The 56,438-nt window shown below is 70.9% G+C and carries 55 protein-coding genes (1 of these 55 running past the window's edge); 23 read left to right on the top strand and 32 right to left on the bottom strand.

Annotation, left to right across the window (positions count from 1 at the left end):
- Window positions 1-247: 247 nt before the first annotated feature.
- The 11 genes from AB0I89_RS21070 to AB0I89_RS21020 all read right to left on the bottom strand — a co-directional run bounded on the left by AB0I89_RS21070 (window position 248) and on the right by AB0I89_RS21020 (window position 16,978).
- On the bottom strand, window positions 248-1,324 hold the full coding sequence (locus AB0I89_RS21070) for an NAD-dependent epimerase/dehydratase family protein (RefSeq protein ID WP_357129173.1): 1,077 nt from the start codon (window positions 1,322-1,324) through the stop codon (window positions 248-250).
- 116 nt (window positions 1,325-1,440) lie between these two features.
- Window positions 1,441-1,542 carry an AURKAIP1/COX24 domain-containing protein gene (locus AB0I89_RS21065; RefSeq protein ID WP_007465623.1) on the bottom strand — a complete coding sequence of 34 codons (102 nt, stop codon included), beginning with the start codon at window positions 1,540-1,542 and terminating at the stop codon, window positions 1,441-1,443.
- A gap of 214 nt (window positions 1,543-1,756) precedes the next feature.
- Window positions 1,757-1,966, bottom strand: a complete 210-nt coding sequence (locus AB0I89_RS21060; protein ID WP_007465625.1) for a helix-turn-helix domain-containing protein — start codon at window positions 1,964-1,966, stop codon at window positions 1,757-1,759.
- Window positions 1,967-2,256: 290 nt separating this feature from the next.
- Window positions 2,257-3,441: an ABC transporter permease gene (locus AB0I89_RS21055; RefSeq protein WP_357129170.1), complete on the bottom strand. Its 1,185-nt coding sequence runs from the start codon at window positions 3,439-3,441 to the stop codon at window positions 2,257-2,259.
- On the bottom strand, window positions 3,438-4,331 hold the full coding sequence (locus AB0I89_RS21050) for an ABC transporter ATP-binding protein (protein ID WP_357129167.1): 894 nt from the start codon (window positions 4,329-4,331) through the stop codon (window positions 3,438-3,440). Before AB0I89_RS21050 ends, AB0I89_RS21055 begins: the two co-directional genes overlap by 4 nt.
- Entirely contained in the window at window positions 4,328-5,710 is a 1,383-nt protein-coding gene (locus AB0I89_RS21045) for an efflux RND transporter periplasmic adaptor subunit (protein ID WP_357129164.1), read from the bottom strand. Before AB0I89_RS21045 ends, AB0I89_RS21050 begins: the two co-directional genes overlap by 4 nt.
- A gap of 394 nt (window positions 5,711-6,104) precedes the next feature.
- Window positions 6,105-6,683: a hypothetical protein gene (locus tag AB0I89_RS21040; RefSeq protein WP_357129161.1), complete on the bottom strand. Its 579-nt coding sequence runs from the start codon at window positions 6,681-6,683 to the stop codon at window positions 6,105-6,107.
- On the bottom strand, window positions 6,683-13,600 hold the full coding sequence (locus AB0I89_RS21035) for an RHS repeat-associated core domain-containing protein (RefSeq protein ID WP_357129158.1): 6,918 nt from the start codon (window positions 13,598-13,600) through the stop codon (window positions 6,683-6,685). The genes AB0I89_RS21040 and AB0I89_RS21035 overlap by 1 nt, the downstream gene beginning before the upstream one ends.
- A gap of 462 nt (window positions 13,601-14,062) precedes the next feature.
- Window positions 14,063-15,352: a hypothetical protein gene (locus AB0I89_RS21030; protein WP_357129155.1), complete on the bottom strand. Its 1,290-nt coding sequence runs from the start codon at window positions 15,350-15,352 to the stop codon at window positions 14,063-14,065.
- Between the two features lie 61 nt (window positions 15,353-15,413).
- On the bottom strand, window positions 15,414-15,989 hold the full coding sequence (locus AB0I89_RS21025) for a WHG domain-containing protein (RefSeq protein WP_357129152.1): 576 nt from the start codon (window positions 15,987-15,989) through the stop codon (window positions 15,414-15,416).
- A 68-nt stretch (window positions 15,990-16,057) separates the two neighbouring features.
- Window positions 16,058-16,978: a proline dehydrogenase family protein gene (locus AB0I89_RS21020; RefSeq protein WP_355050821.1), complete on the bottom strand. Its 921-nt coding sequence runs from the start codon at window positions 16,976-16,978 to the stop codon at window positions 16,058-16,060.
- A 158-nt stretch (window positions 16,979-17,136) separates the two neighbouring features.
- On the opposite strand from AB0I89_RS21020, the gene AB0I89_RS21015 reads away from it, so the two are divergent.
- Genes AB0I89_RS21015 through AB0I89_RS21005 form a run of 3 tightly spaced genes read left to right on the top strand, consistent with a single transcriptional unit; the run spans window position 17,137 to window position 19,180 of the window.
- Complete coding sequence (locus tag AB0I89_RS21015) at window positions 17,137-17,406, top strand: hypothetical protein (RefSeq protein WP_357129149.1); 270 nt, start codon at window positions 17,137-17,139, stop codon at window positions 17,404-17,406.
- A 1-nt stretch (window position 17,407) separates the two neighbouring features.
- The gene (locus tag AB0I89_RS21010) at window positions 17,408-18,574 is read left to right on the top strand and encodes a glutathionylspermidine synthase family protein (protein WP_357129146.1); all 1,167 of its coding nucleotides are present in this window, start codon (window positions 17,408-17,410) and stop codon (window positions 18,572-18,574) included.
- 18 nt (window positions 18,575-18,592) lie between these two features.
- Entirely contained in the window at window positions 18,593-19,180 is a 588-nt protein-coding gene (locus AB0I89_RS21005; RefSeq protein ID WP_357129143.1) for a CGNR zinc finger domain-containing protein, read from the top strand.
- Window positions 19,181-19,193: 13 nt separating this feature from the next.
- Here AB0I89_RS21005 and AB0I89_RS21000 read toward each other — a convergent pair whose 3' ends face one another.
- Both AB0I89_RS21000 and AB0I89_RS20995 read right to left on the bottom strand, forming a co-directional pair.
- Window positions 19,194-20,000 (bottom strand): sugar phosphate isomerase/epimerase, encoded by an 807-nt coding sequence (locus tag AB0I89_RS21000; RefSeq protein WP_357129140.1) that lies wholly within the window; start codon window positions 19,998-20,000, stop codon window positions 19,194-19,196.
- Between the two features lie 75 nt (window positions 20,001-20,075).
- Complete coding sequence (locus tag AB0I89_RS20995) at window positions 20,076-21,020, bottom strand: Ppx/GppA phosphatase family protein (protein ID WP_357129137.1); 945 nt, start codon at window positions 21,018-21,020, stop codon at window positions 20,076-20,078.
- A gap of 80 nt (window positions 21,021-21,100) precedes the next feature.
- Here AB0I89_RS20995 and AB0I89_RS20990 point away from each other — a divergent pair, with 80 nt between their 5' ends.
- The 3 genes from AB0I89_RS20990 to AB0I89_RS20980 are packed head-to-tail and all read left to right on the top strand — an operon-like array spanning window position 21,101 to window position 22,516.
- The gene (locus AB0I89_RS20990; protein ID WP_357129255.1) at window positions 21,101-21,898 is read left to right on the top strand and encodes a hypothetical protein; all 798 of its coding nucleotides are present in this window, start codon (window positions 21,101-21,103) and stop codon (window positions 21,896-21,898) included.
- A gap of 34 nt (window positions 21,899-21,932) precedes the next feature.
- A complete protein-coding gene (locus tag AB0I89_RS20985; protein WP_355050827.1) occupies window positions 21,933-22,133 on the top strand; it encodes a hypothetical protein in 201 nt (66 codons plus the stop codon).
- A 32-nt stretch (window positions 22,134-22,165) separates the two neighbouring features.
- On the top strand, window positions 22,166-22,516 hold the full coding sequence (locus AB0I89_RS20980; protein WP_357129134.1) for a type II toxin-antitoxin system death-on-curing family toxin: 351 nt from the start codon (window positions 22,166-22,168) through the stop codon (window positions 22,514-22,516).
- A 10-nt stretch (window positions 22,517-22,526) separates the two neighbouring features.
- Here the strand turns inward: AB0I89_RS20980 and AB0I89_RS20975 are convergent, their stop codons facing one another.
- The gene (locus tag AB0I89_RS20975; RefSeq protein WP_357129131.1) at window positions 22,527-23,105 is read right to left on the bottom strand and encodes a TetR/AcrR family transcriptional regulator; all 579 of its coding nucleotides are present in this window, start codon (window positions 23,103-23,105) and stop codon (window positions 22,527-22,529) included.
- Between the two features lie 610 nt (window positions 23,106-23,715).
- Between AB0I89_RS20975 and AB0I89_RS20970 the strand changes: the two genes are divergently transcribed.
- A complete protein-coding gene (locus AB0I89_RS20970; RefSeq protein ID WP_357129129.1) occupies window positions 23,716-24,369 on the top strand; it encodes an NAD(P)-binding domain-containing protein in 654 nt (217 codons plus the stop codon).
- 61 nt (window positions 24,370-24,430) lie between these two features.
- Here AB0I89_RS20970 and AB0I89_RS20965 read toward each other — a convergent pair whose 3' ends face one another.
- Window positions 24,431-25,114 (bottom strand): response regulator transcription factor, encoded by a 684-nt coding sequence (locus tag AB0I89_RS20965; protein WP_039906992.1) that lies wholly within the window; start codon window positions 25,112-25,114, stop codon window positions 24,431-24,433.
- Between the two features lie 23 nt (window positions 25,115-25,137).
- On the bottom strand, window positions 25,138-26,418 hold the full coding sequence (locus AB0I89_RS20960) for an ATP-binding protein (RefSeq protein WP_357129126.1): 1,281 nt from the start codon (window positions 26,416-26,418) through the stop codon (window positions 25,138-25,140).
- Between the two features lie 203 nt (window positions 26,419-26,621).
- Between AB0I89_RS20960 and phoU the strand changes: the two genes are divergently transcribed.
- On the top strand, window positions 26,622-27,275 hold the full coding sequence (gene phoU, locus AB0I89_RS20955) for a phosphate signaling complex protein PhoU (protein ID WP_355050832.1): 654 nt from the start codon (window positions 26,622-26,624) through the stop codon (window positions 27,273-27,275).
- 59 nt (window positions 27,276-27,334) lie between these two features.
- On the opposite strand, the gene AB0I89_RS20950 is transcribed toward phoU, so the two are convergent.
- Complete coding sequence (locus AB0I89_RS20950; RefSeq protein WP_355050833.1) at window positions 27,335-28,102, bottom strand: phosphoglyceromutase; 768 nt, start codon at window positions 28,100-28,102, stop codon at window positions 27,335-27,337.
- Window positions 28,103-28,256: 154 nt separating this feature from the next.
- On the opposite strand from AB0I89_RS20950, the gene AB0I89_RS20945 reads away from it, so the two are divergent.
- Together AB0I89_RS20945 and AB0I89_RS20940 are read left to right on the top strand one after the other, a co-directional pair.
- Window positions 28,257-29,534: an MFS transporter gene (locus AB0I89_RS20945; RefSeq protein ID WP_357129121.1), complete on the top strand. Its 1,278-nt coding sequence runs from the start codon at window positions 28,257-28,259 to the stop codon at window positions 29,532-29,534.
- A gap of 78 nt (window positions 29,535-29,612) precedes the next feature.
- On the top strand, window positions 29,613-30,884 hold the full coding sequence (locus AB0I89_RS20940; RefSeq protein ID WP_357129119.1) for an MFS transporter: 1,272 nt from the start codon (window positions 29,613-29,615) through the stop codon (window positions 30,882-30,884).
- A gap of 373 nt (window positions 30,885-31,257) precedes the next feature.
- Here AB0I89_RS20940 and AB0I89_RS20935 read toward each other — a convergent pair whose 3' ends face one another.
- From AB0I89_RS20935 to mshA, 3 genes are all read right to left on the bottom strand, one after another.
- Complete coding sequence (locus AB0I89_RS20935) at window positions 31,258-32,187, bottom strand: hypothetical protein (protein ID WP_357129252.1); 930 nt, start codon at window positions 32,185-32,187, stop codon at window positions 31,258-31,260.
- Window positions 32,188-32,486: 299 nt separating this feature from the next.
- Window positions 32,487-32,996 (bottom strand): YbjN domain-containing protein, encoded by a 510-nt coding sequence (locus AB0I89_RS20930; protein WP_357129116.1) that lies wholly within the window; start codon window positions 32,994-32,996, stop codon window positions 32,487-32,489.
- Window positions 32,997-33,051: 55 nt separating this feature from the next.
- A complete protein-coding gene (gene mshA / locus AB0I89_RS20925) occupies window positions 33,052-34,416 on the bottom strand; it encodes a D-inositol-3-phosphate glycosyltransferase (RefSeq protein WP_357129114.1) in 1,365 nt (454 codons plus the stop codon).
- A 204-nt stretch (window positions 34,417-34,620) separates the two neighbouring features.
- Between mshA and AB0I89_RS20920 the strand changes: the two genes are divergently transcribed.
- On the top strand, window positions 34,621-35,385 hold the full coding sequence (locus AB0I89_RS20920) for an SDR family oxidoreductase (RefSeq protein WP_357129111.1): 765 nt from the start codon (window positions 34,621-34,623) through the stop codon (window positions 35,383-35,385).
- Window positions 35,386-35,401: 16 nt separating this feature from the next.
- Complete coding sequence (locus tag AB0I89_RS20915; RefSeq protein ID WP_357129108.1) at window positions 35,402-36,193, top strand: class I SAM-dependent methyltransferase; 792 nt, start codon at window positions 35,402-35,404, stop codon at window positions 36,191-36,193.
- Here AB0I89_RS20915 and AB0I89_RS20910 read toward each other — a convergent pair.
- Window positions 36,190-37,272 (bottom strand): UDP-N-acetylmuramate dehydrogenase, encoded by a 1,083-nt coding sequence (locus tag AB0I89_RS20910; RefSeq protein ID WP_357129105.1) that lies wholly within the window; start codon window positions 37,270-37,272, stop codon window positions 36,190-36,192. The two genes, AB0I89_RS20915 and AB0I89_RS20910, sit on opposite strands and share 4 nt — an antisense overlap.
- Window positions 37,273-37,341: 69 nt before the next feature.
- On the opposite strand from AB0I89_RS20910, the gene AB0I89_RS20905 reads away from it, so the two are divergent.
- From AB0I89_RS20905 to AB0I89_RS20865, 9 genes are all read left to right on the top strand, one after another.
- Window positions 37,342-38,100: a maleylpyruvate isomerase family mycothiol-dependent enzyme gene (locus tag AB0I89_RS20905; RefSeq protein ID WP_357129102.1), complete on the top strand. Its 759-nt coding sequence runs from the start codon at window positions 37,342-37,344 to the stop codon at window positions 38,098-38,100.
- 181 nt (window positions 38,101-38,281) lie between these two features.
- Complete coding sequence (locus tag AB0I89_RS20900) at window positions 38,282-39,589, top strand: extracellular solute-binding protein (protein WP_357129099.1); 1,308 nt, start codon at window positions 38,282-38,284, stop codon at window positions 39,587-39,589.
- 69 nt (window positions 39,590-39,658) lie between these two features.
- Window positions 39,659-40,633, top strand: a complete 975-nt coding sequence (locus AB0I89_RS20895; RefSeq protein WP_357129096.1) for a sugar ABC transporter permease — start codon at window positions 39,659-39,661, stop codon at window positions 40,631-40,633.
- Window positions 40,630-41,463, top strand: coding sequence for a carbohydrate ABC transporter permease (locus AB0I89_RS20890; RefSeq protein WP_355050844.1), 834 nt, complete (start codon window positions 40,630-40,632; stop codon window positions 41,461-41,463). Before AB0I89_RS20895 ends, AB0I89_RS20890 begins: the two co-directional genes overlap by 4 nt.
- Window positions 41,460-42,839, top strand: a complete 1,380-nt coding sequence (locus tag AB0I89_RS20885) for a GH1 family beta-glucosidase (protein WP_357129092.1) — start codon at window positions 41,460-41,462, stop codon at window positions 42,837-42,839. Before AB0I89_RS20890 ends, AB0I89_RS20885 begins: the two co-directional genes overlap by 4 nt.
- 19 nt (window positions 42,840-42,858) lie before the next feature.
- Window positions 42,859-43,866: a LacI family DNA-binding transcriptional regulator gene (locus AB0I89_RS20880; protein ID WP_357129089.1), complete on the top strand. Its 1,008-nt coding sequence runs from the start codon at window positions 42,859-42,861 to the stop codon at window positions 43,864-43,866.
- 172 nt (window positions 43,867-44,038) lie between these two features.
- On the top strand, window positions 44,039-44,452 hold the full coding sequence (locus tag AB0I89_RS20875; protein ID WP_357129086.1) for a RidA family protein: 414 nt from the start codon (window positions 44,039-44,041) through the stop codon (window positions 44,450-44,452).
- Window position 44,453: 1 nt separating this feature from the next.
- A complete protein-coding gene (locus tag AB0I89_RS20870; protein WP_357129083.1) occupies window positions 44,454-45,350 on the top strand; it encodes a GNAT family N-acetyltransferase in 897 nt (298 codons plus the stop codon).
- Window positions 45,351-45,444: 94 nt separating this feature from the next.
- Window positions 45,445-45,744: a hypothetical protein gene (locus AB0I89_RS20865; RefSeq protein WP_357129080.1), complete on the top strand. Its 300-nt coding sequence runs from the start codon at window positions 45,445-45,447 to the stop codon at window positions 45,742-45,744.
- A gap of 70 nt (window positions 45,745-45,814) precedes the next feature.
- Here the strand turns inward: AB0I89_RS20865 and AB0I89_RS20860 are convergent, their stop codons facing one another.
- Both AB0I89_RS20860 and AB0I89_RS20855 read right to left on the bottom strand, forming a co-directional pair.
- Window positions 45,815-46,330: an O-acetyl-ADP-ribose deacetylase gene (locus AB0I89_RS20860; protein WP_357129077.1), complete on the bottom strand. Its 516-nt coding sequence runs from the start codon at window positions 46,328-46,330 to the stop codon at window positions 45,815-45,817.
- A gap of 1 nt (window position 46,331) precedes the next feature.
- Window positions 46,332-47,123 (bottom strand): EI24 domain-containing protein, encoded by a 792-nt coding sequence (locus tag AB0I89_RS20855; RefSeq protein WP_357129074.1) that lies wholly within the window; start codon window positions 47,121-47,123, stop codon window positions 46,332-46,334.
- 53 nt (window positions 47,124-47,176) lie between these two features.
- Here AB0I89_RS20855 and AB0I89_RS20850 point away from each other — a divergent pair, with 53 nt between their 5' ends.
- The gene (locus AB0I89_RS20850; RefSeq protein WP_357129071.1) at window positions 47,177-48,181 is read left to right on the top strand and encodes a WYL domain-containing protein; all 1,005 of its coding nucleotides are present in this window, start codon (window positions 47,177-47,179) and stop codon (window positions 48,179-48,181) included.
- Here the strand turns inward: AB0I89_RS20850 and AB0I89_RS20845 are convergent.
- From AB0I89_RS20845 to AB0I89_RS20820, 6 genes are all read right to left on the bottom strand, one after another.
- On the bottom strand, window positions 48,165-49,079 hold the full coding sequence (locus AB0I89_RS20845) for an SDR family oxidoreductase (protein WP_357129068.1): 915 nt from the start codon (window positions 49,077-49,079) through the stop codon (window positions 48,165-48,167). The two genes, AB0I89_RS20850 and AB0I89_RS20845, sit on opposite strands and share 17 nt — an antisense overlap.
- A 46-nt stretch (window positions 49,080-49,125) precedes the next feature.
- Entirely contained in the window at window positions 49,126-49,863 is a 738-nt protein-coding gene (locus tag AB0I89_RS20840; protein WP_151488505.1) for an alanyl-tRNA editing protein, read from the bottom strand.
- Between the two features lie 11 nt (window positions 49,864-49,874).
- Window positions 49,875-50,762 (bottom strand): alpha/beta hydrolase, encoded by an 888-nt coding sequence (locus tag AB0I89_RS20835; RefSeq protein ID WP_357129064.1) that lies wholly within the window; start codon window positions 50,760-50,762, stop codon window positions 49,875-49,877.
- Window positions 50,759-51,079, bottom strand: coding sequence for a DUF2516 family protein (locus tag AB0I89_RS20830; RefSeq protein ID WP_355050857.1), 321 nt, complete (start codon window positions 51,077-51,079; stop codon window positions 50,759-50,761). The genes AB0I89_RS20835 and AB0I89_RS20830 overlap by 4 nt, the downstream gene beginning before the upstream one ends.
- Window positions 51,080-51,151: 72 nt before the next feature.
- Window positions 51,152-51,868, bottom strand: coding sequence for a hypothetical protein (locus AB0I89_RS20825; protein WP_357129061.1), 717 nt, complete (start codon window positions 51,866-51,868; stop codon window positions 51,152-51,154).
- Window positions 51,865-52,461: a helix-turn-helix domain-containing protein gene (locus AB0I89_RS20820; RefSeq protein ID WP_357129058.1), complete on the bottom strand. Its 597-nt coding sequence runs from the start codon at window positions 52,459-52,461 to the stop codon at window positions 51,865-51,867. Before AB0I89_RS20820 ends, AB0I89_RS20825 begins: the two co-directional genes overlap by 4 nt.
- A gap of 113 nt (window positions 52,462-52,574) precedes the next feature.
- Here AB0I89_RS20820 and AB0I89_RS20815 point away from each other — a divergent pair, with 113 nt between their 5' ends.
- Window positions 52,575-53,372: an alpha/beta hydrolase gene (locus tag AB0I89_RS20815; RefSeq protein WP_357129055.1), complete on the top strand. Its 798-nt coding sequence runs from the start codon at window positions 52,575-52,577 to the stop codon at window positions 53,370-53,372.
- 321 nt (window positions 53,373-53,693) lie between these two features.
- On the opposite strand, the gene AB0I89_RS20810 is transcribed toward AB0I89_RS20815, so the two are convergent.
- The 3 genes from AB0I89_RS20810 to AB0I89_RS20800 form a co-directional block, all read right to left on the bottom strand.
- On the bottom strand, window positions 53,694-54,653 hold the full coding sequence (locus tag AB0I89_RS20810; protein ID WP_357129052.1) for an asparaginase: 960 nt from the start codon (window positions 54,651-54,653) through the stop codon (window positions 53,694-53,696).
- A 94-nt stretch (window positions 54,654-54,747) separates the two neighbouring features.
- Window positions 54,748-55,575: a 3-keto-5-aminohexanoate cleavage protein gene (locus AB0I89_RS20805; RefSeq protein ID WP_357129049.1), complete on the bottom strand. Its 828-nt coding sequence runs from the start codon at window positions 55,573-55,575 to the stop codon at window positions 54,748-54,750.
- A gap of 23 nt (window positions 55,576-55,598) precedes the next feature.
- A protein-coding gene (locus AB0I89_RS20800) for a folate-binding protein (RefSeq protein WP_357129046.1) crosses the window boundary here: on the bottom strand, window positions 55,599-56,438 show its 3' portion. Its footprint extends 273 nt past the window's final position; the window shows 840 of its 1,113 coding nt (coding positions 274-1,113); the start codon falls outside the window, past its right edge; it ends in the stop codon at window positions 55,599-55,601.

The raw sequence follows: 56,438 nt of genomic DNA, 5'->3' as shown, positions 1-56,438 counted from the left end.
GCGGTGCCACCGGAGGCGGGCGGGCTTCCGCTGGCCGGCTCGTCGGTGGCGCCGGTGTCGACCTCGTCGGCGGACGTACCCGCCGGGCCGTCGGTCGGCGTGTCGACCTCGTCAGCGGGTGTCGCGGTGGGCGCGAGCCGGGCCGCCGGGCGGTGGCCGTTGCGCCGCGCCGGCTCCGCGTCCGGCACGGGCGGAACCAGCGGTACGTCGAACCGCCCGATCCCCTGCGGGTCCTGCCCCTGCCCGGTCAAGATGTGCGCTCCCGAACCGCGGCACGGACCTGCCGGATGCCGTCCAGAACCAGCTGTTCGGCGGCGGCCAACTGCCCCCGGCTGAGCACCGCCCTACCGTGGTGGGCGCGGATGAAGTCCTCGAACGCCTCGGCCGTGGAGCGCGGCGTGAAGCCGTACTCCTGCTCAAGGCGCGTGGTGTCGACGACCCGGCCGTGCACGAAGAGATCGACCTGGTCGAGGCCGTAGCGGCCGACCCCCATGGTGCGGGCCAGCGCCGCCGCGCCGGACAGCCCCGGCTCGAGCACCGGCACGGCCACCCGCCCGGCCCGCCGGATCGCCTGGGACAGCGACAGCACGCCCGGACCGGCGACGTTGTAGGTGCCCGGATGGTCTTCCACGATCGACCGGTGCAGCACCTCCAACGCGTCGTCGAAGTGCAGGAACTGCAGCCGGGGATCGCGGCCGAACACGGTCGGCACGAACGGCTGCGCGAAGTAGCGCGTCAGGGTCGTGTCGGCGGTCGAACCGATGAACGGGGCGAAACGCAGCACCGTCGCGGTCACGTCGGCCCGACGGCGACGGAAACCTCGGACGTACCCCTCGACGTCGAGGATGTCGCGGCCGAAACCGCCGCGCGGCACCTCGCGCGGCTCGGTCTCCTCGGTGAACACCGCCGGGTCGCGGAACGACACCCCGTACGCGGCGGTCGACGACCGGACCACGAGCTTGCGGAGGCGGGGCGCCCGCTGGCAGGCGGCGAGGAGCTGCATGGTCCCGATGACGTTCTGGTCCTTCATGGCCGACCGGCCACCGTGCTGCCGGTCGGGAGAGCTGACCAACGCGAGGTGGACCACCGCGTCGACGTCCAGATCGGCGAGGAGCCCACCGAGCGAAGCCGGGTCGACACGGATCCGCTCGACCCGGTCCAGCAGATCGGTGAACTCGGCGGCCGGCTCCGGCGCGTCCACACCGATGACCCGCTCGATACGCGGATCGGCGGCCAGTCGGGCCGCCACGTGGGCGCCCAGGTAACGACCGACCCCGGTCACGACGACGACCCCCGGAGCACCTGGGGTGCTACCGGGGGTCATCTGACGCACCTACCCCGACAGGCGGGATCGAGCCGGGACGACCACGGCCTGATCACCTGAGCCTCCGGAGGTCGACAGTTTGGCAAGCGACGCTGCCGGGCAGAGCCCGGCGCCGGTCACTTGCCGAGACGGCGACGCTGGACGCGGGTCTTACGCAGCAGCTTGCGGTGCTTCTTCTTAGCCATGCGCTTACGGCGCTTCTTGACCACCGAGCCCATACGACAGCCTTTCGATACAACGTGCGGGGCGGACCGGATGACACCACGCAGGTGACGACGGAGACCGCATGCGGACAACGGACCGGACCAGTCTGGGCGGCGGGGCGCACCGGCAGGGTCTCGGTCGCGCTCCAGGGTAGCCGCAGAGCCTCAGCAGGACCAACGCGCCCCCGTCCATGACGCCTAGGGGGCGCTCAATCGGCCGTCCGGTGGCTCAGGCGGTTTCCTGAAAGGCGCCTCGCAGGTATTCGTGCACCGCGTGCTCGGGCACCCGGAACGACCGGCCCACCCGGACCGCGGTCAGCTCACCGCTGTGCACGAGGCGATAGACCGTCATCTTCGACACCCGCATGACCGTCGCCACCTCCGCGACGGTCAGGAACTTGACCTCCGACAGCCGTCCGTCGGACTGCGACCCGGCCATGGCTCACCGACCCATCCCATGCCCGGCGCGGGCCAACCCGACGGATGCTCCGGGCCGGGCGGCGACGCGCGTGTTACCAGTACGGTAGCGGGGCGGCTGTGACCGGCGCGATCCCTTCGTACAACTGATCATGTTTCGGTGGTCGGTTCACCCGATCCGGCCGGCCGTTATCTCCCCGGCTGCGTCCGTCGTCCGGTTGCTCACTCGGCGCGCAGCGCCACCACGGTTGCTCACTCGGCGCGCAGCGCCACCACGGTTGCTCACTCGGCGCGCAGCGCCACCACGGTTGCTCACTCGGCGCGCAGCGCCACCACCGGGTCGAGCCGGCCGGCGCGCTGCGCGGGAACCACGCCGAAGACGATCCCCACCGCCGCCGACACACCGAAGGCCAGCGCCAGCGACCACCACGTGATCGCGGCGGGGATCGGTGACAATGCGTCCACCAGCAGGGCGGTGCCCACGCCCAGCGCCATCCCGGTCAGCCCGCCGATGGTGGTGAGCAGCACCGCCTCCAGCAGGAACTGCACGCCGATGTCGCGGGGTCGGGCGCCGACGGCCTTGCGCAGCCCGATCTCCCGGGTCCGCTCGCGGACGCTGACCAGCATGATGTTGGAGACGCCGACGCCGCCGACGAGCAGCGAGATGCCGGCGATGGCGGCGAGCACACCGGTGAGTACGCCGAGGATGTCGCCGAGCACACCGAGGATCTGCTGCTGCGTGACCGCGCTGAACTCGGTGTCCGGGTGCCGGCGGTTCAGCTCCGCGACAATGCGTTCGCCCAGCTCGTCGATCCGTTCCCGGTCGGGCGCCTTGACGGCGATGCCGTCCACCCGCTGGGTGCCCCAGAGGCGCTGCGCGGCGGTCACCGGTACGTGCACCTCGTCGTCCCGGTCGACGCCGAGACTCTGCCCGAGGGGGGCGAACACGCCGATGACCCGGAACCGTACGCCGGCGAGGGTCACCTGCTGGCCCAGCGGATCGCGGTCGGGGAACAACGCGCGGGCCACCGAGTCGCCGAGCACCGCGACCCGCCGGCTGGTGTCCACGTCCGTGCCGGTGAGATAGCGGCCCCGGGCCAGCGAGCGGGTGAACACCGTCGGCGTGGTCTCCAGCACGCCCTGGACGGTGGTGAAGTCCGAGCGCGCGCCGGCCCGCGCGGTCGCCCCCGAGGCGACGGTGACCGCGACCCGCTGGGGATCGCCGACGACGCGGGAGACCGCCTCGGCGTCCTTGAGCGTCAACGGCGAGACCACCGGCGCGGTGCCCACCTCGATCTTGCCGGGGACCACCAGCAGCAGGTTGGAGCCGAGCCCCTCGACCTGCTGCTCCACCTTCTGCTTCGTGCCGGTGCCGATGGCGACCAGCAACACCACCGACGCGACACCGATGATCACGCCGAGCATGGTGAGCGAGCTGCGCAGCCGATTGGCGCGCAACGCGTCCAGCGCGACCCGCCACGCCTCGGCGACCCTCACGCCGCACCGTCCTCGGGCTCGTCGCGGTTTGGGCCGGGGTCGAGCGGAAGGCGTCCGGTGGCTCCGGCGGCGCCACCGGAGCCACCGGACGGGTGCCCCGGGCCGTTTCCGGACACGGACCGGGGCTCCGCGCTGGGAGCGGGCACCAGTGTCTCAGGTCGACCGTGATCGACGGACGGCGGTCGATCATGAAGGACGTCGGCGCTGTCCGCCACCACCACACCGTCGCGCATGGTGATCCGGCGGGCGGCCCGCGCCGCCACCTCCTGGTCGTGGGTGACCATCACCAGCGCCACCCCGGACTCCGCGTTCAACCGCTCCAACAGTTCCAGGACGGCCGCGCCGGTCACACTGTCCAGGTTGCCGGTCGGCTCGTCGGCCAGCAGCACCGTCGGCTCGGTGACCAGCGCGCGGGCGATGGCGACCCGCTGCTGCTCGCCACCGGACATCTGGTTGGGCCGGTGGTCCAGCCGGTGCCCGAGACCGACCCGGCCCAGCATCGCCGCCGCCCGCTCCCGGCGCTGCCGGGCCGACACCCCCCGATAGACCAGCGGCAACGCCACGTTCTCCACCGCCGACGTACGCGGCAGCAGGTGGAACGCCTGGAACACGAAGCCGATCGTCTCGTTGCGCAGGGCGGCCATCTCCGGCGGCGAGAGGGTGTTGACGTCCCGCCCGCCGATCACCAACCGTCCACCGGTCGGCCGGTCGAGACCGCCCAGCAGGTGCATGAGCGTGGACTTGCCGGAGCCGGACGGCCCCACCAGCGCCACGTAGTCCCCCGGCTGCACGGTCAGCGAGACCCCGCGCAGCGCCTCGACCGACACCCCGTCGAGCTGGTACGTGCGCGACACGTCCACCGCCTCGATTGCCGGCGGGGTGTCGCTCACCGCACCTCCTGACCGTCGCGCACCTGGTCGGTGCCGCGCACCACGATGCGGTCGCCGGCCTGGACGCCGTTGAGGATCTGCACCAGGTCGGACCCCTGGACGCCCACGGTCACCGGCGCGCGGTCGGCCTTTCCGTCGCGGACCACCCACACGGCGTCCCGACCGTCGGCGGAGAAGACGGCCGAGGCGGGGACGGTCACCGCGTCGGCCGCCTCCCGTACGCGCAGGTGCACGATCGCGTTCATGCCGGGACGGGGCGTGGGGGCGGGCTCGTCCTCGGCCAGCTTTCCCGCGCCCAGCGCGAGGCGTACCCGATAGGTGACCCCGCCCTGCGCGGAGCTGGTGGGGAGCACGTCGACCGAGCGGACCCTGGCGTCGTAGCTGGCTCCGGTCACGGCGTCCAGCTCGACGGTGGCGGTCACGCCGGGCTTGACCAGCAGCACGTCGGTCTCGTCGACGTCGGCGAGCAGTCCGAGCTGCCCGGTGTCCACGATGGTCAGCACGGGCGTGCCGGCGGTGACCTGACCGCCGACCACGACGGCGTCGTCGACGCCGGCCGGCGGGCCGGCCTGCGCCGGTGACAGGGCCGACGGGTCGATCCCGGCCCCACCGGCCTGTTCCAACAGCCCGGCCAGGCCGCCGCTCGGGCCACCGCCGGCCCGGGTGCCGCCCGGCTGCACCACCCCGCCGATGGGGGCGCGCAGGGTCAACGCGTCGACGGTCGCCTTGGCCAGGTCGTACGCCTGCTGGGCCTGCAGCCGTTGGGCCGCGGACAGCGAGCCGACGGCGGAGTTCAACCCGCTGATCCCCCGCTGCACCGCGCGGACGGCCTCGTCGGCGCTCTGCGCGGCGGCGGCGTACTGCCGCTGGGCGGACGTCACCTGGGCCAGCAGCGCGTCCCGCAACTGCTGGTCGGCAATCTTCTCGGCGGCCTTGCGAGCGGCGTCGAACGCCTCGTCGGCGGCCTTGTCGGTGCCCCGCCGGCTGCTGGTCAGGTTGCCGGTGGAGACACCCCGGCCGGCGCGCTTCGCGGCGTCAAGCGCCTCCTTCGCCTGGCGCAGCCGGGCCTGGGCCGACGGGGACGCGACCACCGCGAGCACCTGACCGCGCTTCACCCGCTGTCCAGGCTGGACCCGCAGGCTGGCCAGGGTGCCGTCGGCGGGCGAGGTGAGGCTGGCGGCGGCGCGGGCCGTCACCGTCGCCGGAGCGTCGATCACCTCGCTGACCGGGCTACGGGCGGCCGAGGCGAGCGCGACCGGCGGTTGGTCGTCACCGCAGGACGCGGCGGTGGTGGCGGTGAGGACGGCGACGGCGGTCAGGGCGATGAGCAGGCGGGGCCGCGTGGCGCTTGCGGGCCTCGGCAGGTCGGGGCTGCGCATCCACTCATCCTATGGGGCTGGCCGTGGCAACCTTAGCGGCCGAGCAGCAGGTGCAGCCGACTCAACTGACTGAGGCTCTGGCTTCGAAATCGACCGCCGTACCGATCGAAATGAAGGGGCAGCGCCAGCCATGTTCAACAGGCGCTCAGACGTTACAGTCCGTCACTATAGCAATGTCCATGTATATCAATGATCCGTTGACATCAACGCCGACAGCAACCGACGCAGACGCCGTCAACCATCGGCACACGTTCGCGGCAAACGCCAGCCCGGCCACCTTCGCGCTGACTACCAGATCATGTTACGAGCGGGTGCATCAACAACGCTGGAGAAGCCTGCACTTGATCTTGGAAATGGCGTCAGATGGAGGACCAGACTTTGTGAAATCCCCTCCTTAAAACTCACCCCACGCCGATTGAGCGCTAGATCCAACTGTGAATGCCCTGGCTTCCGTTTCGTCAAATATTGCCACCAGGCCATCTGGCAGATACCCGAGGTCATCACCACTCATTTCGCCGAGCGCGACGACAGCCGACCGGCCATGGGAAAAGTCGAAGCGCATTGACCAAAGCGCTTCCGGGCATCCTTCGTTAGGAACGTGAAAAGCGCCCACTATATTCGCGATTGTCTCTCCAAGCAACGGCCGCCACTCCGGCGTTGCGCTTACGTCGAGGAAGTCGACGCCGCCAAACTCCCCGGCAAGAGAATCCGTCAAGAGACCAACACCCAGCCCTTCGTTTAGCCCTTGCATTTCCCAGCGCACCACGAGTGACCCTCCCCCCTCCAGGGAGAACTTGAGCGCCATGTCAATCTCATGAACAGTGTCGTGACGATGCCCATTCGGCCACTCGCCACCAGATACAGGCTGATAGCCGACGGCCGAAACATTTTGGCCGACCACCTTTGCAGCGAGCACATCGAAAGCTCTTGGCTGCCCAGCAGCAAGATCCCACGGGAGGATGATCTTGTCCATTAATACCGCCCAAAGTATTGGAATGCGCCATTCTGATCAAAGGTAGCACCAAAACCTCGCTGGCCTGTTGGCCCCGGCATTGTGTACCTCGTCCCGCCCCGAAAACCTCCGCTAGTGACTGGAGAGCTTGTCGTCGCCGGGTTTGTCAGAATGTCGTCCAAGAGATTCTGGCCTGCCTCATCCAACTGCGCACCAGGAACGGCATCCAATTCACCACGATCCATGTGCTTTTGATACGCCCGACCTGCCGCCGTCCTACCACCCTTAGCGGCCCGCTGCCCGCTTTGCGACAGCGCAGTCAGGTCCGGAGTGCATGGTCCTGTGTTGTGCACGAGGACCGGGGTTTTGCCGGCGAGCACATAGTACGTGTGGATGCCATCAACGGTTAGGTTGTAAGCGAGGGCGGCGTGGACAGTGTCGGGGCGGAGGCCCACCGCCAATCGGGTTCGGCCGTCCGATGACAACACGAGGTCGCCCGCGTCGAGCTCGTCAGCCCGCTGCCACTCCCGGTCTGTCTGGTTCCAGAACGGATGATCCTCGGTCGTGGTGATCACCGCGCCAACCAGCTGGAGCTCGATGAGATCGTCCTGGTGGACCCAGACATGAGTGATGACTCGGGGACCCTGCTCACCGGTCTCCGGGTCCGCCGCCATCACCTCGTCTCCGGCCTCCAACTCATCCAGTCGCTTGGTGGCGCCATCGGCCATCAGGACTTCGGTTTCACCGCTGAAGCTCATGCAGCCGCAGTTACAGCCACCGCCGCGACCAGGACGCCCACCCTGTAGTCCCGTACGGGCTGCGGCGTTGGCCGCGCCGATCGCACCGCTCTGGAACATCTCGTCTGCTGGCAAGGTCGCTGCCAAGATGTCGACGTACGGGCTGTAGAGCTGCTCGATCCACTCCTGGCAGCCGCCCGGCCGTCCCATGTCGTGGCAGATGTTCATGGCGAGCGCGCGCTCGTCCTGCGCCTCGAGTAGGTCGTTGCTGAAGGCCGACGCCGAAAGCCACTCGGCACGCTGATCGTTCCACCGGCGGGCGAACTCCTCCAGCGGCACCGTTTCGGGCACCACGATCACTTTTCCGAGGACTCGGGGATGCTCCCGCTTCCGGTCCCTGGTGCTCGTCTTGCCGTTCGCGTCGCCCCACGCGATGTTCGCCTCAGTGCCGCAGCCACCCGGGCAGCCGCCGGCACCCCGACCGTCGCCCTCCTTCAGCGGACGCGGGTCGTAACCGCGGCAGTCGTACTCCCGGCAGTCGGCGGGGATCAGACCGTCCGGGTCGCTCATCGTGACCGGGGAGTTGTTGGCGTAGGAGTAGCCGTTCCACTGCTGCGGATCGGTCAGGTCCTGCAACGGGTCCACCGAGACGAACCGACCGATGCTCGGGTCGTAGTTGCGGGCGCTGACCTGGGTCAGGCCGGTGTTCGTGTTGAGTGGCTGGTTGAGGAAGCCGCGGTTGTCCGGTGCCGTGACGGTGGAGCCGCGCGGCGCGCCGTACGGGGTGTACTGCCGCCAGGTCGGCACCTGGGCCGTGTTGTTCAGGTAGAGGCTGGGCGTGCCCTGGTGGTCGGGGATGGTGAACCCGTACGCGTTGCCACTACCCGTGCGGTAGGCCATCGCGCCGCTCGGCAGCGGGTAGTAGCGGGTGCCGCTGAGCGCCTGGGTATTGGTGTTGAGGGTGATCTGCTGACCGGGCAGGTAGAGGGTGGTGACCCCCGGGTCCTTCTGGATCAGCAGGTTGCCGTCGGCGTCGTACAGGAAAGAGCTGTTGCCGTCCGTGCCGCCGGTCACCGACGCCAACTCACCCGCGTCGTCCCAGTTCAGGGTCTGGGTGCCCTGTCCGGCCTTGCGGGTGGTCATGTTGCCCGCGTCGTCGTAGCCGTACGACGTGCTGCCGGTGAGCCCACCGGTGGTGGTGGTGCTCGTCAACGTGTGCGGCTGGCCCTTGGCGTTGCCGTCGTAGGTGTAGCCGGTGGTGGTGTCGTTACCCCCGGTCAGTGAGTACTGGGTCTGGCTGCTCCGGTTGCCGAGCGGGTCGACGCTCCACTCGGTCCAGTAGGCGCTGGTGGCGCCGATGCCGCTGCCGACCATGGCCCGGTTACCGACGGTCGGCGCGACGGCGCAACCGTCGGTCGCCGTCCACGCCTTGGTGAGCCGCCGCAGTGCGTCGTACCGGTAGCACTCCGTCTCGGAGACCGTCGTCGGCTCGTAACGGGTGTTGACCGTCTTCGTGATGTTGCCGTACGTGTCGTACTCGTAGCTCTGCTTGTCGACGTCCGTGGTCGTGGTCGTCGTCTTGGTCACCAGTTGCTGATTCAGCCGCCCGTTGTGATCGTCGTAGATGTTGACGATGGAGGCCACGCTCGGCGGGAGGCCGACCACGTTGCGGGTGATCCGACCCCAGGCGTCGTAGTCCGCGGACGCGCTGTAGCCGGCCAGCCCCGCGGTGACGGTCGGCAGGTCCAGGATTCCGCTGTAGCTACGGATAACGGTTTCGGCAGGCAGGTTGCCGCGCGCCGGATAGGTGTCGGTGAGGGGGATTCCAATCGTTGCCGAGTAGGTGTGCCCGAACGCGTACGTGTTGCCGAGCGCCCCCTCGACGGCGGGAATGGTGATCGTCTCGCCCTTCGAGTTGCCGAAGGAGTCGAAGTTGATCCACTGGGTGCTGTACTCGGCGCCGTTGCGGAAGGCGGTCGCGGTGGTCAGCTTGCCGATCGCGTTCGTGATCGACGCCGCGTTGTTGTCGTTGTCGTACACCCAGGCGGCCAGCTTGTTGCTGGCCGACTGCGCCGACGTCGGCGCGGCGAAGCTCGCCGTGCGACGGTTGATCTTGTCGAAGGTGGCCGAGGTGGTCTTGCCACGGCCGTCCGTCGACTCGATGACGTTGCCGGCGCCGTCATAGCGCATGCTGCTGGTGCCGGCGTCCGGGTCGTCCTTGCCGATCACCCGACCCAGCAGGTTGTACGTGGTGGTCCACACGTTGCCGGCACTGTCGGTCAGGGTCGACTGGTTGCCGTGGCCGTCGTACCCGTAGCTGCTGTCTACCGTGGTACCGCCGGTCAAGCGGTACAGGCCGGTGAAGGAGTTACTCGGCGACACCAGCGCCGGCGCGGCCGTGTACTGGAGTTGCTTCTCCAGCCGGCCCATCGGGTCGTTGACGGTCGCGGTGACGGTGCCGCCGGTCGGCGGGATGACCGTCGTGCGGTCCCCGTTGTACACGGTCCTGGTCGACGATTTCACCACGCCGTCGCGTGCGCTCTCGGCCAGGATGACCCGGCCGAGCCCGTCGTAGGTGTTGTAGGTCTGGTTCAGGGCCTTCTTGACCAACGAGTCCGTGTACGACGGCGTGGTGTTCGGCCCGGTGGAGGCGTCCCACCAGCCGTTGTAGGTCGCCCGCACCCAACCCCGACTGTCGTAGAACGAGTCGGAGATCATCCGACCACCCGGGTTCGTGTCCGACTGGGTCTGCCGCACCCGGTAGAGGGCGTCGTAGATGGTGGTCGAGGTCCGGTACGAGTTGTTCTTGTTGAGGGTTTCGGTCGTCGTGGCGGTCACCCCGGTGTTCGACACCGCGTAGCTGTGCTTCACGTTCGCCAGCGCGCTCGTGGGCCGGGACGCCAGCCAGACCGCCGTCAACCGACCGAGCGCGTCGTACTGGGTGCTGGTGACCACCCCGTTGGCGTCGGTGCTGCTCGTGGGCAGATTGCGCAGCGTGGTGATGGTCGTGGAGGTGGCGTGACCCTCCGCGTTCTCCAACTTCATGCCGGTGGTCAGACCGGCCGTGTTGTCGGTGTAGGTGGTGATGGTCTTGTTGCCGTTACCGTCCCAGCTTCCGGTCACCCGCCCGTACGCGTCGAACTCGGCCTTGTCGGTGGTCTGGTAGACGTACGCACCGGAGACCCAGTCGGACGCCTTGCGGACCATGGTGACGTTGCCCCGCGTCGGGGCGGCCTGCGGAAACGCCTCCGCGAACTGCGTGTCGTCGTAGTAGGTCCGAACGTGCGAGACGACCTGCGCCGGCCGGCTGACCGTGGTCGGGGCGGCCAGCGTGTTGGTGCTGCCCGGCACCGAGGCCGGCGAGCCGGCGCGGAAGCCGGCGCAGGCCACCGACACCGTCTCGACCTGACTGGTCAGGCCGACCAGGTTGAGACCGGTGTTGGCCGCGGCGTACGTCGTGCTCGTACACCGGTCGTAGGTGGGATTCGCCGGCACAGTGTGGTCGTACGAGTGTTGCAACAGCCCGAAGGTCGGCGAGCTGATCGACGAGTCGTACGACATGTCGGACTGGCTGTACCGCCAGGTGGTGCTGGCGCCGGAGGTGACGGCCTGCCGCCGCCACGTCTGCACCGGCGCGGTGAACGTCGCGGTCAGGTCCGGGAGTCCGGTGCGGCTCCGGGTCGCGGTCGCGTCCGAAACCCAGTACGAGGTGACCGTCGAGCTGTCGACCGGGCCGCCGTCGCCCAGGTACGAGGTGGTCTCCAGAGCACGACCAGCGAGCTGGTCGACGTCCTCGTGGACCCCTCCCGCGCTGTCGGTGACGGTGGCGACCGCGGTGCTGTTGTTCTTGCTCATGCCCCGGTAGTAGGTGGTCTCGGCCAACGTGCGGGGGTCGTTCACGCCGTCACCGTTGCGTACCCGGACCTTGCCGTACCCACGGAACTGGCCGTAGGTGCGGTACTTGGCCTTGACCACCTCGTTGTCGTCGTAGTGCCAGGCAGCGCCGTCGAGGTATTGGTAACTGGTGGAGGTGGCTGGCGCACCGCCGGTCGGGTCGGTCGAGGTGACCCGGGTGACGGCGTACTTGTTGAACCAGTCGCGGATCTGGTCCGGCAACCCCTCCGGGGTCCAGTAGACCGGGTAGCAGGACTTGGTGTTGGTGGCGGGACTGATCGTAACCGGCGTCGTGCAGGGTTCGGGCAGCTCGTAGCTGGGCGAGACGACCGAGCCGGTCTCGGTGGTGATCGTCGCGATGCGCTGCCGGTAGAACGAGGGGTAGCCGCTCCTGACCTCCACGCGGTTGGGGAGCTTAATGCCGGTGAACGACACCGAGGGCAGGGTGATGGCGCTGGTCGAGCCGCCGGAGGTGGTGTCACGCCCGGTACGGGTGATCGACGTCAGCCACAGCGTCGGCGCGGTGCCGTCACCTGTCGCCGGCATCGTGTGCGCGAGGGCGTAGGAATCGACCTTCTTGTACGGAGTGGTGCTGGTGTCGTACTGCTGGGTCTCGATCGAGGCCAACCGCACGGTGGAGAAGAAGGACGGGCTCCACGCCTTGCAGTCGGTGCCGGAGTTGCAGACGAGGTCGAACGGGACGTCCGGCCAGTTCGCCTTGTTCGCCTCGTTCAACGGCTTGCAAGTGCCCGACAGGCAACGGTCGTCGGTGTTGAACACCACCTGGTTGGGGACGATGCCGTACGCGCCGTTGTCACGGAAGCCGTAGTCGATCCGGGCCAGGTTGCTGTCCCGGATGTACATCACGTCCGTGGCGCCCTCGTTGCGCCCGTAGTAGTTGGTGGCCTGGTTGTAGTAGTAGGCCATCGCATTGCCGTGGACGTCCTTGACGTAGTCGAGGTTCCACCGGTACGCCATCGTGCAGACCGACGAGCTGAAGCCTGCCGAGTCGTAACAGGGGTCGCCGGAGTGCGCCGAGTAGACCGGGACGTAGTCGACCGACTTGGTCTCGGGCTTGTTGGTGGTCCACCCGGGCAGGCGGTTGCGGCCGAACTCGTAGACCGTGCCGTCCCGTTCGGTCACCCGCCAGTAGTCGGTGTCCTCGGTACCGCTGCCGTTGCCCGAGTTCATTACCCGGGTGACCACGGCACCGGTGTCGTTCTGCACCTTCCAGGTGTCCTTGGCGGAGTCCCAGATGAGCGAACTCGACGATCCGTTCAACGCGATGGTGAGGATCGGGCCGGCGTAGCACCGGTCGTTCGTCTTGACCGGCGACGGGCTGCCACCCGGGTCGTCCGAGCAGGAGACGAAGGTCTGCTCGACGTACGACTTCGGGGTGGTCCAACCGTCGCCGACCCACGACGCCTGCGCGTTGGTGGCCACGGTCTGGCCGTCGACACTTGCGGAGTCGTAGGAGAGAGCCAGTTGCGGCACGAGCTTCGACCGGGTCGGCGGCACGGTCAACGGGTACGAGTAGGTGAAGGAGCCGGTACTGCCACCCGCGCTCCACGAGCCGGACGGCTTCAGGTCGGTCGCCGCGTAGTTGCCGCCCGTGCCGCCCTGCTCGCCAACACCGGCGACGGCGGCGAGGACCATCGCCGGGGCGGCCGAGCGACTGTCGCCGCCGACAGTCGTCAGCGGCACCTCGGCCGACACCGACTTGGCCGCCTGATCGTTCGTGGAAGGCACCCGGGTCGGCGTCCGGCAGGCGGCGAGCGAGGGAGTGGTGAGCGCACACGCCGGCAGTTGCACGAGCCGAAGACGGGACCCGTAGTTGCCGCCGTACGCCTCGGTGAACTCGGCATAGTCGACGCCGACATGCACGGAGCCGCTGGCGCGTTCACTGTCCGTCGGAGTCAGCGACAGCAATACGCCGTCCACGCCGGCGGCCTCGGTGGTCGCCCGGTCCGCGATCTGGACCCGCATCTGCCGGGGTCCGGCGTAACGACCACCCTTCGCGACCGGCGCCACCCAGATCGGGGTGCCCGCGGCACGGGTGCTCCCCGGTGCCGCGGTGCGGGTCGCCGAAGCCGAGCCGACCAGCTCCACCGTGGCCGACGCGGCCTTCGGCCATGCCGTCCGTGACGGTCGATGGGTCGACTTCGCCTGGTCAGGTGGGGTAACGAAGTGCGTGGGCAACGGCTTGACGCCGGTCACGGATCGCCCGGGCGACATGGGCGGCAGCTTGGACAGGCCGCCGTCATCGGGCTTCGCGACCGCTGGCGTCCCGGTCAGCAGGCTGGCCATCAGCGACGTCGCCGCAGTAAGCGCCACCAGACGTCTGGGCCCTGTGACCAAACGTAATCCCCCGTGCCCGACCATTGCACCCTCACCTCTGCGAGATCCGGAAAGACACGCAGGGTGTTACGTCGCGCACCCCCGTGGCGCGATCAATGTTTCACGTCGACTCCGCACCAATGGTCACAGGAAGATAACGAATGACCGAGGTCGGACCGGCAAATCCAACGCAGTGAGTTCCAAAGGGGCATCTCTGCGTGACACACGTCGTTCCGCGCAGGCGGCCAGGCTGGTTCACTGTTGCCGCCCACCCGGACGTACCCACGTCCGCCGGACGACGAACTCGACCGGGATCCTCTGGATGTACCCGGGAGCCTCCAATGGTTCCCTCGCTCCTCGGGTCTCGCTCGCCACCGACTGGTGAACAACAGCGGTGGGTCGGATGCCCCCGCCGCACTGTGGATCGAGCAGCTAGCCGGCGGTGGCGCGGACGTACGCCACGCACTCGTCGTGCAACGTCGACCAGTCCTCGCCGAACGCCTCGTCGGCGGCGGCCGCGAGCGTCGCACGGTCGTGCACCACGGCCTTGAAGAACGTCAACAGCCGCTCCGGCCCGAACCGGTCGACGAGGTGGCGGACGGCGAGGTAACCAACGCCGTAGCTGCCGCCGACCCGGTCGGCGGGCGCGTCGTCGGTCGGCGTGACGCCCTCCAACCGGCCGTCCCAACCGCCCTGGACCAGTTTGCGCACCTCGGCGAGCCCTTCGTACCGGTCGACCGGCCGACCGCCGGAACCCGAGAACTCGGCCAGCCCTTCGACGAGCCACCACGTCGTCTTGCCCGGGTATCCGCGCTCGGGCAGCGACGCGGCGTGGGTCAGCTCGTGCCGGAGCAGGTCATCGGCGCCGCTGCCGGGCAGCCCGTCGGCGTTGAGCACCACCTCGTGGTGGCCGCCACCGACCGTCACCGCGTAACCGCCGGTCCACTGTGGCCGCCCGCCGCCGTACCAGCGCTGCCACTCGGTGCGGCCGGCGTAGAAGATCCGGTAGCGGTCCGGGGGCGAGCCCGTCACGACGTACGTGTCGGCGACCTTCGCCGCCGCCTCGGCCTGGGTGAGCAGGGCGGGCAGCTTGCCGCGCAGCGCGGGTGTGGTGGCGACGATGGTCCGCGCGCCGACCGCCACGACCAGGTCGCTGATCTCCCACGGCCGGGTGCCGGTCTCGACGGACTTGGACTCCTCGACGGCGACCAGTCGGGGCGTGTCGCCGTTCTCCCGCCAGCGGGTGCCGATCAGCACCGGACTCGGTCGGCAGTCCGCCACGACGAAGCAGTACTGGAAGCGCACCAGTAGCCGCCACTCCCCCGGCCTGCCGACGACCGGCGTGGGCAGACCACTCGGCTCGGCCCGCCAAACGGTCACCTTGAGGGCCCGCAGGGCGGCGAATCGGCGGCGCAGGTCGGCGTGCGCGGCCGGATCGGCGATGGAGAGGAAGGCGGTGCGGTCGCCGCCGAGCAACGCCGTGGACTGCTGCCGGAGCTGCGCGGTCATCCGGTCGGACAACCCCCGTGCGACGGCGGTGGCCGGGTCGTCGGTGGCGGTGACCCCGGCCCGGCTGAGCGTGGCCCGGCCGGCAGCCTCCCGGATGGCCCCGACCACCAGCACCGCCGGAAGACCGCAGCCCAGCAGCAGGACGACAACGACGAGTACGGTCCACAGCGGCCAGAGCCGCCGCGGTGCTGGCTGCTGCACCCCGTCAGTCACCCGCCGAAGGGTACGACCATTCGGCGAATCGGGCGAGGCCGACCCGGTCCGATCGGTCGGGTCAGGCCCCGCGAGCCGGCCACGAGCGGAACGCGGTGTCCAGCCCGGCGACCAACTGGTGGTACGACCGGTCGACCTCGCGGGGCAGACCGAAGCCGCCGGCGGCCTCCAGGGCGATGAAGCCGTGCAGGGCGCTGCGCAGGGCGCGGGTCGCGTCCACCGCGTCGTCGCCGGTGAGCCCGTAGCCGCGCAGCACCGCGAAGATGGCGCCCACCGCGCGTTCGCCGGCCTCGACGTGCTCCGGGTCGGACGGGTCGGGCACCCGCTGGGTTGTCGGGTAGCGCCCGGGGTGCCGGCGGGCGTACGCGCGGTAGGCGTCGGCCATCGCGCGCAGGGCGTCCCCCCCGGCCCGGCCGGCGGCGGCAGTGGTCAGCTCGGTCGCCAGCTCGGCGGTGGCGAGCGCGGCGAGCTTCTGGTTGAGCGCGTCGGCCCCACGGATGTGCTTGTAGAGGCTGGGCAGCGCGACGCCGAGTCGGCTGGCGAGCGCGGCGAGGGTGAGCTGTTCGTAGCCGACCTCGTCGGCGAGCCGGGCGGCCTCGCGCACCACGGCCTGCTGGTTGAGCCCGGCCCTAGGCACCGACACATACCCGGCTAGCTGTCATAGCCTGAAAGCTAACTCCGCTAGCCGGGCGCGTCAAGCGACGGTTACTTCTTGGAGATCAGGGCGCGGCCGAAGAAGACCAGGTTCGCCGGGCGCTCGGCGAGCCGACGCATCAGGTAGCCGTACCACTCGTCGCCGTACGGGACGTACGTGCGCACCGTGTAGCCCTCGCCGGCCAGCCGGGCCTGCTCCTCGGGACGGATGCCGTAGAGCATCTGGAACTCGAAGCGCTCCGGCCCCCGGTCGAACCAGCGCGCCCGGTCCTCGCCGATCGAGATCATCCGCGGGTCGTGCGTCGCCAGCATCGGGTACCCGTCGCCGGACATCAGGATGTTCATGCAGCGGACGTAGGACTTGTCCACCTCGCGGGCCGACTGGTAGGCCACCGACTCCGGCTCCTTGTAGGCGCCCTTGCACAGGCGCACCCGCGACCCGGCCGAGGACAGCTCCCGGCAGTCCGACTCGGTCCGCCGCAGGTACGCCTGGAGCACCGCCCCCGTCGACGGGAAGTCCTTGCGCAGCTTCGCCAGCACCTCCAACGTCGAGTCGGTGGTGGTGTGGTCCTCCATGTCCAGCGTGACCGTGGTGCCCGCCTTGTCGGCGGCCGCGCAGATCGCCCGCACGTTGTCGTACGCCAACTGTTCGTCGAACATCTGGCCCAGCGCGGAGAGCTTCACGCTCACCTCGGCGGCCGGCGTGAGCCCGGCCCCGGAGAGCATCGACAGCAGCTTCAGGTACTCGTCCCGGGTGGCCGTGGCCTGCTCGGGGGTGACGGTGTCCTCGCCCAGGTGGTCGAGGGTGACGGCCAGCCCGTCGTCGACGAGCCCGCGGGTCGCGCGCAACGCGTCGTCGGTGGCGGCGCCGGCGACGAACCGGCGGACGACGTCCCGGGTGTACGGGGCGGTCGCGACGAGCCGCTCGACCTGGGATGACCGGGAGGCGGCGAGGATGACGGAACGGAGCATGAGCCGAGCGTATCGCCCCTGCCAGGAGCCCCGCCCGGCGGCGGCTGCGCCTGCGGCGCTTGTGTAAGGAAGGGCCCCTTGTACAACAGATTCCGTTAACAAGGTGCCCTTCCTTGCCTGGGGCTGCGGCGCTGGCGTCGATCGGCTACAACGATGCCGTGAACCAAAGCCCCCACCGCCGGCTCCGGTCGGCCTCCGTGCAGCTCGGCGCGCTCACCGCTCTCGCGCTCGCCCTCTCCGGCTGCAACATGACCTCCGACGACGACGATGACGACTGCGCCCTCGGGCCGGTCGGTGGCGGTGGCACGGTCGCGCTGGGGATGCGGGTGTCCGCCCCCATCGCGGGGCGGATCGGCGGCGAGCCGACGACCGCCGCCCTGCCCGAGCGCGGCGGGTTCGGCACCCACCTCGCCTCCTGCGGCGGCTGACGTGCGGCGCGAGGCCGTGACGCCCCGGCCCGACTGGGACGCCACCATCCGGGCCCAGGGCCTGGTGTACGTCGACACCGAACTGCCCGACGGCGGGATCATGTCGTACTGGGACGAGACCGCCGCGTACGCCTTCGACCTGGACGAGGTGCTGCGGCTGGAAGAGGCCACCGAGGAGCTGCACCGGATGTCGGTGGCCGCCGCTGAGTACGTGGTGGCCCAGCGCCGGTACGCCGAGTTCGGCATCCCCGAGTGGGCCGCGGAGGCGGTGGCCCGGTCCCTGCGCGAGGCGCCGCCCACCCTTTACGGGCGATTCGACCTGGCGTACGACGGCACCTGGCCGCCGAAGATGCTGGAGTACAACGCGGACACCCCGACGGCGCTCGTCGAGGCGAGCATCGTCCAGTGGTACTGGCTGGAGCAGACCCGCCCGGACCTGGACCAGTGGAACAGCCTGCACGAGCGGCTGGTCGGCGCCTGGGCCAAGATCGGCGCCGGGCTGCACGACCCCCGGGTGCACGTGCTCTGGTCGAACGAGGAGGAGTCGGGCGAGGACCACATGACCGCCGGCTACCTCGCCGAGACCGCCCGGCAGGCCGGCCTGGACGTCGCGCTGCAACCCATTCAGGAGATCGGCTGGGACGGCCGGCGCTTCGTCGACGCCGCCGACCGCCCGGTGACCACCTGCTTCAAGCTCTACCCGTGGGAGTGGATGCTCGCCGAGCCGTACGGGCCGCCGGCGCTGGCCCCGGGCACCCCGACCACCTGGATCGAGCCGGCCTGGAAGCTGCTGCTGTCCAACAAGGCGCTGCTCGCCATCCTCTGGGAGCTGTACCCGGGTCACGAGTTCCTGCTTCCGGCGTACCTCGACTCGCCGCGCGGCATGCCCGAGTACGTGGCCAAGCCCCTGCTCGGCCGCGAGGGCGGCTCGGTACGCATCGTCACCGCCGCCGAGGAGATCACTAACCCGGGGATCTACGGCGACGAGGGCTGGTGCTACCAGGAGTTTCGGGCGCTGCCGCAGTTCGACGGCAACCGGACGGTGTTGGGTAGCTGGATCGTCGACGGCGAGTCGGCCGGGTTGGGAGTCCGCGAGAGCGCGAGTCTGATCACCGACGGCTACGCGCGGTTCCTACCGCACTACATCGACGCGCCACGCGCCCCGTGAGTCGTCTACCGTTGGGGTGTGAACTTCGACGCGTACGCCCGGACCGGCGTTGACCTGGTCAACGCCCGCCTGGACGACCTCGACGACCTGCGGGCCCTGTTCCCCGACGACAACGCCTGGATGCGCGACGAGGTCGCCGACCGGGACGTCGCCATCTTCCGACGGGCTCAGAAGCGGTTGCGCGATGTCTTCGAGTACGGCACCTCGGGGCGCGACGCCCAGGCGGTGACCGAGCTGAACGCGCTGTTGGAGGCGTTCCCGGTCCAGCCGCGCATCTCCGGGCACGACTCCAGTGACTGGCACATGCACGTGACCAGCCGGGGTGCCTCGGTCAGCGCCGAATACCTGGCCGGCGCGGTCTGGGGGCTCTCGGTGTGGCTCTGCGAGTACGGCAGCGCCCGCTTCGGGGTCTGCGCCGACGAGCGGTGCGGCAACGTCTACCTGGACACGTCGTCCAACTGCTGCCGGCGGTTCTGCTCCGAGCGCTGCGCCACCCGCTCGCATGTGGCGGCGCACCGGGCCCGCAAGCGGGCCGCGGTCGGCGAGCAGGCGCCGGTCGCCCCGCAGCCGACCTCGACCGCTGAGTCGCTGACCCCGGTCAGTTGACCGGGGCCACCGGTCAGACGTCGACCGGTGACGGCGCGGTGAGGTGCTCGCGGGCGAACTCGAGCGAAGTCCGCAGGTCCGCCTCGCGCACCGCGCGGCTCTTCGCGCCCCGGGTCGCCACCTCGACGGCCACCGCGCCGGTGAAGCCCCGGCCGGCCAGCGAGGAGAGCAGCTCCCCGCAGGGCTGGGTGCCGCGTCCGGGCACCAGGTGCTCGTCACGGCCCTCGCCGGTGCCGTCGCCCAGGTGCACGTGGGCGAGCCCCGCGCCCATCCGGTCGGCCATCGCGAGGGGGTCACTGTGCGAGGCCGCGCAGTGGGAAAGATCCAGGGTGTACGACGGGTAGCCGGTGTCGGTGGGATCCCATCCGGGGACGTACGGGACGAACTGCCGGCCCGCCATGCGCACCGGGTACATGTTCTCCACGGCGAAGCGGAGCCCGGAGAACCGCTCCTCGACTCTGGCCAGCCCCTCGGCGAACCCGCGCGCGTAGTCGCGCTGCCAGGTGAACGGCGGGTGCACCACCACCGTCGGCGCACCGAGCGTCTCGGCCAGCTCGGCGGCCTTGCGCAACCGCTGCCACGGGTCCGGGCTCCACACCCGCTGCGTCACCAGGAGACAGGGCGCGTGCACCGAGAGCACCGGAACGCCGTAGTGCGCCGACAGGCCGCGCAACGCGCCCGCGTCCTGGCTGACGACGTCGGTCCACACCATCACCTCGACGCCGTCGTAGCCGAGCGCCGCGGCCAGCTGAAACGCCGCAGCGGTCGGCTCGGGGAAGACCGACGAGCTGGACAGGAGCACGGGGACTCGGGACGTCACACCTGCCAGCCTAGCCCGGCTGTCACGGGGTCATCAGGACGAGCATCGGCAAACCCGTCGGCGGCCCAGGGGCGGTCACATCGGTTCGAGTTGATCGAGCCGACGGAGGATGACCCCCTCGCGCAGGGCCCACGGGCAGATGTCCATGGCATCCAGGTCGAGCCGGCGCATCACCGCCTCGGCGACCACCGCGCCCGCCAACAGTTGGTGGGCCCGGCCCGCGCCGACGCCCTCCAACTCCATCAACTGCGCGGGCGTCATGTGCCGGATGAAGCCGATGATCTGCCGCAGGCCGGCACGGGTCAGCCTGCGGTGCACCCAGAGGCCGGCGCCGGACGGTGCCGCGCCGGCCAGTCGCGCCAGGGTGCGGAACGTCTTCGAGGTGGCGGCCACCCGGTCCCAGCCCACCTCGGTCATCTGGTCGACCACCTTGTCCAGCCGGCTGTCGACGTACTCCCGTAGCTTGGCGACGGCCTCGGCGGACGACGGCGTGGTGCTGGCCGGGTCGACCCGCAGTTGCTCGCGGGTGAGACGCCCGGCGCCCAGCGGCAGCGAGACCGCCACGTCCGGGTCCTCGTCGATTCCGGCAGCGATCTCCAGGGAGCCGCCACCGATGTCGAGCACCAGCAGACGCCCCGCCGACCAGCCGAACCAGCGCCGTACCGCCAGGAACGTCATCCGTGCCTCGTCCGCGCCGGAGAGCACCTCCAGGCGTACGCCGGTCTCGTCACGGACCCGGGCGAGCACGTCGGCCGCGTTGGTGGCGTCGCGGACCGCGGAGGTGGCGAACGCGATCAGGTCGTCGGCCTCCAGCCCGGTCGCCGCCGCCCTGGCCATGCCGACCGCCTTGACCAGGCTGTCCGCACCCACCTCGGTCAACGCCCCGTCCGGACCGATCTGTTCGGCGAGACGCAGGACGACCTTCTCCGAGTGGGCCGGCCAGGGGTGCGCGCCGTGATGCGCGTCGACCACCAGCAGGTGCACCGTGTTGGATCCGACGTCGAGGACACCCAGTCGCATGGTGAAGACCCTAGGTGCAACACGTTCGTGCGGCTCGTCGGCCCGCGGACGGCACCACGCGTACGCTGGTCCGGGTGACGATGGAGCTCCGCGTGCTGGTGGACGACCCGGGGGACCCGCGCAGCCGTGAGGTGCCGCTGGACTTTCCCCGGGAGTGGATCGAGTTCGCCGACCCGGCGGACGAGACCCACCTGATCCGGGCCGACCTGACCTGGCTGCTCTCCCGCTGGACCTGCATCTTCGGCCAGGGCTGCCACGGCATCATCGCCGGCCGGGCCGCCGATGGCTGCTGCTCGCACGGGGCGTTCTTCACCGACCCGGACGACGAGAAGCGGGTCCGCCGCGCCGTCAAGCTGCTCACCCCGTCGACCTGGCAGCACTTCCAGCGCGGGTTCAAGAACTGGACCGACGAGGACACGATCGACGGCAAGAACCCCGCTCGCCGCACCGCCACCCAGGGCGCCGACGGGCCGTGCGTCTTCCTCAACGACGCCGACTTCGTCGGCGGGGGTGGTTGCGCGCTGCACGCCCAGGCGCTGCGCGACGGGGTGCACCCGCTCGAATACAAGCCGGACGTCTGCTGGCAGCTCCCCATCCGGCGTGACCAGGACTGGGTGAAGCGTCCGGACAACACCAAGGTGTTGGTCTCCACCCTGTCCGAGTTCGACCGGCGGGGCTGGGGCGCCGGTGGGCACGACCTCGACTGGTGGTGCACCTCGTCGACCGACGCGCACGTCGGGGCCGAGCCGATGTACCTGTCGTACGGCCCGGAGCTGACCGCGCTGATCGGCGCGGCGGCGTACGAGCGGCTGGCCGAGCTGTGCGCGGCCCGGGTACGACAGGGCCTGGTCGCCCCCCACCCCGCCGACGATCTCTAGCCGATCTTGGTAGCACTGTTGCTACCATATTCGGATGGCAATGACCCTCCGGCTGGATGACGAACGCGAACGGCGACTCCGTCTCGTCGCGGACGAGGAGGACCGATCCATGCACGCCGTCGTGGTCACCGCCATCGACGACTACTTGGCGCGACGGAACGCCAAGGAGTTCGGCGACCTCGCCGACGAGATCATCGAACGACACGCCACCCTGCTCGCGCGCCTGGCCGAGTGATGGCAGAGGTTCGATACCCCACGCTCGCCGATGTGGCCGGCATCGCTCGCAAGCTCGGCGTGGGGATCAGGGACGCCGGCCTCGTGGAGTCGGCGGTGGCTCGGCCGAGAACGAGCGTCTTCGGCGAAGACGCCTACCCCGATCTCTGGACCAAAGCGGCAGCGCTGCTGCACTCACTGGCGAACAACCACCCGTTCGTGGACGGCAACAAACGGATTAGCTGGATCGTGACTGTCGCCTTCCTGTTGCAGAACCGCACCGTCAGCATCGACCAGCTCGACGAGACCGATCAGGACGTCGCGTACGACCTCGTCATCGGCGTGGCGGAGAGTCGCCTGACGGAAGTCTCCGAAATCGCCGCCGCCCTGCGCAAACTGTTCTGAGCGCACGAAGTCAGTCGAGGGCGGCATCGACGAGTGTGCGGGCGGTCTGCTTCGCGGCCTCGGCGATCGCCGGATCGCCGTCCAGCACGCCGCCGGCGAGCCCACCGTCGAGCAGCAGGGTGAGCTGCCGGGCGAGCAGTTCCGAGTCGGCCGCCCCGGCCTTGCGGGCCAGCTCGGTCACCCAGGCCCGGACGACCGTCTTGTGCTCCACCGTCCGGGCGTGCACCGGACCGCCGGCGGGTGACTCGGCGGCCGTGTTGATGAAGGCGCAGCCGTGGTAGCCGTCCCGACGACAGGCACTGACGAGGGCGTCGAACATCCCGACGAGCTGGTCGCGCGGCTCGTCGCCGGCCTCGCGGGCCGCCGCCCGCAGCGCGCCGAACCACGCCTGGTCGACCCGGTCCAGGTACGCCAGCACGAGGTCGTCCTTGCGCGGGAAGTGCTTGTAGAGCGTCGCCTTGGCCACGCCCGACTCGGCGATGACCGTGTCGACCCCGACGCCGCGTGGCCCGTGCGCATAGAACAGCCGGAACGCGGTGTCCAGGATCCGCTCCCGGGCCGAGCCGGCCGGCATGCGGTGCACGGGCATCGGCACTCCCTCATCGTTGCTGGTGACGGGCACGATTTTACAGACAGCTCGGTCTACAGACAGCTCCGTCTGCTGCTGCTCGGTCTGCTGCCGCTCGTCGGTCCGCCGCCGGGGCTGACGGTGTCCTCGACTCCTGTCGAGCTGCCCCAGATATGGGGCTGAGCCGTCGAGGCCAAGCCGTCGAGGCCAAGCCGTCGAGGCCAAGCCGTCGAGGCTGAAACCTTTTCAGCCGCAGCGCGCTCGACCGCCGCCCCATATCCGGGGCAGCTCGACACGGCACAAGGGATAAGCGCCCTACCGCGCCGAACCCGCGCCGCCCCATTTTTCGGGCAGCTCGACACGGCACGAGGGATAACTGCCCCCTCCCCCGCCGCACCGCAGCCCAACCCCCCGCCGCCCCATCTTCAGGGCAACTCGTCACGGGGCGAGGGATAGGCGCCGCGCCGCACGGCAGCCCGGACCCCGCATCCCCATATCCGGGGCAACTCGACACGGAGTGAGGGACAGGCGCGATTCCAGCGTCCATGAGGGACAGCGGTAGACAGACCTGTCTGTTAGCCTACGGACAGTCGGCGCGAGGCCACCGCGCCCGAGTGGAGGATCGATCGACATGCGCATCGCAGTTCTCGGCACCGGCTCGGTGGGACAGACCATCGCGGCCCGCACGGCGGAGCTGGGCCACCAGGTCACCATCGGCACCCGGGACGTCGCGGCCACGCGGGCCGGCGCCTACGCCGCCTGGGCCGCCGAGCACCCCGAGGTCGGCCTGGAGACCATGGCCGTGGCGGCGGCCGACGCCGAACTGGTCGTCAACGCCACCAGTGGCACCGGATCCCTGCCGGCACTAACCGCGGCCGGCGCGGCGAACCTGGCCGGCAAGGTCCTGCTCGACATCGCCAACCCGCTCGACTTCAGCGCGGGTTTCCCGCCCGTTCTGACGGTCAATGACACCGACTCCCTGGCCGAACGGATCCAGCGGGAGTTCCCGCAGGCCAAGGTCGTCAAGTCGCTCAACACGCTCACCGCGGAGCTGATGGTGCGTCCGCGCCAGCTCGCCGACGGCGACCACAGCGTCTTCGTCTCCGGCGACGACGCGGAGGCGAAGCGCATCGTCACCGACCTGCTCGTCAGCTTCGGGCACACCGACGTCATCGACCTCGGTGACCTCTCCACGGCCCGGGGCACCGAGATGCTGATGCCACTCTGGCTGCGGCTCTACGGCCGGCTCGACACCGCCATCTTCAACGTCAAGGTCGTCCGCTGAGCGGACGCCGACAGCCCGAAGGGGGTCCACGCCGGGCGCGGACCCCCTTCGGATCGGCCGATCACGGCTCGAACTTGTAGCCCAGACCCCGCACGGTGACGATGAAACGCGGCGCCGACGGCTCTGGCTCGATCTTGGAGCGCAGCCGCTTCACGTGCACGTCCAGCGTCTTGGTGTCACCGACGTAGTCGGCGCCCCACACCCGGTCGATGAGCTGGCCCCGGGTCAACACCCGGCCCGCGTTGCGGAGCAGCAGTTCCAGCAACTCGAACTCCTTGAGCGGCAGCTGCACGGCACCGCCCTCGACCGTCACGACGTGCCGCTCGATGTCCATCCGCACCGGGCCGGCGGCCAGCGTCGGAGCGCCCGCCTCGGCGACCTCCGGGCTCTGCCGCCGCAGCACCGCCCGGATGCGGGCGACCAACTCCCGAGGGGAGTACGGCTTGGTGACGTAGTCGTCGGCGCCGATCTCCAGGCCGACCACCTTGTCGATCTCGCTGTCCCGCGCGGTGACCATGATGATCGGCACGGCCGAGCGCTGCCGAAGCTGCCGGCACACCTCGGTCCCCGACATCTCGGGCAACATCAGGTCGAGCAGCACGATGTCGGCGCCGGTTCGGTCGAACTCGGTGAGGGCGTCGGTTCCGGTCGCGGCGACCGAAACCTCAAAGCCCTCCTTACGGAGCATGTACGACAGGGCGTCGGAGAACGACTCCTCGTCCTCGACCACCAGAACGCGGCTCAAGGGGGATTTCCTTTCCATTGCTGTCAGACCTGCCGTAGCTCGGCCGGACCGGCCTCGATCCCAGCCGGCGGCAGTGTCGCCAGGAGATCGTCCGGTGGGCTGGCGGGCAACCGGAGGGTGAACGTCGACCCACCGCCAAGAGTGCTCGACACCTCCACCCGACCGCCATGGTTGCTCGCGATGTGTTTCACGATGGCCAGGCCGAGCCCGGTGCCACCGGTGGCACGTGAGCGGGCCTGGTCGGCCCGGTAGAACCGCTCGAAGATCCGGTCCACGTCCGTCGGGGCGATGCCGATGCCCTGGTCGGCGACCGCGACCTCGACATGTTCGCCGTCACCGCGGAGGGTGACCCGCACCGTGGTGTCCTCGCCCGAGTAGTTGATGGCGTTCTCCACCAGGTTCGCCACCGCCGTGGCGAGCTGGCTGTCGCTGCCGTACGCGGTGAGACCGCGCTCGCCGTCGACAGTGACCTCGACCCCCCGGGCGGCAGCCGTGGTCCGGGTGCGGTCGACCACCTCGGCGATCACCCAGTCGAGCGCGACCGGCTCCGGCGGCGGCTGCGGCTCGGCGCCCTGGAGCCGGGTCAGCTCCAGCAGCTCCTGCACCAGCCGGCCCAGCCGGGTCGACTCGTGCTGGATCCGTTCGGCGAACCGGCGGGCGGCGACCAGGTCCTCGGAGAGGTCCGGCGCCGTGGCGTCGGCCGGCTCGGTGGCGTCCAGCAGCGCCTCGGCGAGCAGTTGCAGCGCCCCGATCGGGGTCTTCAGCTCGTGACTGACGTTCGCCACGAAGTCCCGCCGGACCCGGGTCAGCCGGTGTGACTCGGTCACGTCGACAGCCTCGACGGCGATGAAGCCGTTTCCGAGACCCATGGCCCGCAGGTGCACGCCCAGCGGGTTCTCCCCCGCGCTGTCGCGGCCTCGGGGCAGATCCAGCTCGATCTCGCGCCGCACGCCGGTGCGCCGCACCTGACCCGCGAGGGTACGGATCAACGGGTGCGCGGCGATCGAACCCGGTGTGCTGCCGGTCCGTAGGAGCCCCATGGCGCGGGCGGCCGGGTTGATCAGGACGGGGACGTCGTCGTCGTCCAGTACCACGACACCGGCGCGGAGCGAGTCGATCGTCCGACGGCCGAGCCCGGCCTGCTGCGAGTCGGCTATCGCGGGCCTCCCTGTGCTCCAGCGGGAGCTCGCGCTACCCGTCGACGTGGAGCCGCCGCGCGCCGGCAGGAACCGGGGCAGCAGGACACCGACGACCACTCCGGCCGCCAACGCCACGGCCACCACGACCGCCACTGCCCACTCCACCCGGCGATCGTAGGGTCATTGTTAACCTGGCTACCACACAGAACGGGACGAATCACCCTCACTTCCGAAAGTGTTCACCCCCACGTCTGGCGTCGTTCACCCTGGTTCATCCGGGGTCCGTCAACGCCCCCTACCGTTGGCGTCGCACCTGCTCAACCCCTGCGCCGACACCCGTCGGCGGCGACCGACCACAGGACGTGATGATGCGCGACGAGTTCCGGGCCGACCTTCAGATCGTCAGCCAACTGCTGGTGGACATGGCGGAGGGCATCCGCGCCGCCATGCGCCAGGCCACCCGGGCCCTGCTCACGGCCGACCGGCAGGCCGCCGAGACGGTCATCGAGCGGGACGCCGAGATCGACGACCTCTACCGGCACGTCGAGGAGCGGGTGTGTGACCTGCTCGCCCGGCAGGCGCCGGTCGCCTCCGACCTCCGGGCAATGATCACCGCGCTGCACGTGGCGGCCGATCTGGAGCGAATGGGTGACCTCGCCGAGCACGTGGCGAAGACCGCGCTGCGCCGGCACCCCTCCCCGGCTGTTCCGGCCGAGCTGCGGACGGTCTTCACCGAGATGTCCGACATCGCCGACCGGATGGCCGCCAAGATCGGTTCCGTGCTGGCTAAGCCCGACGTCGACCTCGCCGCCGAGTTGGACCGCGACGACGACGCCATGGACGAGCTGCACAAGAGCCTGTTCGCGGTGCTGCTCGGCGACGACTGGCCGTACGGGGTGGAGACCGCGATCGACGCCACCCTGCTGGGCCGGTTCTACGAGCGCTTCGCCGACCACGCGGTGAACGCCGGCGAGCACGTGATCTACCTGATCACCGGCGAGAACACAACCACCGCCAGCTGAAGTGCAAGGAAGGGCCCCTTGTTATCGCTTTTTGCATAACAAGGGGCCCTTCCTTGCACTTAGCGGCCCTGGTTGGCGACCGCGGCGGCGGCTTCCTTCGCTGCCGTCGGGTCGAGGTAGGTGCCGCCCAGGGTGAGCGGGCGCAGCTGCGGGTCGAGGTCGTAGCGCAGCGGGATACCGGTCGGGATGTTGAGCTTGGCGATCGCCTCGTCGGAGATCTGGTCGAGGTGCTTCACCAGGGCGCGCAGCGAGTTGCCGTGCGCGGCCACCAGCACCGTACGGCCGGCCAGGATGTCGGGCACGATCGAGTCGTACCAGTACGGAAGCATCCGCTCGACGACGTCCTTGAGGCACTCGGTACGCGGCATCAGCTCGGTCGGCAGCAGCGCGTACCGCGGGTCACCCACCTGCGACCACTCGTCGTCGTCCGCGATGGGCGGCGGCGGGGTGTCGTACGACCGGCGCCAGAGCATGAACTGCTCCTCGCCGTACTCGTCAAGGGTCTGCTTCTTGTTCTTGCCCTGTAGGGCGCCGTAGTGGCGCTCGTTGAGCCGCCAGGACCGGCGCACGGCGATCCAGTTCCGGTCGGCGGCGTTGAGCGCCAGCTCGGCGGTGCGGATAGCCCGGCGCATAACGCTGGTGTGCACGACGTCCGGCAGCAGGCTGTGCTCGCGCAGCAGCTCGCCGCCCCGCCGTGCCTCGCCCTCGCCCTTCTCGGTCAGGTCGACGTCCACCCAGCCGGTGAAGAGGTTCTTGGCGTTCCAGTCACTCTCGCCGTGCCGCAACAGGACCAGCGTCCCGACGGTGGGCCCCTCGCTCGCAGTCATGCGGATCATCCTGCCTCAACCCGGTTGCGGACACGCGGGCACCCGTCGTGACGACCACCACGTGAAAAAGCGGGTGACCTGCGATTCCGGCCGGCACTAGGGTTGGTAAGGCACGGCAGTCAGATCGGTCATTACTTGTAAGCGGGGGCACCACGTGCGGACGATGCGGAGCTGGTTCACGGACACCACCGGGGGCCTACCCAGGACCTTCTGGTACCTGTGGTCCGGCACCCTGATCAACCGGCTCGGCTCGTTCGTCCTCGTGTTCCTCGCCATCTACCTGACCCAGGAACGTGGCTTCTCGCCGTCTCAGGCTGGCCTGGTGCTCGGTCTCTGGGGCGTCGGCGGCGCGGTCGGCACCACCGCCGGCGGGGCCCTCGCGGACCGGTGGGGCCGCCGGCCGACGCTGCTCACCGCGCATGTGGGCGCGGCGACCATGATGCTCGCCCTCGGGCTGGCCCGGGAACTCTGGGCGGTCGCGCTGGGCGCCCTGCTGCTCGGCATGTTCGCCGAGGCCGCCCGCCCGGCGTTCGGGGCCATGATGATCGACGTGGTACCGGCGAAGGACCGGCTGCGCGCCTTCTCGCTCAACTACTGGGCCATCAACCTCGGCTTCGCCTGCGCCGCCATCCTCGCCGGTCTCGCCGCGCAGGCCGACTACCTGCTGCTGTTCGTGGTCGACGCGGGCACGATGCTGATCACCGCGCTGATCATCTTCGTCCGGGTGCCGGAGACGAGCCACGGCGGATTTCCCGTCGCCGCGACCACCGCCCCGCGCGGCGCCCTGCGCACGATCCTCGCCGACCGGGTCTTTCTCGGCTTCGTGACGCTGAACCTGTTCGCCGCGCTGGTGTTCCTCCAGCACATCTCGATGCTGCCGATCGCCATGGGCGACTCCGGCCTGAGCCCGGCCACGTACGGCTCGGTGATCGCCCTCAACGGTCTCCTCATCGTCGTCGGCCAACTCTTCGTGCCCCGGCTGATCCGCGGGCGCAACCGCTCGCAGATACTCGCCGTCGCCGCCGTGGTGATGGGCGTCGGGTTCGGGCTGACCGCGTTCGCGGGTAGCGCCTGGTTCTACGGGCTGACCGTGTTGATCTGGACGGTCGGCGAGATGCTGAACTCGCCGTCGAACTCCACGCTGATCGCCGAGCTCTCCCCGGCCGAACTGCGCGGTCGGTACCAGGGCGTGTTCGGCCTCTCCTGGCAGATCGCCGGTGCGAGCGCGCCGATCCTGGGCGGTCTGGTGCGTGAGCACGTCGGCAATGCGGCGCTGTGGCTCGGCTGCGCCGCGATCGGCGTGCTGACGGCGGTGGTCCACCTGGCGTCCGGCCCGGCCCGCGAGCGGCGGGCCACCGCGCTGCGGCACGCCGCCGAGGTCGCGGCGCCGGTGGGCACCCGTTCGCCGCAGCCCGCCGAGGCCGCGGCCTGAGTCCGGTACGACCACCGCGCGCAGCCCCGACTACCGTTCAGGAGAAACGGTTAAGAAACTGAACTGTCGGGAGGTCGCATGCACGCCCTGCGGCGCTGGTGGCAGGACACCGCAGGCGGGCTCCCCGGCGCATTCTGGTACCTCTGGGCAGGGCTGCTGATCAACCGGGCGGGCGCGTTCGCCATGCTCTTCCTGTCGCTCTATCTCACCGACGCCCGGGGCGCCAGCGCGGCGGTGGCCGGCGTCGTCGTCGGGGCGTACGGGGCCGGTGGGGCGGTCGGCGTGCTGTTCGGTGGGGTGCTGGCCGACCGGTGGGGGCGCCGATCGACACTGCTCGCCGCCCACCTGGTCACCGCCACCCTGATGGCGGCGCTGGCCTTCAGCCGTCCGCTGCCGCTGATCGCGACGTTCGCCGCGCTGGTCGGCGTCGCCCACTCCATGCCCGGCCCGGCGCTCGTGGCGGCGATCGTCGACGTGGTGCCCGCCGACCGGCGCTCGCGCGCGTTCAACCTGGAGTTCTGGGCGTTGAACCTCGGGATGGCGGTCGCCTCGCTGCTCGCCGGGCTGGTGGCCGAGGCGAGCTTCACCGCGCTGTTCCTGGTCGACGCGGGCGCCACGCTGACCGCCGCCGCCGTCATCGGCTGGAAGGTTCCGGAGACCCTGCGGCGGGCCACTCCTGTCGCCCAGGCCAGCCACCCGACTCCCGCCCGGCCCCGCCGGCCGGGACTGCTCACCGTCCTCAGCGACCGGATCTTCCTGGTCTTCGTCGGGCTCACCTTCGTGCTGGCCGTCCTCACCCTGCAGACCTCGACGATCATGCCGCTGGCGATGCGCGCGGACGGCCTGGGACCGTCGGCGTACGGCCTGGTCGTGGCCCTCGGCGGCGCGCTGATCGTGCTGGGGCAACTGTTCGTGCCCCGCCTGATCGACCGACGCCGCAAGGCCGTCGTCCTGGCCGCCTCCACCGCCCTGCTGGCGGTCGGCTTCGGAGTGCTCGCGGTCGCCGACCACCTGGCCGTCTACCTGGGCGCGGCGGTGGTCTGGACGGTCGGCTCGATGCTCGCCGCCCCGCCCAACGCCCAGATCAACGCGGATCTCGCGCCGCCGGACCTACGCGCGCGGTATCAGTCGGTCTTCTATCTGACGTTCCCCGCCGCGGCCTTCGTCGCCCCCATGCTGGGCGGGGTGAGCCTGCAGTACCTCGGCGACCGGCACTGGCTGATCGTCGCCGGGTTGGGCGTCCTGGCCGCCATCGGCCACCTGCTGGCCGGGCCGCCCCGCGAGCGGCACGTCGACGCGCTGCGCCGGGCCGCCGACCGGGAGCCGGCAGACCGGGTCCCGACAAGCTGACCGTACGACGGCAAAGCGCCCACCATGGCCCGAAGGTCATTGGTGGGCGCTCGCCGGTGTGGGGCCGGCGGCGGCGGGCAACACTCACCCCCGTAAGCATCGCCCGCTCGCGCCGCCGGTCCAAACAGGTGGGCACCGTCCCCCAACGGTTGGTCCACCCGTCCCCTCGCACCTCGCCTGGTGCGCGGATCTGATCGATCCGCCGCTCCCCCGAACGTTTCCAAGCGTGGTGCGGCGCAATAAAGCTAGTTCGGCCGGATTCTGAATTCAACCCGAATGGGATGTCTCGCCGGTCACAACTGACGAGTATCCCCAGCTCCGGCCTCGGTCTCTGGCAACAGCCGGGTACCCGTCGAGCATTCCCGCAAACACCTCATCCGTCCTCACGATCGGGTGACTCGGTGCGGAAGAAGTTGCTCTGCCGACCGTCGCGCATCTGCTCCTGGTAGATCAGATTGAGCCGGCGCAGATCGAAGGTGTGGAACCACTCATCCCAGGTGATCTCGCGAATCCGGCTGCTTTCCCGGTATCCGGGAATGTTGAAGGTCAGAACGCCCGCCCGACCCTCCCGTTCGGTACCCGCGATGGTCGCCGGCTTCGCGCCTCGCGCTCGCGCCCAGCGCTGGATCACCTCGTGATTCGCGGTGATCAGACTCCGACCCGGTCGCTCCGGCCGGTCGGCGATCGACGCGATCACCTGCGAGCTGCGGACCGACCGTCCGCTGCCCCGCCCGGTCCGGATGCCACCGGCCGCCATGCCCGTCGACCGGCTCGCCGTGGCCCGCTTCGCGGGGGCCGTACGCTTGGCGGCCGGTCGGGCCGGCGCCTTCTTCGCGGGCGCCTTGCGCGCCGGCGCGGTACGGGCGGTCGCGGAGGTCCGACGCGCCGCCGTCGACTTCGCCGCCGTCGTCTTCTTCGCGGTGGCCGACTTACGGGCCGCCGTCGACGTCCGTGCGGTCGTCGTCTTCTTCGCCGCCGCCGTCTTCCGCGCCGGGGTAGCTCTCTTCGCAGCGGCCGTCTTCTTCGCGGCGGCTCGCTTCGCCGGGGCGCTCTTGTTCGCGGGCACGGCCTTCGCGCGACTCGGCACCGCCCGCGCCGCCGACTTCTTCGTCGCGGCGGCCCGACCCGCCGACGCCCTGCTGCCGGACGCCCGGCCGGCCGGCCCGGTGCTGCGCCGACCTGCGCCACCGGCATCCGAACGCATCGAGCGCACCAACTGTTTCACCAGGTCGGGCTTGCGCATGGCGGAGATACCGGAAACCCCGCGCTTGCGCAGTTGCCCGCGGATGTCGTCCACCCGCATCTGCGAGATCGCCGACTCGGAGACCCCGGGCGTGCCCGGAGTCTGGTTGCCGGCCTGCCGTTTGGTCCGGGTCGCAGTCCCGCCGCGACCTGAGCTGTTCCGCTGAGCCATGGGACGCTCCGCTCCTCGACACTCCGTCCTCGGCGCGCGGGGGTCCCTGTGCCGCACCGCGCGCCGCGGCATACCCCGCCGGAGAGAACCCAACCGCGTCGATCTTGCACTTTCGGTGGCGGCACAAGGGGCATGGCAGCCCAAAACGACCACCGAAAGTGCAAGATCGCGGAAATCGGAGGGTGGGGTCAGGGCTGGGTGGGGTTGGCGGGCTCGAAGAGGTGGGCGAAGGCGGCCAGGTTCGCGGTCGACTCGCCGCGCTTGACGCGCCACTCGTACTCGCGCCGGATCGAACTGCCGAAGCCGATCTCCAGCATCGTGTCGAAGGACTCGTCGGAGTAGGTGAGCACCGAGCCGAGCAGCCGGTCGAGCTCGTCGGCGTCCACGCCGGCCGGGTTGACCCGGCCGGTCAGGTAGACGTCGCCGGCCGCGTCGATGGAGAAGGAGACGCCGTACATCCGGGCGTTGCGCTGCAACAGCCACGCCCACAGCTCCTCGCGGCGCTCGTCGGGCTGGCGCATCACGAAGGCCTCGATCCGTAGCGCGTGCTCGCCGACGATCAGGTTGCAGACCGTCTTGAGCTTGTGGGTGCCCGGCAGGGTCACCGCGTACGCGCCGGGACCGGTCGACTCCCAGGCCAGGTCACGGTCGGCGCAGACCGACTCGATGAGGGTCGCGAGGTCGCTTTTCGGGCTCACCGGGCCCACTCTACGACCGACCCGGCGCACGCACCCGGGTGGCGAGCGCCCGTGGTCACCAGGAGCAGGAGAGCGCCGGGTCGCAGGCCAGGTCGGCGGCGAGCCGGGCCCGGCGGGCGGCGATCGCCTCGCCGTACACGTCGAGCAGCCCCGACACCGTACGGTCCCAGGAGAAGTGCTGCGCGTGCTGCGCCGCGCCCCGGGACAGCGTGGCCCGCAGGGCGCTGTCCGGCAGCAGGCGACTCAGCGCGCGAGCCCAGTCCACCGGGTCGTGCCCGTCGATCAGCACCCCGCTGACGTGGTCCCGCACGGCGGTCACCAGGCCGCCGACGGCAGCGGCCAGCACCGGCGTACCGCAGGCCTGGGCCTCCAGGGCGACGAGCCCGAAGGATTCGTTGTGCGACGGCACCGCGACCAGATCGGCGGCCCGGTACAGAGCCGGCAGGTCGTCGCCGGTGCGCGGCGGCAGGAACACGACCCGGTCGGTGACGCCGAGCGTGGCGGCCAGCTCGATCAGGGCGGTCGGCCGGTCCAGGCCGCTGCCGCTGGGCCCGCCGCAGATCACCACGGTCACCTCGTCGGCCAGGGCGGGGTCACGCTCGCGCAACGCGGCGACGGCGCGGATCAGCACGTCCGGCGCTTTGAGTGGTTGGATCCGACCGACGAAGGCCACCACGTACCCGTCGACCGGCAGCCCCAGCCGGCGGCGGGCGGCACGGGCGGCCAGGTGGCGGTCGCCCGGTGCGGGGCGGAACCGGGCCAGGTCGACGCCCGGCTGCACGACCGTGACGTGGGCGGGGTCGGCGTCGTACCGCTCGACCAGGTCGCGGGCCTCCACGCGGGTGTTGGCGACCAGTTGGTCCGCCTCGGCGACCACCTGCTCCTCGCCGATCACCCGGGCCTTCGGTTCGGGCCGGTCGTCGGCCGCGAGCTGGGCGTTCTTGACCTTCGCGAGGGTGTGCGCGGTGTGCACGAGCGGCACGCCCCAGCGTTCCTTGGCCAGCCAGCCGACCTGGCCGGAGAGCCAGTAGTGGGAGTGGATGAGGTCGTAGTGTCCGGGCGGGCGGGACGCCTCGGCACGCAGCACCCCGGCCGTGAAGGCGCAGAGCTGGCCGGGCAGCTCCTCCTTGGTCAGCCCCTCGAGCGGGCCGGACATGATGTGCCGCACCTGCACGCCGGGGGCCATCTCGACCACCGGCGGAAGGTCGCCCGAGGTGGCCCGGGTGAAGATTTCCACCTCGACGTCGGCCTCGGCGAGCCGCCGGGCGACTTCCAGGATGTACACGTTCATCCCCCCGGCATCGCCCGTTCCGGGCTGGTGCAGGGGGGATGTGTGGACGGAGAGGGTGGCGATGCGCCGGGGTCGCGGCCACGGTCGCGCACCTCGCTGACGACCGACACCGGTGTGCAGTTCCGCCACGTCCGCTCCTTCTGTCACGGTTAATGCCGTCACGCACGACCGGCGCTTCTCGGTCAACCTGTACGCCGGATGTCATCTTCCCCATCGGGCAACGGAAATGCGTCGGCGCGGCCGCCCGGCGTGACGGACCTCATCACGAACGGCCGCCGACACAGCCCGACGCCCGGTCGGGATCGGCGGTGCGGCGCGGGTGACAATGACCCGATGACCTCTGTCGCCATCGTCACCGGAGCGTCCAGCGGGATCGGCGCGGCCACCGCCCGCCGGCTCGCCGCCGAGGGCTTCCACGTACTCGCCGCCGCCCGCCGCGCCGACCGTCTCACCGATCTCGTCGCCGAGATCACCGCCGCTGGCGGGCAGGCAACCGCGGTGACCTGCGACGTCACCTCGGACGAGTCGGTGGCCGGGCTCGCCGAGGCCGCCGCCCAGGCGTCCGGGCCGGTCACCCTGCTGGTCAACAACGCCGGCGGCGCACGCGGCCTGGACCCGGTGGAGTCCGGCTCGCTCGACGACTGGCAGTGGATGTACGACGTGAACGTGCTCGGCACGCTGCGGGTGACCCAGGCGCTGCTGCCGGCGCTGGAGGCGTCCGGCTCGGGGACCATCGTGGTGGTCTCCTCCACGGCCGGGCTGACCGTGTACGAGGGTGGCGGCGGCTACACGGCGGCGAAGCACGCGCAGACGGCCATCGCCGGCACGCTCCGGCTGGAGCTGTGCGGCCGGCCGCTGCGGGTCATCGAGATCGACCCGGGGATGGTGCAGACCGAGGAGTTCGGGCTGGTCCGCTTCGGCGGGGACGCCGAGCGGGCCGCCGCCGTCTACGCCGGGGTCCCCGGGCCGCTGGTCGCCGAGGACGTGGCCGACTGCATCGCCTGGTGCGCCACCCGCCCCGAGCACGTGAACGTCGACCGGCTGGTGGTCCGGCCTCGTGCGCAGGCCGCACAGCACAAGGTGCACCGGGTCTCCTGACCCCGGGACCGGACGCATGAGCGGGGCTCCACGACGCCGGCCCCTCGGGGTGGTCACCCGGGGCACCACCAACCCGAACCGGCTCCGCCGGGTGGACAACTGGATCGTGGCGACCTGCGCCGACCGGCTGCGGGATGCGACCGATCCGCTGGTGGTGGACCTGGGCTACGGCGCGACGCCGGTCACCGCCGTGGAGCTGCGGGCGCGGCTGGCGGCGGGGGTCCGTCGGGACGTACGCCTGGTCGGGCTGGAGATCGACCAGGCGCGGGTGGCCGCCGCGACGCCGGCCGCCGACCCGCCGGGCCTGACCTTCGCCCGGGGTGGCTTCGAGCTGGCCGGGCTCCGGCCGGTGCTGGTCCGCGCGTTCAACGTCCTGCGACAGTACGACGAGAGTGACGTGCAGGACGCCTGGCGCACGATGACCGCCGCGCTCGCCCCGGGTGGGGTGCTCGTGGAGGGCACCTGTGACGAGCTGGGCCGGCTGGCGAGCTGGCTGCTCCTCGACGCGGACGGCCCTCGGACGTTGACCCTGGCCGCGAAGCTCACCACGCTGGGCAGCCCCGCCGAGCTGGCCGAGCGGCTACCCAAGGCGCTGATCCACCGCAACGTTCCGGGCGAGGCGATCCACGATCTGATCCAGGCGTTGGAGGACGCCTGGCGGAGTGCGGCTCCCTATGCCACGTTCGGCCCCCGCCAACGCTGGGTGCGCGCGGTGTCCCAGCTCAAGGCTGAGGGCTGGCCCGTGCTGTCCACTCCGCAACGCTGGCGTCAGGGCGAGCTGACCCTCCCCTGGCCCCCGGAGGGTTAGAGGGCGCAGTTAACGAGGACTGGTTCGGGGTGCAGGGTCACGCCGAAGCGGGCGTGGACCTCGTCGCGGATGGTGTTGGCCAGCGTCAGCAGGTCGCCGGTGCTGGCGGTACCGCTGCGGTTGGTCAGGGCGAGGGTGTGCTTGCTGGAGATGGCGACGCCGCCGGGACCGGGGTGGCCCTTGGTGAAGCCCGCCTTGTCGATCAGCCAGGCCGCGCTCACCTTGACCAGCCCGTCCGCCCCGGGCCAGGAGGGCGGGTCGCCCACCTCGGCGGAGCGTTCCAGGAGTTGTTCGTACGTCGCCCGGTCCAGGACCGGGTTGGTGAAGAAGGAGCCGACCGAGCGGGTGTCGGGATCGGTGGCTTCGAGCACCATGCCCTTGCCGGCGCGTAGGCGCAGCACCGCCGCCCGAGCCTCGGCCAGCGGCACCTGGTCGCCGACCTCGACGCCGAGCGCCCGGGCCAGTTCGGCGTAGCGCACCGGACCGGACAGCGGCGAGCGGGCGAGCCGGAAGTCGACCGAGAGCACGATCCAGCGGTCCTGGTACTTGAAGATGCTGCCCCGGTAGGCAAAACCGCACTCGGCGGCGGGAACGAGCTGGCGGGTGCCGTCGAGGCGGTCGTACACCTCGACGGCGGTAATCGTCTCGGCGACCTCCTGGCCGTACGCGCCGACGTTCTGGATCGGGGTCGCGCCGGTCGAGCCGGGAATGCCGGAGAGGCACTCCAGGCCGGCCCAGCCGTTACGGACAGTGGCGGCCACCAGGTCGTCCCACGGCTCGCCGGCCTCGACACGGACGGTGACGGACTCGGCGTCCTCGGCGAGTACCCGCAGGCCGCCCGAGCGCACCAGCACGACCGTCCCGGGGAAGCCATCGTCGCCGATCACCACGTTGCTGCCGCCGGCCAGGACGAGGATCGGCTCGTCCGTGGCCTGGACCGCCTGGATGATCTCGTCGGCACTGGTCGCGGCCACGATCCGCCCGGCGGGCCCGCCCATCCGTAGCGTGGTGTAGCCGGCCAGTGGACCCGGAATGGCACGATCGGCTTCGGTTGTCGGCTGGGCGTAGGCGTCTGACACGTCTTTCACCTTAGGCTGATGGGCAGCCGTGGCACCTACTGGTGGCCCGGCACCCCCGGGAGGATGGCGATGAGCAGAGTGCAGGGCAGCAAGGATTTCTGGATTGGGGCACTCCGGGCCGAGGGTCCGGCGTTCGCCGCGGCGGTTGCCGAGGCACCGCCGGAGACACCCGTGCTGTCCTGTCCCGGCTGGACGGTCAATGATCTCACTCTGCACCTTGCGGGCCTCTACCACTGGGTTTATTCGTTCGCCGGGTCGGGCAGCACCGAGGCGCCGCCCCGCCGGGACGCGTCCGAAGTGCCGTCCGGCGTGAGCGCCCTCCAGCTCTGGCAGCACGGGTACGACCAGTTGATGACCCTGTTCGACGGGCTCGACCCGGAGGCGCCGGCCTGGAACTGGGCCCCGCAGCCGAAGAAGGCCGGTTTCTGGCCCCGCCGGATGGCGCACGAGACGGCGGTGCACCGCTGGGACGCCCAGCTCGCCATCGCGGCCGGTGAGCCGGTCGAGGCGAAGCTGGCCGCCGACGGGGTGAGCGAGGTGCTGGACACCTGGTTGCCGGCCGGCCGGCGGCAGGTGAAGGGCGACTGGCGCGGGGTGGTCCAGCTCGCGGCGACCGACGCGGATCAGGAGTGGTATCTGCGGCTGCGCGGCGAGGGGGTGGCGCTGCTCGACACGGCGACCATCTTCGACCACGACGACCACCACGCCCGCGCGCAGGTCAGCGGCACCGCGAGCGACCTGCTGCTGGCGCTCTGGGGCCGGGTCAGCTTCGAGACGCTCGACGTGACGGGCGACCGCGCGCTGCTGGAGGGTCTGCGTACCGGCTGATCCCAGCGACAGCCGCGCGTGACGAGGGCGTCACCCCTGGTGGGGTGACGCCCTCGTTCGCCTGCCGCCCGAATTCGTGAGAGCGCTCTCTTGACAGGGTGCGAGCGACCCACCACCCTGACGTGAGAGCGCTCTCTTGGTCTTCTACCACCACCTCATCACCCTGAGAGAGGTCCATACGATGGCTGTCCTTCCGCGCCGCCGCCTCGCCGCGGTGGCCCTCGCCGCAACAGCCGCCCTGCTCGTCACCGCCGGCTGCGGCGGCGGTGACGACGCCGAGGCGGACGGGCCGATCACGCTGACCGTCGACGTCTTCGGCCAGTTCGGCTACGACCAGCTCTACCAGGAGTACATGGCCGCGCACTCCGACGTGAAGATCGTCGAGCGGGGCACCGGCAGCAACCTCGACGAGTACTCACCGAAGCTGACCCAGTGGCTCGCCGCCGGCCGGGGGGCCGGCGACATCGTGGCCATCGAGGAGGGTCTGCTCGTCGAGTACAAGGCGAATCCGAACAACTTCGTCAACCTGCTGGACCACGGCGCCGCCGACCTCAAGGGCAACTTCCTGGAGTGGAAGTGGAACGCCGGCCTGACCGCCGACGGCAAGCAGCTCATCGGCCTCGGCACCGACGTCGGCGGCATCGCCATGTGCTACCGCAAGGACCTCTTCGAAAAGGCCGGCCTGCCCACCGAGCGGGACGAGGTGTCGAAGCTCTGGCCCACCTGGCAGGACTACATCGCCACCGGGGAGAAGTTCGTCGCCGCCAAGACCGGGGCGTCCTTCCTCGACGCGGCCACCAACACCTTCAACACGATCCTGTTGCAGACCGCCGGCAACAGCACCGGCTACAGCTACTACGACACCAGCGGCAACGTCGTGGTCGACAGCAACCCGGCCGTACGACAGGCCTGGGACACCACGATGGACATCATCGACTCGGGCCTCTCCGGTAAGTACGGCTCGTGGTCCGAGGAGTGGGTGTCCGCCTTCAAGCAGACGAAGTTCGCCACCATCGCCTGCCCCGCGTGGATGACCGGGGTCATCGAGGGCAACGCCGGCCCGGCCGCCAAGGGCAAGTGGGACATCGCCCGGGTGCCCGGCAACGGCGGCAACTGGGGTGGGTCGCACCTCGCCGTACCGAAGCAGAGCAAGCACCAGGCCGAGGCCATCGAGCTGGCCAAGTTCCTGACCAGCGCCAAGGGCCAGATCGGCGCGTTCAAGGCCAAGGGGCCGCTGCCGTCGTCGCCGCAGGCGCTCGACGACCCGGCGATCGCCCAGTCGACGAACGCGTACTTCTCCGGTGCGCCCGTCGGGTCCATCTTCGGCACCGGCGCGAAGAGCCTGAAGCCGGTCTACATGGGCCCCAAGAACCAGGCCGTGCGTACCGAGGTGGAGAACGCCGTACGCACCGTGGAGCTGGGCCAGCGCAGCCCCGCGCAGGGCTGGACGGACGCGGTGACCAACGCCAAGAAGGCCGCCGCCAAGTAGCCCGAGCCAGCGTGCGGGCGGGCGCCGGACCCCGGTTCCCGCCCGCACGACGGAAAGGAGTCACCGGGCATGACCGTTCAGCTCGACGCCCGCCCACCGGTCGCACCGTCGGCCGGACCCCACCGCCGATTGTCGGGTCGGCTCAGCCACCTCGACACCCGCTACTCGCCGTACCTCTACATCGCCCCGTTCTTCCTGCTCTTCGCGGTGTTCGGGGTCTACCCGCTGGCGTACACCTTCTGGGTCTCGCTGCACGACTGGGACCTGCTCGGCACCGACCATCCGTTCGTGGGCGCGGAGAACTACACCCGGCTCCTCGCCGACGTGGACTTCTGGCACGCGCTGGTCAACACGCTCGGCATCTTCGTCATCTCGACCGTGCCACAGTTGCTCGCCGCGCTCTGGTTGGCCAACCTGCTGAACCGAGGCCTGCGGGGGCGTACGGGCTGGCGGATGGCGGTGCTCGTCCCCAACGTGACCTCCACGGCCGCCGTGGCGATCGTCTTCGGGGTGCTCTTCGGCCGCGAGTTCGGCATGGTCAACTGGCTGCTCGACCTCATCGGGCTGGACGCGATCGAGTGGAAGTCCAACCGGATCGCCTCCTGGGTCGCGATCTCCGCGATGGTCGACTGGCGGTGGACCGGCTACAACGCGTTGATCCTCCTGGCCGCGATGCAGGCCATCCCCCGGGACCTCTACGAGGCGGCGGCGATCGACGGCGCGAGCCGGGCCCGACAGTTCTGGTCGGTCACCGTGCCGCTGCTCAAACCGACGATCATCTTCTGCACCATCATCGCCACCATCGGCGGCCTTCAGCTCTTCACCGAGCCCCGGATGTTCCACTCCGGCACCAACCCGATCCGCGGCGGACCGCTGCGCGAGTCGCAGACCCTGACCATGTACATGTTCGAGAACGCCTTCGCGCCGCACTACAACTTCGGCTACGGCTCGGCGGTGGCGTGGCTGCTCTTCGCGCTGATCGCACTCGTCGCGGCCGTCAACGTGCTGGTCCTGCGCCGCCTCGGCGGGAAGGAAACCCGATGAGTCGGCTCTGGCGGGCCAGCCCGCTCACCTACTTCGCCCTGGTCGGCGCCGCCGTCCTGTCGATCTTCCCGATCTGGTGGATGTTCGTCGTGGCCAGTCGTACCAGCGACGCGATGGGCCAACTGCCGCCGCCGATCACGCCGGGCAACAACCTGGGCGCGAACATCGCCCGGCTGTTCGACAACACCGACGCGTACTTCCTGACCGGCCTGATCAACTCGGTGATCGTGGCGACCACCGTCACCGTCTCGGTGGTCTTCTTCTCCAGCCTGGCGGGGTTCGCCTTCGCGAAGCTGCGCTTCCGGGGCCGCAACGCGCTGCTGTTGGTGATCATCGCGACCATGATGGTGCCGACCCAGCTCGGGGTGATCCCGCTCTACCTGCTCATGACGAAGTTGCAGTGGAACGACCGGCTGCCCGCGGTGATCGTCCCGGTGCTGGTCACCGGGTTCGGGGTGTTCATGATGCGGCAGTACGCCGGCCAGGCCATCAGCGACGAGCTGATCGAGGCCGCCCGGATGGACGGCTGCGGCACCGCGCGGATCTGGTGGCACGTGGTGCTGCCGGCGCTGCGCCCGGCCGCCGCCGTGCTCGGTCTGCTCACGTTCATGACCACCTGGAACGACTTCCTGTGGCCGTACGCTGTGTTGAACGACCCGGCCAATCCGACCGTTCAGCTCTCCCTGCGGGCGCTGTCCGACGGGTACTACCAGGACATGTCACAGGTGTTCACCGGCACGGCCATCGCGACGCTGCCCCTGTTGCTGGTCTTCGTGCTGTTCGGTCGCCAGATCATCGGCGGGATCATGGAAGGTGCGGTCAAGGCGTGAACGAGATCCGATTTCCCGAACACTTCCTCTGGGGAGCGGCCACCGCCGCGTACCAGATCGAGGGCGCGGCCCGCGACGACGGTCGCGGTCCGTCCATCTGGGACACCTTCTGTCGTACGCCCGGAAAGGTCTACCAGGGCCACACCGGCGACGTCGCCTGCGACCACTACCACCGGTACGCCGACGACGTGGCGCTGATGGCCGAGCTGGGCCTGGCGGCGTACCGGTTCTCGGTCGCCTGGCCCCGGGTCCAGCCGGACGGCAGCGGTCCGGTCAACCCGCGCGGGCTCGACTTCTACGACCGCCTCACCGACACCCTGCTCGCCCGGGGCATCGACCCGATCGTCACCCTCTACCACTGGGACCTGCCGCAGAGCCTCGAGGACCGGGGCGGCTGGACCAACCGGGAGACCGCCGAACACTTCGCCACGTACGCCACCGCCGTCCACGCCCGCCTCGGCGACCGGATCGACACCTGGACCACCCTCAACGAGCCGTGGTGCTCGGCCTACCTCGGGTACGGCAACGGGGTGCACGCCCCGGGTGCACAGGACGGGGCGGCCGCCTTCACCGCCGTACACCATCTGCTGTTGGCACACGGCCTGGCCGCGCGGGCGCTGCGCGCGGCCGGCGCGCGCAGCGTCGGCATCACCATCAACCCGGCAGATGTACGACCGGCCGACCCGCAGAGCGCGGCCGACGCCGCCGCCGTCCGCCTGGTCGACGGCCTGCACAACCGGATCTTCCTGGACCCGCTGCTGACCGGCGGCTACCCCGACGACGTACGCGAGCACGTGGCGCGCATCGTCGAGCCGACGTTCATCCACGACGGCGACGAGAAGGTGATCGCCGCCCCGATCGACCTGCTCGGGCTCAACTACTACGCGCCCACCTACGTGGCGGGGCGGCCCGACGGCGACGGCAACGGCGCGTACCCGGGCACCGAGGGCGCCGTGCACTTCCTCCCGCCGAGCGGACCCCTCACCGACATGGGCTGGATGATCGAGCCGGCCGGGTTGACGCGGCTGCTGGAACGGATCGCCGCCGACTATCCCGGCGTGCCACTGCTGATCACCGAGAACGGCGCGGCGTTCCCCGACAAGGCGGGCACCGAGTCGCCCGAAGGGCTGGGGCAGGTGATCGACAACGACCGGATCGCCTACCTCGACGGGCACCTGCGGGCCGCCCACGAGGCGATCTCCCGGGGCGTTGATCTGCGCGGGTATCTCGTATGGTCATTGTTGGACAACTTCGAGTGGGCGGAGGGTTACCGCAAGCGGTTCGGGATCGTGCACGTCGACTACCTGACCCAGCGGCGCACACCGAAGGCCAGCGCCCGGTGGTACCAGGAGGTGATCTCCCGGAACGGGCTGTGACGAGCGGGGGACAGTCACGATGACGACGGCGCACCGGCCGACGTTGGAGGCGGTGGCGGCACGGGCCGGGGTGTCCAGGGCCACCGTGTCCCGGGTGGTCAACGGCTCCACCACCGTCGCCGAGCCGATCCGGGAGGCCGTCAAGCGGGCGGTCGCCGAGTTGGGGTACGTGCCCAACCTCGCCGCCCGCAGCCTCGTCACCCAGCGCACCGACTCGATCGCCCTGGTCATGCCGGAGGCGGCCACCCGGGTCTTCTCCGACGACCAGGTCTTCCCCGGCATCATCCGGGGCGTCAGTCAGGAGTTGGAGGCCGCCGACAAGCAGTTGGTGCTGATGCTGGCCGGCTCACCGGCCGGGCACCAGCGGGTCGAGCGGTACACGACCGGCCGCCACGTCGACGGGGTGCTCTTCGCCTCGCTGCACGGCGCCGACCCGCTGCCCGGCACGCTGGCCCGCCTCGGCATCCCGGTGGTGGTCAGCGGCCGGCCGCTCGGCGACGTACCCGTGCCGTACGTGGACGTCGACCACGTCGGCGGCGTCACCGCCGCCGTCCGACACATGATCGACAGCGGTCGGCGGCGGATCGCCACCATCGCCGGCCCGCAGGACATGGTCGCCGGCATCGAGCGGCTGAACGGCTACCGGGACGCGGTCGCCGCCGCCGGGCTACCCGAGATGGTCGCCGTCGGCGACTTCACCCGGGAGTCCGGCGCGGCGGCGATGCACCAGCTCCTCAACGACCACCCCGACCTGGACGGGGTGTTCGCCGCCTCCGACCTGATGGCGCACGCCGCCCTGCGAACGCTGCGTGCGGCCGGTCGGCGGGTGCCCGAGGACGTGGCGGTGGTCGGCTTCGACGACATCGAGACCGCCGCGTACACCGAGCCGCCGCTGACCACCGTCCGCCAGCCGATCGTCGAACTCGGCCGACGCATGACCCGCCAACTGCTGAGGCTGGCGGCCGGCGAGGCGATCGAACCGGCGATCATGCTCGACACCGAGCTGATCATCCGCGCCTCGGCCTGACCGCTCCCGCGCTCCTGCCCTGCCTTGCCTTCAAGATCCGCGCAACTTCCGGGAAATAGTGGCCTCACGACGCCGGGATGCCACTATTTCCCTGAAGTAGTGACCAGGCATCAAGGTGCAGGGGGCGGTTAATCCGTCGCTGCGGCGGGCGATCGTCGTTAGCCTCGCCGGCATGCCGGATCCTGTCGCGCTGCTGCACGTGCCCGCCCTCTCCGACGTCGCCGAGTACGCGTACGCGGCGACCGTCGAACCGCCCGCTCGGCTGGTGTTCACGGCCGGCGCGTGCCCGCTCGACGCCGAGGGCCGTACCGTCGCGTCGGGCGACCATGCCGCACAGGCCCGGCAGGTGATGACGAACCTGGAGACCGCGCTCGGCGCGGCCGGCGCGCGACTCACCGACGTCGTCAAGACCACCGTGTACGTGGCATCGTCGCGGCAGGCCGACCTGCTGACCGTCTGGGAGGTGGTCCGGGACTTCTTCGGCGACCACGATCCGCCCAGCACCCTGCTCGGTGTGGCCGTGCTCGGCTACACCGACCAGCTCGTCGAGGTCGAGGCCGTCGCCGCCGTACGGACGGGGGCCTGACATGCGCATCCGCGAAGCCCGGCCGGACGACGCCGCAGCCGTGGTGGCGCTGCGGACGATCGTCCACCCGTACCTGGTACGCGGGGTCGAGTCGACCCGCAAGATGCTGGCCGAACCGCCGCCGCACGAGGGTTGGATCGCGTTCGTGGCCGAGGTCGACGGCCAGGTGGTCGGCTGGACGTCCGCCGAGCCCAACACCTCGACCTCGGTGCAGGGCTTCGGCAACGTCAACACGCTGCACGTACACCCGGATCATCGACGGCGCGGCATCGGGACGGCGCTATTGACCGCCGCGACCGATCACCTCCGCCCTCTCGGGATTCGCCGCGTACGCGCCACGGCCGCGACGGACTCGCTGCCGTTCGCCCGCCACCACGGGTTCGAACCGAGCCGCGAGGTGCGCTACTCGGCGCTGGATTTGACCCCGCCGCCCGCGCTGCCCGAGCCGCCGCCGGGCGTACGGCTGCGGCCGATCGCCGAGATGGACCCGCACCTGCTCTACGAAGCCGACGTCGCCTCGGCCGTCGACGAACCCGGTGACGTGCCCGTCGACACGGTCACCTTCGAGAGTTGGCGGTACGACGTCTGGGACGAACTTGGCCTGGACAAGACGGCCAGCACCGCAGCCGAAGTCGACGGCGAGGTGGCCGCGTTCAGCCTGGTCAAGCGCGACGGCGAGCGGATGTGGTCGGATTACACCTGCTCAGTCCCGGCGTACCGGGGTCGGGGACTGGCCCGGCTGGCCAAGACGGCGGCGCTGCACCGGGCCGCCGCTGCCGGCGTACGGATCGCGTACACCTCGAACGACGAGTCGAACGCGCCGATGCTGGCGATCAACGCCCGGCTGGGCTACCGCCCGGTGGCGTCGCAGTGGACCTGCCTGGCCGACCTCACCTGATCAGTCACCCAATGCCTCCGCGACGCTCGGAGCGAAGGCGCAGGGCGGCGGCGATGTACGTTTCCTGCTCGGTGACCCCGGCAGTGAGATCACCGTGGCACGAGAAGGCATCGAGGCGACTCCGCTCACGCTTGCGACCCGCATAGCCATGACCCAGGCGGAGATCGCGAAGTCTCCGGAACCCCTCGCCGTCCGACTGTCGGACCGGCACGTTGCCATGTCCGTCTGGGTCCTCGACGACGAGGCGATCGTGGCTACCCACATCGGCGCAGGACTAGGGCAGGATTCGGTGACCATGCACCTCCGACGCCGCGAGGCGGGTGGCCCGTTCGATCGTTACGTGGAGCACTTCGAGTCGCTGTGGAATGACGCGGCTCCGACTGGCGCACGGTGATCACTTGATGGTGACCAGTTGCCAGAAGCGATTTCCAACTGGTCAGCATCAAGTGATCAAGCCACGTGGCCTACGCCGCCTCGAAGACGTCGCGGGCTGTCGCGTGGGTGTCCGCGCCGAAGAGCACCAGGCGGGCCTCCGTGACCGTGGCCGGAGTGGCTGAGCGGAGCACCGTCAGCGCCTGGCGGACCGCGTCGTCGACCGGCCAGCCGTAGATGCCGGCGGAGATCAGCGGGAACGCCACCGTGGCCGCGCCCAGTTCGTCGGCCACCCGCAGGCTGTTGGCGTAGCAGTCGCGCAGCAGCCCCGACCGGTCCTCGGCGGCCGAGAAGACCGGGCCGACCGTGTGGATGACCCAGCGGGCCGGCAGGTTTCCGGCGGTGGTCGCCACCGCCTGCCCGGTGCGGAGCCCTTTGCCGTACTTGGACGCACGCAGCGCCCGACAGTCGGCCAGGATGGCCGGGCCGCCGCGTCGGTGGATCGCGCCGTCCACTCCACCGCCGCCGAGCAGGGACGAGTTCGCGGCGTTCACGATGGCGTCGACCCGCTGGTCGGTGATGTCGCCCTGAATCAGGGTGATCTCCACGTCAGCTCTCCTCGATCGACTGGCCCAACGACCGGCGGGCCAGCAGGGTCGCGCCGGCGACGGCGGCCGGCATGACCAGCACCGCTCCGAGCGGGATGAGGAAACACAGGAAGACCGCGACTCCGAAGCCGAGCGCGGTCGGCCGGTCCGCCTTGAGGATGGTCCGGCGCTGCGGCAGCCGCATGCCGCGTCGGTAGAACGGCGCTCCGACCAGCTCGACGGCGAGGAACCAGCCACCCACGGCCGCCCCGATCACCGGTACCACCGTCTGGCCCACCACCGGGATGAACCCGGCGAGGAAGAGCGGGATGCCGACGAGCGCGGTGAGGGCCACCAGGCGTACGGAGTCGGCGGTGCTGCGGCGCAGCGAGGACCAGAACGGCACGTCCACGGCGTCCGAGGTGCCGCCGAGCCGCTCCTCCACCTTCTCGGAGATCTTCTCGTAGAACGGGTCGCCGATGACCAGGGTGACCGCCGTGAAGCTGATCACCGCGAGCAGACCGCCGATCCCCAGGAAGGCCAGGCCGGCGATCACCCGGACCAGGCTGCGGCCGGTGCTCGACCAGTCGTCGGCGAACGGGGTGACCAGGGCGGCGAGGTCGTCCACGAAGTAGACGAGGGTGGCGTACGCGGCCACGAAGAGCACGCCGGAGATCAGCGCCGGCACGATACCGAGCAGCATGAGCTTCGGGCTGCGCACGTAGAGGCCCAGTCCGCGCAGGAGCAGCCGCACCCCGAGGAGGAAGCGTCCGACGGCCCCGGTGACCGGGCTGGCGATTCTGCTGGCGTCCACGATCGAGCAGCCTAACGACAGTTGATCGAAGCGGCACGGGGCAGGATGGGCGGGTGCGTGCCTCCCGACTGATCTCGTTGCTGCTGCTGTTGCAGGCGCGCGGGTCGATGACGGCCGGCGAGCTGGCACACGAGCTGGAGGTCTCCGAGCGGACCGTCTACCGGGACGTGTTGGCGCTGTCCGCCGCCGGTGTTCCGGTCTACGCGGACCGGGGCCGGGCCGGCGGGTACCGGCTGCTCGGTGGCTACCGGACCCGGCTGACCGGGCTGAACCGCGACGAGGCGGAGGCCCTGTTCCTGGCCGGTCTGCCCGGCCCGGCCGGCGACATGGGTCTGGCCGACGCGGTCGCCGCCGCCGAGTTGAAGGTGCTCGCCGCACTGCCACCGGCCCTGCGCGACGCGCCCGTACGCACGGGTCAGCGGTTCCACCTGGACGTGCCGGGATGGTTCCAGGAGACGCCGCCACCGCCCTGGCTCACCGAGCTGGCGCGGGCGGTCTGGGGTGACCGGGTGGTACGGCTGCGCTACCGGCGGGGCGGCGACGAGGTGACCCGGCACCTTCAGCCGTACGGACTCGTGCTCAAGAACGCGACCTGGTATCTGGTCGGTCGGGTCGGCGACGACATGCGCACCTACCGGGTGGACCGGGTGACCGGCGTCGAGGTGGACGACGAGCGGTTCGCGCGCAACGAGGGCTTCGACCTGGCCGGGCATTGGCGCGAGCAGGCCGGGTCGTTCCTGCGGACCATACTGCGGGCCGAGGTCACCGTCCGGCTGAGCCCCGCCGGCCTGCGCCAGCTCCGGCACGTGGTCGACGCTCCCGAGGTGTACGACGAGGTCGTCACCACCATCAGCGAACCGGACGGGCAGGGCTGGGTGGTGGCGCGACTGCCGGTGGAGACCGTCGACGTCGCGTACGCCCAGTTGCTGGCGCTGGGCCCGGAGGTGGAGGCGCTCGACCCGCCGGAGCTGCGTGGACGCCTGGCGGACGCGGCACGCCGGGCCGCCGCACGTTACGACGGCCCGGCGGTGGCGGACGACGTCAGCGGTAGCCGGTGACGTCGGCCGGCTTACCCGCCTCGACCACCTCGACGATGTACCGGATGGCCTCCGGTTGGCTCCCGTCGACGTCGGTGAAGCCGTACACCTTGGACAGCGTGCCCGCGTCGACGGACTGGCCGGTCCAGCGGGCCTTGTCCTCGTCGGCGGCGAGCGCGGCCACCGCGCGGCCCACGAAGGCGGGCGTCTCGGAGATCAGGAAGTGCGGGTCGGTGGCGGCCCCGTCGCGCCAGTTCTCCTCGGTGACCCCGAAGTGCTCCAGCATCGCCTCGGAGCGTAGCCAGCCGGGGGTGAGCGCGACGGCTGTGCCGCCGTGCGGTTTCAGCTCGTGCGCCTGACTGAAGGCGAGCCGGTTGACCGAGGTCTTGGCCAGGTCGTAGAAGACCGAGAGGCGGTAGTTCTCGTCGTTGTACGCCTTGGTGCCGTCACCGATCTCGACGACCAGGCCACCGGGCTTGCGGATCAGCAGCGGCAGGGCGAAGTGGCTGGTGATGATGTGCGTGTCGACGGCCAGCCGCAGGGTGCGGAACCCCTTGTCGAGAGGCTGCTCCCAGACCGGCTTGTCCCAGGTGACCAGGGGGTCGCCGCCCCAGATGTCGTTGACCAGCACGTCGAGGCCGCCCTGCTCGGCGTCGATCCGGGCGACCAGGTCGCGGACCTGCTCCGGCACCAGATGGTCGACCTGCACGGCGATGCCGGTGCCGCCGGCCGCGGTGACCAGTTCGGCGGTCTCCTCGATGGTTTCCGGCCGGTCCATCTCCGAACGGCCGGCGCGGCTGCTGCGACCGGTGGCGTACACGGTGGCGCCGGCGGCGCCCAACTGGACCGCGATCTGTCGGCCGGCGCCCCGGGTGGCACCGGCGACGAGCGCGATCTTTCCTGCGAGCGGTGGTGTCATGCCTGCGAGGCTGCCAGCGATACCTGACAGCCGACGTCCGAATTCGTCAATCCACCAGCCGGACGCGGACGCGCCGGTTGGCCCGACCCTTGCTCTCCACCTTGACGACCTGCACCTTGCCGATCTGGGCGGTGGACGCGACGTGGGTGCCGCCGTCCGCCTGGACGTCCAGACCGACGATGTCGACGATCCGCACCTCCTGCTCGTCCGGCGGGATGAGGTTGGACTGGGTGCGGATGATGTCCGGCAGAGCCAACGCCTCGGTACGCGGCAGCACCCGGGTGGCGACCGAGCGGTCGGCGGCCACCTCGGCGTTGACCAGCTCCTCGATGCGGCTCTTGAAGTCCGGCGGCACCTCGGGCAGGTTGAAGTCCATCCGAGCCTCGCCCGGTTCCATCGAGTTGCCCGTCACGAGCGCGCCGAAGTCGCGGAACACCACGCCGCAGAGCACGTGCAACCCCGAATGGGTACGCATCAGACGGGTGCGGCGCTCGTCCTCCACCGCGCCGACGACCTCGGTGCCGACCGGCGGCAACGGGTCACCCTCGGCGGGGATCAGGTACGGGTCGTCGCCCTTGCGGGTGCCGACGATCCGGGTCTGCACGCCCTGCCAGAGCAGTACGCCGTGGTCCGGCGGTTGACCGCCACCACCCGGGTAGAACGCCGAGCGGTCGAGCACGATGCCCTGCTCCGGGTCGGCGTGCAGGACCGTGCAGGTCCACTCGCGCAGGGTCGGGTCCGCGAGATCCAGCCGGTGCGTCCGGCCATGCTGTGTGACGCCCATGACAGGGCACGTTACTCGTTGAGGAAGCCGGAGATGCGCTCCCGCAGGTCGGCGCGTTCCGACCAGAGGAACCCGGGGCGGTCGTACACGTGCAGAGTGGCCCGGGGCAGCGCGGCGGCGAGCTGCTCGGCGACCTCGACCGGGTGCAGGTCGTCGCCCGCGCACCCGATCACCAGGGCCGGCGCGGTGACCGCCGACAGCACGCCGGCGTCGTCGAGCGGCACCTGCCCCGCCAGGGTGGCCAGGCCCTCGTCCAGGCCGTCGCGGAGCAACTGGTCCAGTCGCTGCCGCAGGTACGCCCAGCCGGCCGGCGTGTTGCGCACCGCCGCCGGCAGCTCCAGCGAGACGACGTCCGCGACGGCCCCCGCGTCACCGCTGGCCACGGCATCCACCAGGGCGCCGACGCGGTCCCAGGCGGCCGGACCGCGCGGCTGGTCGAGCGCCGCCGGCAGGAAGAACACCAGCTTCTCGAAGCGCTCCGGACTCTCCGCGAGCAGGCGGCAGAGCGCCCCCGCGCCGAGGCTCGCCCCGAACGCCCGGCTGGCGCCGCCGAGATCCGCGATGGCCCGCAGGTCACGGGCGAGGTCGAGGTAGGTCCACGAGCCGGGCGGCGCGTCCGAGCGGCCGTGCCCCCGGAACTGGAAGAACAGCCGACGACCGGCCACCCCGCTGCCGAACGGTCGCGTGGTGGCGATCCCGTTGCCCAGCCCGTGCGCGAAGACGGTGACCGGGTCACCGACGCCGGTGACCAGGCGTTCCAACTGCACGCCGTGCGGCGTGTCGACGAGCTCGGTCTCCGGATCGGGGATCGCCGGACGGCCGGTGCGCGGCCCACCCGGGCCCGGACCGAAGGTGCGGGGGCCGCTGTCCGGTGGAGGAGGCCAGCGGAAACCTCTCACCAGAACCCTTTGCCGTTGCCGTCGCTGAGGTCGCGGAGACCGACCCGCACGTCGAGCAGGTAGATGAGCGCGGCGGCGATGCCGATCAGTCCGAAGAGGCTGATCGGACCGCGGCTGAGCAGGATCAGGACGAGGCAGACCGCGAGGATCGCGATCCAGCCGCCCTTGGGCAGCGTCCCGATGGCGGCGAAGGCGTCGGACCGCTGCGTGATGGCATGCACCAGCGCGACACCCTGAATGATCAACGCGAAGACGAGCAGGATCAGCTCGATCACGTAACGGACTTCGAACGCGAAGATCGGCGCGGCGGTGGCCATGCCGGCAAGTTTATGTCGACGACCCCGACTACGTCCGACAAGGACGCCGTCGGGATCGCCGACAGGAGTGAACTACTCGGCCGCCGGGCGGGTCCGCTTGGTGGCCCGGGGCAGCTTGGCCGACGGGGTCTCGGCCGGCTTCGCGGCCTTCGCCCGGGTCGCCTTCTTGACGACGGCCGGCTTGGCCTCTGCGATCTCGGCGACCTCGGTCGGGCTCGGCGCCTCCGCCGGGGCGGGCGTCGCCTGCGCCGTCGTAGCGGTCTGAGCCGTGGCCGTGGTGGCGGTCTCGGCCGTGACCGTCGTCGCCTCGGTGGCCTCGATGTCCGCGTTGACCGTCTCGGCGGCCTCCAGCACGCCGGCGCCGACGACCCGCTCGCCGCGAGCCACCAGCGCGCCGTAGGCGGCGAACGCCCGCTCCTGGGCCGCCTGGGCCGCGGTGACCACCACGGCCGCGTTGCGGGTGGCGGCGGCGCGCAGCTTCTCGATGTCGGCGACCTCGCGCAGCTTGGCCAGGTCGGCCGACTCGCGCAGCTTGGCCAGGTCCAGCTCGGCCTGTGCGCGGTCGCGCAGGGTGCCGGCGGTCTCGTTGGCCGTACGGAGCGTCTCGGTGGCCTTCTGACGCAGCTCGAAGCCCGTCAGCACCGCCCGGCCGCCCAGGTCGGCGACGACCCGGGTGCCGTGCAGACCGACGGCCATGGGCAGCTTGCGGAGCTGCTCGATGGCCAGCTCGGCCGCCCCGGCGGCGGCGTAGATGGGAGCGGGGATGCGATTGGTCTTCGGCTCGGTCATGACGTCTCCTCCTCGGCCGTCTCGGCGGCCTTCTTCTTCTCGGGGGTGCTGCTCGGGGCGTTCGTCCCGGGGGTGCTGCTCGGGGCGGGTGCGGGGCCCGCCTCGGTCACGGCGACCGACTCGAGCACGGCCTCGGTCGGGGTGCCGCCCTCGGTGGTGGGGCCGGTCGCGGCCAGGTTGGCCACGTCGGCGGGCCCGTCGGCGACATCGGTCGGGGTGGTCGCCCCGGCTGCGGCCTGGGCCTCGGACAGCCGGGCGTTCTCCCGGCGGAAGGTCTCGTAGATCTGGCTGAGCGACTGCTTCTGGGCCATCGTCAGGTCGGGGTCCACCGCGATGGCGGCGAGCACGCCGTGGCCCTCCTTGTCGTCGAGCAGCCCGGCCCGCAGGTACATGGCCGGGGTCGACACCCGCAGCGCGCTGGCCAACTGCTGGAGCACCTCGGCGCTCGGCCGGCGTAGGCCGCGCTCGATCTGGCTCAGGTACGGGTTGCTGACCCCCGCCTGCTCGGCGAGCTGGCGCAGCGAGATCTTGGCATTACGGCGCAGATCGCGGATGAACCCGCCGACGTCGGGGAGGTCCTTTGGGGTCGCCATGGTGCCGACGCTAACCGGATCCGCTAACTCCTGCAAGCAAAACGCTAGCCAAAGTTAGCAAGGTCTCAGCGTCCCGTTTGCGCCCCACCCCAACCGGTCCGTACGGTCCGTTGGTGCACAAGATCACAGTCAATGGAGCAGTTCTCGCGTACGACGAGGCCGGCAGCGGTTCGCCCGTCGTCCTGCTGCACGCCGGCATCGCGGACCGGCGCATGTGGCGGGGCGTCGTACCCGCGCTCGCCGCCCGACACCGGGTGATCGTCCCGGACCTGCGCGGGTACGGCGACTCCGAACTGCCGCCGACGCCGTTCGCACACCACGACGACGTGGCCGGCCTGCTGGACGCTCTGGACCTGCCACAGGCCGCCCTGGTCGGCTGCTCCTTCGGCGGGTCGGTCGCCGTCGACACCGCCCTGGCCCATCCGGACCGGGTGAGCGCGCTCGCCCTGCTCGACACGGCGGTCTCCGGCAACGAGTGGTCCGACGAGGCCAACGAGCTCTGGGACGACCTGGTCGGCGAGGTCGACCCGGACGACTTCGTGGCGGGCGCGGCCGGCGAGGTGCGCTTCTGGGTGGTCGGTCCGGCGCGTCAGCCCGCCGACGTCGACCCCGAACTGCTGGCGTTCGCGCAGGAGATGGACCAGCGCGCCCTGGCCGCCGAGTTGGCGCTCGGCGCGGTCGAGGTGGGAGAGCTGACGCCACCGGCGATCGGCCGTCTCGGCGAGCTGAAGATCCCCGTCCTGGTCACCGCCGGCGCGGCAGACGTACCGGACATCCGCCAACTCGCCGACCGGATCGCCGCCGAGGTCCCGAACGCGACACGACTGCCGGACGTCCCGGACGCCGCGCACCTGCTCCCCCTGGAGCGCCCCGAGGCCGTCAACGCCGCCCTCCTGAACTTCCTAACCTGAGCACCCCCACCCGACCTCCAGCACCCGCCACCCCGCACCCGCCACCCCACACCCGCCACCCGGCACCCGGCACCCCGCACCCGACCTCCAGCACCCGGCACCCGGCACCCGGCACCCGGCACCCGGCACCCGGCACCCGGACAAGCGTGATGCCTCAGAGTCATCTTGATGACTCTGAGGCATCACGACCACCGGCGACCGTTCCACCCCAGCCACACCGCCACCTAACGATTGCACTCACCCCTTGACCCCAGGGCGGCTCGAGTGGCAATAACTTCATGATCAACGGGGTGGGGTGGGGGCGAGACTGGGAGGTGGGGGTTACCAGAGGGGGCGGATTGCGCCTACCGGGACGCCGCCGCCGAAGAGCGGCACCTCGGCGTACTCGGTCAGCACGGGAGCGTCCACGCCGAGCCGCCGCAGCGCCGAGACCAGGACCGGCATGCGCGCCCGGTCGGCCCCGTCGTCGATCTTGAGGGCCACCGCGCCGACGCCCGGCAGTCCGACCGCGAACACACCCTCGGCGCCGATCTTGGCCAGGAGGCCCGGAACACCCCGCATCAGCCGGGTGTCGTCGGCCTGGGTACCGCCCACGATCTCCGGGTGGGCCCGCATCGCGTCGGCCACCCGGCGCGGCGCCGAGCCGGGCTCGGCGTCGACGAGCCGGAGGTACGCCCCGGCCAGGCCGGTCAGCGACACCGCGAGTACCGGTGCGCCGCAGCCGTCCACGCCCACCACCGCGGTCGGCTCGCCGGTGAACTCCTCGACGGTCGCCCGCAACCGCTGCTGCAACGGGTGCTCCGGCCGCCAGTAGCCGTCCCGGGGCCAGCCGGCGGCCCCGCAGGTCAGCAGCATCCCGCTGTGCTTGCCGGAGCAGTTCATCTGGACCCGGCTCGGCCCACCCCCGGCGCGTAGCACCGCCTCCCGGGCCGCCCCGCCCGCCGGCAGGTCGGGCGGGCAGTGCAGCGCCGAGGCGTCCAACCCGGCCCGGTCGAGCAGCGCGCCGACCCGGGCCAGGTGGAAGTCCTCCCCCGCGTGGCTGGCCGAGACCAGCGCCAGGTCGGCCGGGTCGCTGAGCGCAAGGCCGGCGCGGAGCATCCCGATCGTCTGCATCGGCTTGCTGGCCGAGCGCGGAAAGATCGGCGCGGTCACGTCCCCGGCGGCGGCCAGCGTCGCCCCGGTCGCGTCCAGCACCACCACCGAACCGCGGTGCCCACCCTCCGCGAACCCGGACCGGACCACCTCGGCGAGCGGCACGCCGCCCTCGTACGTCTTTCCCACGTGCTGGACGGTACCCAGGGGATCGGGCCGCCCGTCGGCGGGGTGACCAGGTCGTCAACCGCGCGGGTGACAGGGGCGGGGGAAGCCCGTGGCCTTACAGCCCGAGCAGCGCGCGAGCCTCGGTGGTGCTCAGCGGCGGCCGCTGGGCGAGCTGGGCGAAGCCGACCGCGCGGGCGACCAGCTGCATGTTGGACTCGACCGGACGACCCTTGGCGTACGTCACCGTGTCCTCCATGCCGACCCGCAGGTGCCCGCCCGTCGAGAGCGAGGCCAGCAGCACGGCAATGGTGCTGCGGCCGATGCCGGTGGCCGAGAAGGTGGTGCCCTCGGGCAGGTCCCGCAGCATCCGGTGGGCGACGACGAGCGTCTCGGTGGTGCCCGGCATGCCGCCCGGCACCCCCATGACGAAGTCGACGTGTACGTGCCCGCCCGCCGGCAGCCCGTACCTGCCGAGCAGCCGCTGCAACGCGGACAGGTGACCGAGGTCGAAGATCTCGTACTCCGGCACGATCCCGCGCTCCTGCATCCGGGTGTGCAGGTCGACGATGAACTCCCAACGGTTGAGGAAGACGTCGTCGCCGAAGTTGACCGTGCCCATGGTGCAGGAGGCCATGTCGGGACGGGCGTCGAGCACGGCGAGCCGGGACGCCTCCGGGTCGGTCACCGCGCCGCCGGACGAGAGCTGCACGATCAGGTCGGTGTTCTCGCGCAGCGCCGCCACCGTCTCGGCCAGGCGGGCCGGGTCGAGGGTCGGCCGGGCCTCGTCGTCGCGGATGTGGACGTGGATCACGGCGGCGCCGAGCGCCTCGCACTCCTTGGCGGTGCGCAGCAGCTCGTCCAGCGTCACCGGCAGTGCCGGCACCTCCGCCTTGGCCGACTCCGCGCCCGTCGGGGCCACCGTGATCAACGTCCCTGTCGTCATGCCGGCGATCCTAGACGTGCCGGTCAGGACGGGTCGATCGCCGCCGCGGTCTCACCGATCATCAGAGCGGCGTCGTCCGGGACGTTCCGCTTCAGGACGGCGAGCGCGACCTGACCCAGTTCGTGGTGCAGCACGGCGGTGCCGACGAAACCCACTGCCCGTCCGTCGAGGGTCACCGGCGTACCGGCGGTCGGCGGCTGGTCGGTGGTCACCCCGTCGAGGTGCAGCAGCACCAGGCGGCGGGGTGGCCGGCCCAGGTTGTGCACGCGGGCGACCGTCTCCTGACCCCGGTAGCAGCCCTTGTCCAGGTGCACGGCCGGGCCGATCAGGTCCACCTCGGCCGGGATCGTGCGGTGGTCGGTGTCCACCCCCACCCGGGGCTGCCGGGCGGCCACCCGGATCGCCTCGTACGCCCAGAGGCCGGCGACCGGCACGCCCGCGCCGCGTAGCTCCGCGACGACCTGCTCCATCGCCGAGCGGGGCACCAGCAGGTCCACCCCGAGGAGGCCGCGTCGCGCCCAACCGCCGATCGACAATGGTCGGACGTCGTACCGGATGCCCGCCCGGGGCGGCACGGCCCCGGCGGCGAACTTCGGACCCGGCACCGGGATCAGGTCCGGTGCGGCCAGCCCGGTCACGCCGAGCGTCCCGACGGCCTCCGCCGCCGCCGGACCGACCAGCGACAGCAGCGCCCGTTCGGCGGTGGCGTCGCGGGGGTCGACCTTGCTGAAGAACCGCATCTTCTCCAGGTACGCCAGCAGGCCGTCGGTCGCTCCCGGCTCGGTGTCCAGCCAGGTGGTCTCGCCGTCCTCGGCGACCAGGGCGTGCTGCTCGACGTGCCCGTGCGGGGAGAGCACCAGCAG

The sequence above is a fragment of the Micromonospora sp. NPDC049801 genome (genome assembly GCF_040656575.1).
GTDB lineage: Bacteria > Actinomycetota > Actinomycetes > Mycobacteriales > Micromonosporaceae > Micromonospora.
The sequence above is the reverse complement of the archived record's forward strand: the minus strand, read 5'-3'. Positions and strand labels throughout refer to the sequence as shown.

Excerpts from the sequence above, each read along its gene's own strand:
- AB0I89_RS20825 (WP_357129061.1), bottom strand. The coding sequence starts at position 51,868 with ATGACCGAGCCGAAGACCAATCGCATCCCCGCTCCCATCTACGCCGCC.
- AB0I89_RS21065 (WP_007465623.1), bottom strand. The coding sequence starts at position 1,542 with ATGGGCTCGGTGGTCAAGAAGCGCCGTAAGCGCATGGCTAAGAAGAAG.
- AB0I89_RS21070 (WP_357129173.1), bottom strand. The coding sequence starts at position 1,324 with ATGACCCCCGGTAGCACCCCAGGTGCTCCGGGGGTCGTCGTCGTGACC.
- AB0I89_RS21035 (WP_357129158.1), bottom strand. The coding sequence starts at position 13,600 with ATGGCCAGCCTGCTGACCGGGACGCCAGCGGTCGCGAAGCCCGATGAC.
- AB0I89_RS20950 (WP_355050833.1), bottom strand. The coding sequence starts at position 28,102 with ATGACTGCGAGCGAGGGGCCCACCGTCGGGACGCTGGTCCTGTTGCGG.
- AB0I89_RS20920 (WP_357129111.1), top strand. The coding sequence starts at position 34,621 with ATGACCTCTGTCGCCATCGTCACCGGAGCGTCCAGCGGGATCGGCGCG.
- AB0I89_RS20870 (WP_357129083.1), top strand. The coding sequence starts at position 44,454 with ATGCGCATCCGCGAAGCCCGGCCGGACGACGCCGCAGCCGTGGTGGCG.
- AB0I89_RS20975 (WP_357129131.1), bottom strand. The coding sequence starts at position 23,105 with ATGCCCGTGCACCGCATGCCGGCCGGCTCGGCCCGGGAGCGGATCCTG.
- AB0I89_RS20915 (WP_357129108.1), top strand. The coding sequence starts at position 35,402 with ATGAGCGGGGCTCCACGACGCCGGCCCCTCGGGGTGGTCACCCGGGGC.
- AB0I89_RS20805 (WP_357129049.1), bottom strand. The coding sequence starts at position 55,575 with ATGACGACAGGGACGTTGATCACGGTGGCCCCGACGGGCGCGGAGTCG.
- AB0I89_RS20900 (WP_357129099.1), top strand. The coding sequence starts at position 38,282 with ATGGCTGTCCTTCCGCGCCGCCGCCTCGCCGCGGTGGCCCTCGCCGCA.
- AB0I89_RS20880 (WP_357129089.1), top strand. The coding sequence starts at position 42,859 with ATGACGACGGCGCACCGGCCGACGTTGGAGGCGGTGGCGGCACGGGCC.
- AB0I89_RS20935 (WP_357129252.1), bottom strand. The coding sequence starts at position 32,187 with ATGCGGGTGGACGACATCCGCGGGCAACTGCGCAAGCGCGGGGTTTCC.
- AB0I89_RS20895 (WP_357129096.1), top strand. The coding sequence starts at position 39,659 with ATGACCGTTCAGCTCGACGCCCGCCCACCGGTCGCACCGTCGGCCGGA.
- AB0I89_RS20890 (WP_355050844.1), top strand. The coding sequence starts at position 40,630 with ATGAGTCGGCTCTGGCGGGCCAGCCCGCTCACCTACTTCGCCCTGGTC.
- AB0I89_RS20970 (WP_357129129.1), top strand. The coding sequence starts at position 23,716 with ATGCGCATCGCAGTTCTCGGCACCGGCTCGGTGGGACAGACCATCGCG.
- AB0I89_RS20840 (WP_151488505.1), bottom strand. The coding sequence starts at position 49,863 with ATGGGCGTCACACAGCATGGCCGGACGCACCGGCTGGATCTCGCGGAC.
- AB0I89_RS20905 (WP_357129102.1), top strand. The coding sequence starts at position 37,342 with ATGAGCAGAGTGCAGGGCAGCAAGGATTTCTGGATTGGGGCACTCCGG.
- AB0I89_RS21045 (WP_357129164.1), bottom strand. The coding sequence starts at position 5,710 with ATGCGCAGCCCCGACCTGCCGAGGCCCGCAAGCGCCACGCGGCCCCGC.
- AB0I89_RS20940 (WP_357129119.1), top strand. The coding sequence starts at position 29,613 with ATGCACGCCCTGCGGCGCTGGTGGCAGGACACCGCAGGCGGGCTCCCC.
- AB0I89_RS20875 (WP_357129086.1), top strand. The coding sequence starts at position 44,039 with ATGCCGGATCCTGTCGCGCTGCTGCACGTGCCCGCCCTCTCCGACGTC.
- AB0I89_RS20820 (WP_357129058.1), bottom strand. The coding sequence starts at position 52,461 with ATGGCGACCCCAAAGGACCTCCCCGACGTCGGCGGGTTCATCCGCGAT.
- AB0I89_RS21020 (WP_355050821.1), bottom strand. The coding sequence starts at position 16,978 with ATGCTCCGTTCCGTCATCCTCGCCGCCTCCCGGTCATCCCAGGTCGAG.
- AB0I89_RS20995 (WP_357129137.1), bottom strand. The coding sequence starts at position 21,020 with ATGCGACTGGGTGTCCTCGACGTCGGATCCAACACGGTGCACCTGCTG.
- AB0I89_RS20845 (WP_357129068.1), bottom strand. The coding sequence starts at position 49,079 with ATGACACCACCGCTCGCAGGAAAGATCGCGCTCGTCGCCGGTGCCACC.
- AB0I89_RS21040 (WP_357129161.1), bottom strand. The coding sequence starts at position 6,683 with ATGGACAAGATCATCCTCCCGTGGGATCTTGCTGCTGGGCAGCCAAGA.
- AB0I89_RS20830 (WP_355050857.1), bottom strand. The coding sequence starts at position 51,079 with ATGGCCACCGCCGCGCCGATCTTCGCGTTCGAAGTCCGTTACGTGATC.
- AB0I89_RS21060 (WP_007465625.1), bottom strand. The coding sequence starts at position 1,966 with ATGGCCGGGTCGCAGTCCGACGGACGGCTGTCGGAGGTCAAGTTCCTG.
- phoU (WP_355050832.1), top strand. The coding sequence starts at position 26,622 with ATGCGCGACGAGTTCCGGGCCGACCTTCAGATCGTCAGCCAACTGCTG.
- AB0I89_RS20985 (WP_355050827.1), top strand. The coding sequence starts at position 21,933 with ATGGCAATGACCCTCCGGCTGGATGACGAACGCGAACGGCGACTCCGT.
- AB0I89_RS20990 (WP_357129255.1), top strand. The coding sequence starts at position 21,101 with ATGGAGCTCCGCGTGCTGGTGGACGACCCGGGGGACCCGCGCAGCCGT.